At 62.3% G+C, this 56,917-nt stretch carries 55 protein-coding genes and 2 pseudogenes (1 of these 57 cut by a window edge); 40 read left to right on the top strand and 17 right to left on the bottom strand.

The window, feature by feature from the left end; translation table 11 throughout:
- From RIT73_RS04630 to RIT73_RS04595, 8 genes are all read left to right on the top strand, one after another.
- Positions 1-458: the 3' portion of a formate/nitrite transporter family protein gene (locus RIT73_RS04630; RefSeq protein ID WP_309130882.1), read on the top strand. The gene continues 385 nt to the left of window position 1, outside the view; 458 of the gene's 843 nt are visible here — the last part of the coding sequence; its start codon lies off the left edge, out of view; its stop codon occupies positions 456-458.
- A gap of 180 nt (positions 459-638) precedes the next feature.
- Complete coding sequence (locus RIT73_RS04625; protein ID WP_309130881.1) at positions 639-1,241, top strand: hypothetical protein; 603 nt, start codon at positions 639-641, stop codon at positions 1,239-1,241.
- On the top strand, positions 1,238-1,855 hold the full coding sequence (hisH, locus tag RIT73_RS04620; RefSeq protein ID WP_309130880.1) for an imidazole glycerol phosphate synthase subunit HisH: 618 nt from the start codon (positions 1,238-1,240) through the stop codon (positions 1,853-1,855). The genes RIT73_RS04625 and hisH overlap by 4 nt, the downstream gene beginning before the upstream one ends.
- A 106-nt stretch (positions 1,856-1,961) precedes the next feature.
- Entirely contained in the window at positions 1,962-2,705 is a 744-nt protein-coding gene (gene priA / locus RIT73_RS04615; RefSeq protein WP_309130879.1) for a bifunctional 1-(5-phosphoribosyl)-5-((5-phosphoribosylamino)methylideneamino)imidazole-4-carboxamide isomerase/phosphoribosylanthranilate isomerase PriA, read from the top strand.
- A gap of 2 nt (positions 2,706-2,707) precedes the next feature.
- Positions 2,708-3,457: an SseB family protein gene (locus RIT73_RS04610; RefSeq protein WP_309130878.1), complete on the top strand. Its 750-nt coding sequence runs from the start codon at positions 2,708-2,710 to the stop codon at positions 3,455-3,457.
- Between the two features lie 123 nt (positions 3,458-3,580).
- Positions 3,581-4,927, top strand: a complete 1,347-nt coding sequence (locus RIT73_RS04605) for a M20 family metallopeptidase (RefSeq protein ID WP_309130877.1) — start codon at positions 3,581-3,583, stop codon at positions 4,925-4,927.
- A gap of 84 nt (positions 4,928-5,011) precedes the next feature.
- Positions 5,012-6,652, top strand: a complete 1,641-nt coding sequence (locus RIT73_RS04600; protein WP_309130876.1) for an AbgT family transporter — start codon at positions 5,012-5,014, stop codon at positions 6,650-6,652.
- Positions 6,653-6,806: 154 nt separating this feature from the next.
- The gene (locus tag RIT73_RS04595; protein WP_309130875.1) at positions 6,807-7,637 is read left to right on the top strand and encodes a GIY-YIG nuclease family protein; all 831 of its coding nucleotides are present in this window, start codon (positions 6,807-6,809) and stop codon (positions 7,635-7,637) included.
- 44 nt (positions 7,638-7,681) lie between these two features.
- Here the strand turns inward: RIT73_RS04595 and RIT73_RS04590 are convergent, their stop codons facing one another.
- Complete coding sequence (locus RIT73_RS04590) at positions 7,682-8,086, bottom strand: DUF1844 domain-containing protein (protein ID WP_309130874.1); 405 nt, start codon at positions 8,084-8,086, stop codon at positions 7,682-7,684.
- Positions 8,087-8,174: 88 nt separating this feature from the next.
- On the opposite strand from RIT73_RS04590, the gene RIT73_RS04585 reads away from it, so the two are divergent.
- From RIT73_RS04585 to RIT73_RS04565, 5 genes are all read left to right on the top strand, one after another.
- Positions 8,175-8,594 carry a hypothetical protein gene (locus RIT73_RS04585; protein WP_309130873.1) on the top strand — a complete coding sequence of 140 codons (420 nt, stop codon included), beginning with the start codon at positions 8,175-8,177 and terminating at the stop codon, positions 8,592-8,594.
- 264 nt (positions 8,595-8,858) lie between these two features.
- Complete coding sequence (gene infC / locus RIT73_RS04580) at positions 8,859-9,488, top strand: translation initiation factor IF-3 (protein WP_309131035.1); 630 nt, start codon at positions 8,859-8,861, stop codon at positions 9,486-9,488.
- Positions 9,489-9,516: 28 nt separating this feature from the next.
- Entirely contained in the window at positions 9,517-9,723 is a 207-nt protein-coding gene (rpmI, locus tag RIT73_RS04575; RefSeq protein ID WP_309130872.1) for a 50S ribosomal protein L35, read from the top strand.
- A 106-nt stretch (positions 9,724-9,829) separates the two neighbouring features.
- A complete protein-coding gene (rplT, locus tag RIT73_RS04570; protein WP_309130871.1) occupies positions 9,830-10,219 on the top strand; it encodes a 50S ribosomal protein L20 in 390 nt (129 codons plus the stop codon).
- 175 nt (positions 10,220-10,394) lie between these two features.
- On the top strand, positions 10,395-11,270 hold the full coding sequence (locus RIT73_RS04565) for an RNA methyltransferase (protein ID WP_309130870.1): 876 nt from the start codon (positions 10,395-10,397) through the stop codon (positions 11,268-11,270).
- A 677-nt stretch (positions 11,271-11,947) separates the two neighbouring features.
- Here the strand turns inward: RIT73_RS04565 and RIT73_RS04560 are convergent.
- From RIT73_RS04560 to RIT73_RS04535, 7 genes are all read right to left on the bottom strand, one after another.
- Positions 11,948-12,400 carry an SRPBCC domain-containing protein gene (locus RIT73_RS04560; RefSeq protein ID WP_309130869.1) on the bottom strand — a complete coding sequence of 151 codons (453 nt, stop codon included), beginning with the start codon at positions 12,398-12,400 and terminating at the stop codon, positions 11,948-11,950.
- Complete coding sequence (locus RIT73_RS04555; protein WP_309130868.1) at positions 12,400-12,780, bottom strand: nuclear transport factor 2 family protein; 381 nt, start codon at positions 12,778-12,780, stop codon at positions 12,400-12,402. Before RIT73_RS04555 ends, RIT73_RS04560 begins: the two co-directional genes overlap by 1 nt.
- Before the next feature lie 36 nt (positions 12,781-12,816).
- A complete protein-coding gene (locus tag RIT73_RS04550) occupies positions 12,817-13,113 on the bottom strand; it encodes a hypothetical protein (protein ID WP_309130867.1) in 297 nt (98 codons plus the stop codon).
- Entirely contained in the window at positions 13,110-14,342 is a 1,233-nt protein-coding gene (locus tag RIT73_RS04545; RefSeq protein WP_309130866.1) for a sigma-70 family RNA polymerase sigma factor, read from the bottom strand. The genes RIT73_RS04550 and RIT73_RS04545 overlap by 4 nt, the downstream gene beginning before the upstream one ends.
- Positions 14,339-14,884, bottom strand: a complete 546-nt coding sequence (locus RIT73_RS04540) for a YciI family protein (protein WP_309130865.1) — start codon at positions 14,882-14,884, stop codon at positions 14,339-14,341. The genes RIT73_RS04545 and RIT73_RS04540 overlap by 4 nt, the downstream gene beginning before the upstream one ends.
- Positions 14,885-15,365: 481 nt before the next feature.
- The gene (locus tag RIT73_RS17200; protein WP_375294973.1) at positions 15,366-15,731 is read right to left on the bottom strand and encodes a hypothetical protein; all 366 of its coding nucleotides are present in this window, start codon (positions 15,729-15,731) and stop codon (positions 15,366-15,368) included.
- On the bottom strand, positions 15,728-16,282 hold the full coding sequence (locus tag RIT73_RS04535; protein WP_309130864.1) for a hypothetical protein: 555 nt from the start codon (positions 16,280-16,282) through the stop codon (positions 15,728-15,730). The genes RIT73_RS17200 and RIT73_RS04535 overlap by 4 nt, the downstream gene beginning before the upstream one ends.
- A 354-nt stretch (positions 16,283-16,636) precedes the next feature.
- Here RIT73_RS04535 and RIT73_RS04530 point away from each other — a divergent pair.
- Positions 16,637-16,840: pseudogene (locus RIT73_RS04530) on the top strand (sodium:solute symporter); the annotation flags it as partial.
- A 60-nt stretch (positions 16,841-16,900) separates the two neighbouring features.
- The gene (locus RIT73_RS04525; RefSeq protein ID WP_309130863.1) at positions 16,901-17,164 is read left to right on the top strand and encodes a hypothetical protein; all 264 of its coding nucleotides are present in this window, start codon (positions 16,901-16,903) and stop codon (positions 17,162-17,164) included.
- A gap of 88 nt (positions 17,165-17,252) precedes the next feature.
- Here RIT73_RS04525 and RIT73_RS04520 read toward each other — a convergent pair whose 3' ends face one another.
- Both RIT73_RS04520 and RIT73_RS04515 read right to left on the bottom strand, forming a co-directional pair.
- Positions 17,253-17,672, bottom strand: coding sequence for a VOC family protein (locus RIT73_RS04520; RefSeq protein WP_309130862.1), 420 nt, complete (start codon positions 17,670-17,672; stop codon positions 17,253-17,255).
- Between the two features lie 88 nt (positions 17,673-17,760).
- The gene (locus RIT73_RS04515; protein ID WP_309130861.1) at positions 17,761-18,090 is read right to left on the bottom strand and encodes a type II CAAX prenyl endopeptidase Rce1 family protein; all 330 of its coding nucleotides are present in this window, start codon (positions 18,088-18,090) and stop codon (positions 17,761-17,763) included.
- Positions 18,091-18,583: 493 nt separating this feature from the next.
- Between RIT73_RS04515 and RIT73_RS04510 the strand changes: the two genes are divergently transcribed.
- Genes RIT73_RS04510 through RIT73_RS04490 form a run of 5 tightly spaced genes read left to right on the top strand, consistent with a single transcriptional unit; the run spans position 18,584 to position 20,757 of the window.
- A complete protein-coding gene (locus RIT73_RS04510) occupies positions 18,584-19,249 on the top strand; it encodes a hypothetical protein (RefSeq protein WP_309130860.1) in 666 nt (221 codons plus the stop codon).
- Between the two features lie 53 nt (positions 19,250-19,302).
- Positions 19,303-19,659 (top strand): VOC family protein, encoded by a 357-nt coding sequence (locus RIT73_RS04505; RefSeq protein ID WP_309130859.1) that lies wholly within the window; start codon positions 19,303-19,305, stop codon positions 19,657-19,659.
- Positions 19,656-19,985, top strand: coding sequence for a metalloregulator ArsR/SmtB family transcription factor (locus RIT73_RS04500; protein ID WP_309131034.1), 330 nt, complete (start codon positions 19,656-19,658; stop codon positions 19,983-19,985). The genes RIT73_RS04505 and RIT73_RS04500 overlap by 4 nt, the downstream gene beginning before the upstream one ends.
- The gene (locus tag RIT73_RS04495) at positions 19,982-20,467 is read left to right on the top strand and encodes an SRPBCC domain-containing protein (RefSeq protein ID WP_309130858.1); all 486 of its coding nucleotides are present in this window, start codon (positions 19,982-19,984) and stop codon (positions 20,465-20,467) included. Before RIT73_RS04500 ends, RIT73_RS04495 begins: the two co-directional genes overlap by 4 nt.
- Entirely contained in the window at positions 20,464-20,757 is a 294-nt protein-coding gene (locus tag RIT73_RS04490; protein WP_309130857.1) for a YciI family protein, read from the top strand. The genes RIT73_RS04495 and RIT73_RS04490 overlap by 4 nt, the downstream gene beginning before the upstream one ends.
- A 52-nt stretch (positions 20,758-20,809) precedes the next feature.
- Here the strand turns inward: RIT73_RS04490 and RIT73_RS04485 are convergent, their stop codons facing one another.
- From RIT73_RS04485 to RIT73_RS04475, 3 genes are all read right to left on the bottom strand, one after another.
- Complete coding sequence (locus tag RIT73_RS04485; RefSeq protein WP_309130856.1) at positions 20,810-22,444, bottom strand: acetolactate synthase large subunit; 1,635 nt, start codon at positions 22,442-22,444, stop codon at positions 20,810-20,812.
- Between the two features lie 87 nt (positions 22,445-22,531).
- Positions 22,532-23,263 carry a hypothetical protein gene (locus RIT73_RS04480; RefSeq protein ID WP_309130855.1) on the bottom strand — a complete coding sequence of 244 codons (732 nt, stop codon included), beginning with the start codon at positions 23,261-23,263 and terminating at the stop codon, positions 22,532-22,534.
- Between the two features lie 235 nt (positions 23,264-23,498).
- The gene (locus RIT73_RS04475; protein WP_309130854.1) at positions 23,499-24,062 is read right to left on the bottom strand and encodes a dihydrofolate reductase family protein; all 564 of its coding nucleotides are present in this window, start codon (positions 24,060-24,062) and stop codon (positions 23,499-23,501) included.
- Between the two features lie 267 nt (positions 24,063-24,329).
- Between RIT73_RS04475 and pheS the strand changes: the two genes are divergently transcribed.
- The 11 genes from pheS (at position 24,330) to RIT73_RS04420 (ending at position 44,792) form a co-directional block, all read left to right on the top strand.
- Entirely contained in the window at positions 24,330-25,373 is a 1,044-nt protein-coding gene (gene pheS, locus RIT73_RS04470; RefSeq protein WP_309130853.1) for a phenylalanine--tRNA ligase subunit alpha, read from the top strand.
- Position 25,374: 1 nt separating this feature from the next.
- A complete protein-coding gene (pheT, locus tag RIT73_RS04465) occupies positions 25,375-27,948 on the top strand; it encodes a phenylalanine--tRNA ligase subunit beta (protein WP_309130852.1) in 2,574 nt (857 codons plus the stop codon).
- A 30-nt stretch (positions 27,949-27,978) separates the two neighbouring features.
- Positions 27,979-28,806 carry an SDR family oxidoreductase gene (locus tag RIT73_RS04460; protein ID WP_309130851.1) on the top strand — a complete coding sequence of 276 codons (828 nt, stop codon included), beginning with the start codon at positions 27,979-27,981 and terminating at the stop codon, positions 28,804-28,806.
- Positions 28,807-28,835: 29 nt separating this feature from the next.
- Entirely contained in the window at positions 28,836-31,067 is a 2,232-nt protein-coding gene (gene pabB, locus RIT73_RS04455) for an aminodeoxychorismate synthase component I (protein ID WP_309130850.1), read from the top strand.
- A complete protein-coding gene (locus RIT73_RS04450; protein ID WP_309130849.1) occupies positions 31,064-31,885 on the top strand; it encodes an aminotransferase class IV in 822 nt (273 codons plus the stop codon). The genes pabB and RIT73_RS04450 overlap by 4 nt, the downstream gene beginning before the upstream one ends.
- Before the next feature lie 389 nt (positions 31,886-32,274).
- Positions 32,275-34,383, top strand: a complete 2,109-nt coding sequence (locus RIT73_RS04445; RefSeq protein ID WP_309130848.1) for an ATP-dependent endonuclease — start codon at positions 32,275-32,277, stop codon at positions 34,381-34,383.
- Positions 34,383-36,245, top strand: a complete 1,863-nt coding sequence (locus RIT73_RS04440) for a UvrD-helicase domain-containing protein (protein ID WP_309130847.1) — start codon at positions 34,383-34,385, stop codon at positions 36,243-36,245. Before RIT73_RS04445 ends, RIT73_RS04440 begins: the two co-directional genes overlap by 1 nt.
- Before the next feature lie 232 nt (positions 36,246-36,477).
- Entirely contained in the window at positions 36,478-38,490 is a 2,013-nt protein-coding gene (locus RIT73_RS04435) for an AarF/UbiB family protein (RefSeq protein ID WP_309130846.1), read from the top strand.
- A gap of 287 nt (positions 38,491-38,777) precedes the next feature.
- A complete protein-coding gene (locus RIT73_RS04430; protein WP_309130845.1) occupies positions 38,778-40,700 on the top strand; it encodes a DNA methyltransferase in 1,923 nt (640 codons plus the stop codon).
- A 3-nt stretch (positions 40,701-40,703) separates the two neighbouring features.
- Complete coding sequence (locus tag RIT73_RS04425; RefSeq protein WP_309130844.1) at positions 40,704-43,679, top strand: type III restriction-modification system endonuclease; 2,976 nt, start codon at positions 40,704-40,706, stop codon at positions 43,677-43,679.
- 15 nt (positions 43,680-43,694) lie between these two features.
- A complete protein-coding gene (locus tag RIT73_RS04420) occupies positions 43,695-44,792 on the top strand; it encodes a DUF3644 domain-containing protein (RefSeq protein WP_309130843.1) in 1,098 nt (365 codons plus the stop codon).
- Between the two features lie 33 nt (positions 44,793-44,825).
- On the opposite strand, the gene RIT73_RS04415 is transcribed toward RIT73_RS04420, so the two are convergent.
- On the bottom strand, positions 44,826-45,548 hold the full coding sequence (locus RIT73_RS04415; protein WP_309130842.1) for a TIGR02391 family protein: 723 nt from the start codon (positions 45,546-45,548) through the stop codon (positions 44,826-44,828).
- 9 nt (positions 45,549-45,557) lie between these two features.
- A pseudogene (locus RIT73_RS17195) lies at positions 45,558-46,040 on the bottom strand (recombinase family protein); the annotation flags it as partial.
- A gap of 355 nt (positions 46,041-46,395) precedes the next feature.
- Here RIT73_RS17195 and RIT73_RS04405 point away from each other — a divergent pair.
- Positions 46,396-46,620 (top strand): hypothetical protein, encoded by a 225-nt coding sequence (locus RIT73_RS04405; RefSeq protein ID WP_309130841.1) that lies wholly within the window; start codon positions 46,396-46,398, stop codon positions 46,618-46,620.
- Entirely contained in the window at positions 46,604-47,170 is a 567-nt protein-coding gene (locus RIT73_RS04400) for a hypothetical protein (RefSeq protein ID WP_309130840.1), read from the top strand. The genes RIT73_RS04405 and RIT73_RS04400 overlap by 17 nt, the downstream gene beginning before the upstream one ends.
- 143 nt (positions 47,171-47,313) lie before the next feature.
- Here RIT73_RS04400 and RIT73_RS04395 read toward each other — a convergent pair whose 3' ends face one another.
- Positions 47,314-48,288, bottom strand: a complete 975-nt coding sequence (locus tag RIT73_RS04395; RefSeq protein ID WP_309130839.1) for a quinone oxidoreductase — start codon at positions 48,286-48,288, stop codon at positions 47,314-47,316.
- Between the two features lie 44 nt (positions 48,289-48,332).
- Between RIT73_RS04395 and argC the strand changes: the two genes are divergently transcribed.
- From argC to argH, 7 genes are all read left to right on the top strand, one after another.
- Positions 48,333-49,442 carry an N-acetyl-gamma-glutamyl-phosphate reductase gene (argC, locus tag RIT73_RS04390; protein WP_309130838.1) on the top strand — a complete coding sequence of 370 codons (1,110 nt, stop codon included), beginning with the start codon at positions 48,333-48,335 and terminating at the stop codon, positions 49,440-49,442.
- A complete protein-coding gene (argJ, locus tag RIT73_RS04385; RefSeq protein WP_309130837.1) occupies positions 49,439-50,665 on the top strand; it encodes a bifunctional glutamate N-acetyltransferase/amino-acid acetyltransferase ArgJ in 1,227 nt (408 codons plus the stop codon). Before argC ends, argJ begins: the two co-directional genes overlap by 4 nt.
- 14 nt (positions 50,666-50,679) lie before the next feature.
- Positions 50,680-51,648 (top strand): acetylglutamate kinase, encoded by a 969-nt coding sequence (gene argB / locus RIT73_RS04380; protein WP_309130836.1) that lies wholly within the window; start codon positions 50,680-50,682, stop codon positions 51,646-51,648.
- Positions 51,641-52,891 (top strand): acetylornithine transaminase, encoded by a 1,251-nt coding sequence (locus tag RIT73_RS04375; protein ID WP_309130835.1) that lies wholly within the window; start codon positions 51,641-51,643, stop codon positions 52,889-52,891. The genes argB and RIT73_RS04375 overlap by 8 nt, the downstream gene beginning before the upstream one ends.
- An 84-nt stretch (positions 52,892-52,975) precedes the next feature.
- Positions 52,976-53,899, top strand: a complete 924-nt coding sequence (gene argF / locus RIT73_RS04370; RefSeq protein ID WP_309130834.1) for an ornithine carbamoyltransferase — start codon at positions 52,976-52,978, stop codon at positions 53,897-53,899.
- A 61-nt stretch (positions 53,900-53,960) separates the two neighbouring features.
- Positions 53,961-54,473: an arginine repressor gene (locus RIT73_RS04365; RefSeq protein ID WP_309130833.1), complete on the top strand. Its 513-nt coding sequence runs from the start codon at positions 53,961-53,963 to the stop codon at positions 54,471-54,473.
- A 91-nt stretch (positions 54,474-54,564) separates the two neighbouring features.
- Positions 54,565-55,986, top strand: a complete 1,422-nt coding sequence (gene argH, locus RIT73_RS04360; RefSeq protein ID WP_309130832.1) for an argininosuccinate lyase — start codon at positions 54,565-54,567, stop codon at positions 55,984-55,986.
- A gap of 72 nt (positions 55,987-56,058) precedes the next feature.
- On the opposite strand, the gene RIT73_RS04355 is transcribed toward argH, so the two are convergent.
- Positions 56,059-56,568: a YciI family protein gene (locus RIT73_RS04355; RefSeq protein ID WP_309130831.1), complete on the bottom strand. Its 510-nt coding sequence runs from the start codon at positions 56,566-56,568 to the stop codon at positions 56,059-56,061.
- Positions 56,569-56,917: the final 349 nt, after the last annotated feature.

Genomic DNA, 56,917 nt, shown 5'->3' with positions numbered 1-56,917 from the left:
GTCTCGCTTTCGGGTGGCTGATCGCGGTGGGCTTGCCCGATTACCACCAGGTTCTCGTCGACATGGCTCTCAGTTACATCGACCAGCCCTCTCTCCTCGTGATGATCGCTTTGTCACTCTTGGCTGGGGCCACGATCACCCTGTCAACCCGTATGCAGCAGGGCACAGAAAACGACGTTGTCTCCGCCATCGTGTGCATGAGCACGGGTCTGCTGGTCATCGGCTTCGGAATGCTTCACGGGGCCATCAACGCGATCGTCATCTTCACCGCTATGCTGGCCGGCGCCGAGATCTCGATTCTGGACTTCCTGCAATGGTTCGCGATAGTCATCGTTTTCAACATGCTCGGCGGGCTGCTGATCATTTCACTGCCACGAATCATCCGTACTCGTCGAATTCTCTGGGCAGTGCGCACAGGTCAGGTCTCTCTGGAAGAACTGGAGAGCCAGTCCAGCTGAGCCCTGAGCCGGCGGTGGCCATAAGAACGATCGGACAAAGTGTGACAGTGCGTTCGGATGGCCTGATCGCTGTGGCGCAGATGCCTGTTGGTAGTCTTGAGGCATGAAAATTCAGTACGTGCAGACCAGTTGCAGAGTAGGGCCGCGATCCCAGTGCTGGCGCGGCTTGAGTGGTGGTCTGTGAGTACCACCGTCGTCGTCACTCCGTTCGGAGTCGCGAGCCAGTTGGCGGCCGCCTGTGTGCTGTCGAACATCAAGGGAACGATCGTGCCGATCGGAGACTTCTCCGGCATCGTCCTCTCCGACACCGACGTGCAGGCCGGGAACGAAGCGGCCGCTGCGATCTCGAAGCTCGCAGGCAAGCACGAAGTGCTGCTGCTCGTGCGCAGTGAGGAGCAGATCGACGCCGGTCACTACCGCAACGGAGTGCGCGAATCCGACGTGCCGGCCGGACTGGCGCTGAAGAACCTGCCCGATGTGCTCGAGAAGCTGCTGCTCGAACTTGTCCGCCCCGAAGACGTCGAAGGCAACATCCCGACCTCATCGATGACCAAACTCCAGGCCAGTGCGCAGACGATGTCACCCGACAGGGCCGCAGTGGCGAGAACCGCACTGCTGTGGATCGTCGTCGCCCTGCTGGCCGGAGTCGTCACCGCGTTCGGCATCACCGTCGGACTCGGCGGCAATACAGTGGCCTGGGTCGTCGCCGTATTCGGCATCATCGTCCTCGGCTTCTCGCTCTGGCGCATCCGCCACGTCCTGACGAAGGGAGCCGCGCAATGAAGAAGATCGCCGTTCTCGACTACGGCGCCGGCAACATCCGGTCCGCCGTCCGTGCTGCGGAGGCAGCAGGCGCCGAGGTGACCCTGACCGCCGACCACGACGTCATCGACTCCGCCGACGGACTCCTCGTCCCCGGCGTCGGCGCGTACTCAGCGGTGATGGCCGGACTCGAGAAAGTCGGAGCCGTCGACCTCATCCGCAGCTGGCACGAGCAGCAGCGCCCCCTGCTAGGCATCTGCGTCGGACTCCAGGTCTTCTTCGCCGCAGGCGAGGAGCACGGGGTGCACACGACAGGAATCGGGCTGTGGCCCGGAGCCGTGACCGCACTCAAGGCGCCGGTGGTGCCGCACATGGGCTGGTCTCACATCGCCGCCCCGGCACAGACGAAGATGTTCGCAGGCGTGGAGAACGAGATGTTCTACTTCGTCCACTCCTACGCCGCCACCGAGGCACCGCCGAACACCCTGGTCACCACCGCCACACACGGCAGCGACTTCATCGCCGCCGTCGAGGACGGCACCACCTGGGCGGCCCAGTTCCACCCGGAGAAGTCGGCCGACGCCGGCGCAGGACTGCTGCGCAATTGGCTGAGAGCCAACAGCGCCGACAGCTGAGCCCGTCGCGTGCGCACCTGAGCCCGCAGCTCGAGCACCTGAGCCCGCCGCCTGCACACCTGAATCCGCCGCCGTCCAACGAGACCCTCACCGCAGAAAGGTCACCATGACTGACACCCCGAACTCGAACCGACTCGTTCTGCTGCCCGCAGTCGATGTCGCCGACGGCAAGGCCGTCCGCCTCGTCCAGGGCGAGGCCGGCACCGAAACCGACTATGGCTCTCCCATCGACGCCGCCCACGACTTCGAATCCCGCGGCGCCGAGTGGATCCACCTCGTCGATCTCGATGCGGCATTCGGACGCGGTTCCAACTCGGAGCTGCTCAACCAGGTCGTCAAGGCAGTCGGGATCAAGGTCGAACTCTCCGGCGGCATCCGGGACACCGAAAGCCTCGAACGCGCGCTCGACACCGGCGCGGAGCGGGTCAACATCGGCACTGCGGCGCTCGAGAACCCGGAATGGACGGCGGAGATGATCTCGCGCTTCGGCGACCAGGTCGCCATCGGCCTCGACGTCCGCGGCACCACCTTGGCCGCGCGTGGCTGGACCGAGGACGGGGGAGACCTCTACGACGTCCTCGCCACCCTCGAAGCCGCCGGCTGCGCCCGCTACGTCGTCACCGACGTCCGCAAGGACGGCACCCTGCAGGGACCCAACCTCGAACTCCTGCGCGATCTCGCTGAGAAGACGGACAAGCCGATCGTCGCCTCGGGCGGAGTCTCGAGCCTCGAGGACCTGAAGAACCTGCGCGAACTCGTGCCGCTCGGCGTCGACTCCGCGATCGTCGGCAAAGCTCTCTACGCCGGCAAGTTCACCCTCGAAGAAGCCCTCGACGTCGCCGGACGCTGAGGATGTCCACCGATTCCGCCGGTCAGCCCTGGGCCGGGCGCGAGCTCAAGCCGAACCCGTTCTCCGGTGACACCGGGCTCGGGGACGAACAGCTGCTGGCAGCTCTGGCCCAGGTGCACGCGTCTCCGCTTGAGGCGGACCGTCACCGGCAGGTCATCGCGACGCTGCCCGGGGTGCGCCTCTACGCTCCCATCGTCCCGATCGCGCTCGATCACGAAGTCGGCGAGCACGGGCACATGGTCGACAACTCCTCAGAGCTGGGGATGGTCCGCCTGCAGGCCGAGGACGGTCGCGAATGCACCCCCGGCTTCAGCTCGATCCCTCCGCTGACGCAGTGGCACGAGGCGGCCCGCCCGGTGCCCGTCGAAGCCGAGCGGCTCATCCTCGGCGCGATCGAGGCCAACTCGCAGCTCGTCGTCCTCGACCCCGGGGCCCCGCACCCCTTCCTCCTGCGACGCCCGGCGATGTTCGCCTTCGTCCAGGGGAAGGAGTGGACCCCGTCCTGGGCCGACGCCGAGGTGGGCCGGAGACTCGCGGAGCTCGGGCAGTCGTTCCCGTGGCTGGCCTCGGTTTCGGTCAGCCCGGGCAGTGCCAACGTCCACCTTGGGGGACCGGAGCTCGGCATCACTCTCGTGGTCGAAGACAAGGTCCCCGCCGCCGAGGTGCAGCGTTTCCAACAAGCGGTCGTTGGAGATGAAGAGCTCGTGCAGAAGATCGACTCCCTCGCGATCCGGCTCCAGCTCAGGGAGTGATCTAGTCGCAGAGTGGTCCGGCACCCGCTTCGGTGCGGCGCCCTGATCGCCGGTCAGTTCCGATCAGCGGGACCTGACCGCGTCGCTCGTGACCTGGGCGGCGGGTGCCGTTAGCCTGAATGCATGAGCGAATTGCGAGATCTCAGCCAGCCAGTTGCTCCTGACGACAGCTATCTCGATCACATCGAACGCGAGACAGAAGCCCGAGCCGCCACAGCAGCAGGATGGGAATCCGAGTTCGCCGGTGCACCCGATTCCTCGACCCGACGGCTTGCTGAGGGCATCGACGAAGTCTCCGACGACCTCGTCGGCCTGCTCCGCACCATCCACGGGCTCGCCGAGACCGCATTCGACGAACACCGGTCGGCCGCAGCGATCGCCGACCTCGTCGCCTCCCATGGAACCGCCGTCGAGCAGGGCGTGTACGGCCTCGACACGGCAGTCTGGGCGACGACCGGTTCGGGCAAGGGACGCACGATCGCCATCCTCGCCGAGTACGATGCCCTGCCGGGAATCGGCCACGGCTGCGGACACAATCTCATCGCCACGTGCGCGGTCGGCGCGTTCCTGTCCCTCGCCGCGCTGCACGCCTCGGACCCCGACGCGGTGCCCGGAACCGTCGTCCTCCTGGGCACCCCGGCCGAAGAAGGACACTCCGGCAAGGAGCTCATGGCTCGCGAAGGAGCCTTCGACGGGATTGACGCTGCCATCATGGTCCACGGCTACGGCTACGACTGCGCAGACCAGGTGTGGCTCGGTCGCCGTCTGCTCGACGTCACGTTCAAAGGGGTGCCCGCTCACGCCTCGGCGCAGCCATTCATGGGTAAGAATGCACTCGATGCGGCCAATCTCTTCTACCAAGGGTTGGGGCTGCTGAGGCAGCAGATGCCGCCCATCTCCCGCCTGCATGCCGTCGTCTCCGAAGGCGGGACGCGGCCGTCGATCATCACCGAGCTCGCGCAGGTCAAGTGCTATGTGCGCTCAAAGTACCCGGAGACGCTCAAGGAGCTCTCCGCCCGGGTCGAGGACGTCGCGAAGGGGGCGGCGCTGATGACCGGGACGGGCGTCGACATCCGCTGGGACGAGCACGCGCCGTCCCTGCCGGTGCGCGGCAATGATGCGCTGACCAGGCGCTGGGCTCTCCACGAGGAAGAGCGCGGGAGGCATCCGGTGCCGGCGGGAGTGCTCGACGAGTCGATCGCCGCGTCCACCGACTTCGGGAACGTGTCTTACCGCATCCCCGGAATCCATCCGCTGCTGAAGACAGCGGATTCCGAGGTCGCGCTCCACACCCGCGAGTTCGCGGCCGCCGCCGTCTCCGATGACGCCGAGGTCGCGGCGCGGGACGGCGCCTATGGTCTTGCGTGCACGGCGCTGGACTTCCTCGTTGACGATGATCTCGCCGCCGAGGTGGTCGCCGATTTCCAGCGCGCCGGAGGTGCCATCGACGTGCCCAACTACTTCAACTGAGAATCCGCCTGCGCTGAAGGCGCACGAGCACTGCCGTAGCCACGCCACCACCATGTCGACACAACGAGGTATCGAGGAGAGACGATGTCAACGACGACGCAGGGACGGATCAGCCGGGGGCAGAGGATCCTCGACGCGATCGAACGGGTGGGGAACAAGCTTCCCGAACCGTTCACGCTCTTCCTCGGCCTGTTCATCATCACCGGTCTGATTTCGACCGCGATGGCCATGGCCGGCGTCTCCGTGAATATCCCCGGCGCCGACGAGTCGGTCACGATCAAAGGCCTCTTCACCGGTGAGGGACTGTCGTGGCTGACCACCACGATGGGTGAGAACTACATCGGCTTCCCGCCTCTGGCCACGGTGCTGCCGATCCTGCTCGCCGTCGGAGTGGCGGAGAAGTCGGGCATGCTGGCCGCCGCCGTCCGGGTCGCCTTCGGCTCGAGCCCGCGCTGGCTGCTGCCGTACGCAGTGGGATTCGTCGGGGTCGTCGGATCGATCATGGCCGACTCCGCGTTCATCATCATCCCGCCCCTGGCCGCCCTCGTGTTCAAGGCCGCCGGTCGTCACCCGATGGCCGGTCTCATCGGAGGTTTCGCCGCGACCGGCGCCGGCTATTCGACCTCAGTGGTGCCGACGAGCCTCGACGCGCTGTTCGCGGGCATCACGACCTCGGTGATGGGAACCTTGCCGGGAACCGACTATGCAGCGGTGAACCCGGTATCGAACTATTTCTTCAACATCGTCGCCTCGGTCGTTCTGGCGATCATCGCCGGGTTCATCATCGACAAGCTCATCGAGCCGAACATGGTGCGCAAAGGCATCTCGCGCGATCCCGTCGATGTGTCCGGCGGGGGACTGGCCCCGGAATACCGGGCAGCGGATGCGCCTCGTGAGCACAACGCCCCGGAGGGGACCGATGCCGGAAACGCCTCACCCGCCCCGATGAAGGCCGAGCTTGAGCCGGAGGAGAAGAAGGGGCTGATCTTAGCCCTGCTGTCGGCACTGGTGCTCACCGCGCTCCTCCTGTTCGCGGTGCTCATCCCGAATTCGCCCTGGCGCAACGAAGACGGGGGCTTCCTGCCGAAGTCGCCGCTGCTGTCCTCGATCGTCTTCATCGTGTTCGCCTACTTCATCACGATGGGCATTGTCTACGGCATCAAAGTGCGCTCGATCAAGTCGATGAACGACGTGGTGCGGATGATGGGGGATTCGATCGTCGACATGATGTCGTTCCTCATCCTCGCGTTCATCCTCGGCCAGTTCATCGCCCTGTTCAACTGGACGGGAATCGGCTCATGGATCGCCGTGACCGGAGCCACCGGTCTCGAGGCGATCAACCTCACCGGGTTCCCGGCGATCATCGGCTTCATGCTGTTGGCGAGCGTGCTCAACCTCTTCATCATCTCCGGTTCGTCGATGTGGACGCTCATGGGTGCCGTCTTCGTGCCGCTCTTCGCACTGCTCGGCTATGAGCCGGCCTTCACCCAAGCCGCCTTCCGTGTGGGCGACTCGGCCACGCAGGTCATCACGCCGCTCAACCCGTACATGATCGTGCTGCTCGGGCTGGTCCGCCGCTACGAGCCGGATGCGGGGCTGGGAACGGTGATCTCCCGTATGTTCCCGTTCGTCATCCCGTTCTGGCTGGCCTGGGCCGCTCTGCTCGGGGTCTGGTACCTGTTCGACCTGCCCCTCGGGCCGGGGAATGACATCTTCTTGGGGTGAGGTCGTCGTTGCTGACGGGGCGGTTCCGCGCAGGGAAATGACGGAGGATGATTTCGCGGGCTGTCTCGATCGCCAGCGTTGCTGTCCGCATTCGAAAGTCAGGGCGCGCACTGAGGACAGGGCAATACCCTCGACATGGATGACGTGCAAATAGATGCTGAAGAAAGGGACGAATGTGACGCTGACTCTCGAGCCAATATTGGGGAGCGCGGGTATCCGACCGGAAAACGCACTGGTGATCCGGCACGCTTTCGTCAAGGACGACGATAACGGGCTGCAAGGGATTCACGCCGACTCCACCGACGCAGAGATCATGAAATACACGCAACGGCAGTCCGCCCGACCGCGCACCTTCCCGATCGAACCTCCTCGCACATGGGTCGTATTCCTTCGTGAAGGAGGCGATCGGGCGCGGTTCTGGTCGGTCCTGGAGAACCGCGGCGAGATTGTGAACGACGGAGCGCTCCGAACATTCGACTTGGTCGTTTCCGAACTGATGGCGGATCTCAGAAACCGTCTTGTCATTGGCTGGAGGTCGCCGCGGACTTGGCGACTCAACGGAACGACTGCTGTCGGATACCCGGTGATGGAGATAGCCGACGCGCAGCCGGTGCCTTTCCCCGGATTCGATCGTCTGGTCCTAGAACACGTTGAACTACAGGCCGTAATGAGGGAGCACAGGTATGCCGCCTGGCGTACGGCACTGTCCTCGGTCCTAGGCGTCTACCTGATCACTGATATGCGTGACGGGCGTCAGTATGTCGGCAAGGCGGACGGTGAAGAGAGCATTCGGCAGCGCTGGAGCGCGTACGCCGTGAACGGCCATGGTGGAAACGTCGAACTGCGCAACCTGGACCCATCGACTTTTCGGTTCTCACTGCTGCGTGTCTTTGACCCGTCGACTCCGACAAGACTCATTGACGAGGCGGAAAGTCACTTCAAGAACGCCCTAGGTACGCGCACTCACGGCTTGAACCGAAACTGAGACGCAGTAGGTCCTGCGGCAAGGACTCTTCCGCTTCGCCCGAATCAGCGAACCGGACCCGTGAACTTCTCGCCCGGACCCTGACCCGGAGCATCCTGAATCGTCGAAGCTTCACGGAACGCCAGCTGCAGACTGCGCAGCCCGTCACGCAACGGGCGAGCGTGATGGTCGCCGATGACGGTAGCCGCTCCGGTGACCAGGCCGGCCAGCGCGGTGATGAGCTTGCGGGCCTCATCGAGGTCCAGGTAATCGGCGGCCGAGGCTTCGGGGGTGTCCTCGGCCAGGCCGCACTTGACGGCTGCGGCGGACATCAAGTGAACGGCAGTGGAGGTGATGACTTCGACGGCGGGAACCTCGGCGATGTCGCGGGTGACATCGGCGACAGCGGAGGGATCGGCTGCGCCGGAATCGGAAGATGCTCCGGCAGGTGCGGACTCATGTGAATTCATGCTCCAAGCTTGACATATCATCGAGGTCCGAAAGGCAGGTGCCCGCCGGGATATGCGTCACTTGAAGCGGTCGACGGAAGGGACCCGAATGCCGGAACGACAGGAACAGACGATCGAGGTGCTTCAGGCCGGAGTCGTGCACAAGGCCACCGTCTCCTGGTGGTACACCGACAGGAGATGGACAGTGCGTGTTGAGTCGACCGAGTTCGACGACATAGAGCAAGTAGCCGATGACGCCTTCGAAGCGCTGTGCCAGGTCCGTGAGCTGCTCGAACCGAAGGGGTGGCACCTCGGCGTGGCCGGGGGACAGGCCGAGGTCTGGCCCAGCGGGATGGCGCGCGATCAGGGCGGGGGCCTACGCGCTTACCGACTGACCGAGCAGGGCGTCGGTGGTCTCGTCGACACCTTCGCACCCGTCGACCCTGCGACGGTGACTACCGTCGCAGAGCAGAAGGCGGAGGCCGAACGTCTGTTCAGCGAAATGCGACACAGATCTCACCCGTCCTGACCTCGATGTGCGTGGGTCCGCGAACCGTAGTACACTGGATTGTGGTGCGAAGCGGAGTCTGTCTCCCACCTGGATCGTGAGAAGCGATCGGGTCCAATGATCTGCTGACTGGCAGCTCTGAGTGTGAACTCGAGAAGGAAGTCGCGGGTCGAGGTGTATTCACTTGAACCCTCAGTGGTTGTGTGTGCAGGCTCCCTTGGCATTCGTGTCAATGGGAGCCTTTTTCATTGTCGCGACACATTTGAGCGAAGAAGGAGTGAACACATCAGCGAGACGCGCATCAATGACCGGATTCGGGTTCCCGAGGTCCGGTTGGTCGGACCCAACGGTGAACAGGTCGGTATCGTTGCCATTCGCAAGGCACTCGATCTCGCCCGTGAAGCAGACCTTGACTTGGTTGAGGTCGCCCCGCAGGCAAAACCTCCCGTGGCCAAGCTCATGGACTACGGGAAATTCAAGTACGAATCCGCTCAGAAGGCTCGGGAAGCTCGGAAGAATCAGGCGAACACCGCACTGAAGGAGATCCGCTTCCGTCTCAAGATCGATGAGCACGACTACGAGACGAAGAAGGGTCACGTCACCCGCTTCCTGGCAGCCGGGGACAAGGTCAAAGTCATGATCATGTTCCGTGGCCGCGAGCAGTCTCGACCGGAGATGGGCATCAAGCTGTTGAACCGGTTGGCCGAAGATGTGTCCGATCTGGGCACCGTTGAGTCCTCACCCAGGGTCGATGGCCGCAACATGGTGATGGTCATCGCCCCCCATAAATCAAAATCTGACGCCAAGGCGGAGGCCCGCAGCAAGGCAGCGAATGAAGCCAAGGGCCGTACCACCGAAGTGAAGTCCCGACGCGATCGGCTTGCAGCGGAGAAGAACGCTCAAACCGACGCGTGACCAGCAAGTTATAAAGGAGAACGGCACGATGCCGAAGCAGAAGACGAACAGCAGCGCCAAGAAGCGCATGCGCGTGACTGGCAGTGGGAAAATCATGCGTGAAGGCGTGAATAACCAGCACAAGTTCGAGCACAAGACCTCGGCTCAGAAGCGCCGCGTCGGTGCGGATCAGGTCATCACCGGCGGAGACCGCAAGGTGGCCCGCAAGCTGCTGGGCAAGCTCAAGGGCAGGTGAGACCCTCTCGGGTCTCCATCCTGGAGCCAGTCATTGACGTGGCTCCCTCCCCAGCTTGATCCAGACACCGGCAGAGCCGGTGGAACTATTTTCGAAGGAGTAACACGTGGCACGTGTGAAAAGGGCGGTCAACGCTCACAAGAAGCGCCGGGTCATCCTTGACCGGGCAAGCGGCTACCGGGGACAGCGTTCGCGCCTGTACCGCAAGGCCAAAGAACAGGTCATCCACTCGCTCGTCTACAGCTACCGCGACCGTCGCGCCCGTAAGGGTGACTTCCGCCGCCTGTGGATCCAGCGCATCAACGCCGGAGCTCGCGCCAACGGCATGACGTACAACCGCTTCATCCAGGGCCTCAAGGTCGCTGGCATCGAGGTCGACCGTCGCATGCTCGCCGAGCTCGCAGTGAACGACGCTCCTACTTTCGCGCACCTCGTCAAGGTCGCCAAGGACGCTCTTCCTGCTGACGTGAACGCAGCCAAGACCGAAGCAGCCTGAAAGTCTTGAGCCCGCATCGGGCTCTGCGCCGCTGCACCGCTTAGCGAGTGCCGGCCACCACGAACGGTCCCGAGCCAGTTGAGGTTCGGGACCGTTCGCTGTGTCTGACGCCAGCCAGAGACAGTCGCCGAACTTTCGATTCCGAGCACGACACATCCTGAACAGAACGTGGGCCATGAAAACTCCAGACGTCATCACTTCGCCGCAGTCGAAGCGGATCAAAGCCGCAGTCAAACTGCTGCGCCGCAATCACCGCAAGCAGATGGGGCAGTTCCTCGTCGAAGGTCCGCAGGCGGTGCGTGAGGCCCTGGACCGGCAGGTCGAACTCGGCCTCGAATCTCGGACGGCCGTGCTCGACTGGGTTGGAGCGAACGGCGCCGTCGTCGAGCTCTTCATCACCGAGGAGGCCGCCGAGCGCCATTCCGAGTTCGTCGACACGGTCAAGGAGCTGCGGATCCGGTGGAACCTCGTCACCGAGGAGGTCCTGACCGAACTGTCGACGACAGTGAACTCCCAGGGCGTCGTCGCCGTCTGCGCCCAGCTCGACGTCGAGATCACCTCCGTGATCACCCCCGAGGCTCAACTGATCGTCGTCTTGTCCCAGGTCCGCGACCCGGGCAACGCCGGCACGATCATCCGCCTCGCCGACGCCGCCGGCGCCGACGCCGTGGTGCTCACCTCGTCGAGCGTCGACGTCTACAACGACAAGACCGTCCGCTCCACCGCCGGATCCCTGTTCCATATTCCCGTGGTCACCGGGGTCGGCCTCGCCGAGGTGACCGAACTCGCCCGTGCCCGCGGCCTTCAGGTCCTCGCCGCCGACGCGAACGACAATGCGCACGACCTCCACCACCCGTGGGACTCGGGCTTGGACCTCAGCGCCCGCACCGCCTGGGTGTTCGGCAACGAGGCGTGGGGGATGCGGAGCTCCGACCTCGAGCTGTGCGACGACTCGGCGGCAGTTCCCATCTACGGCAAGGCCGAGAGCCTCAACCTCGCGACCGCCGCCAGCGTCTGCATCTACGAGTCGGCCCGCAACCAGCGGATGTGAGCGAGCCAGGGACTGGAGCCGATCTCCTCACTGGATCCGAAAGCACAGGCGTCAGCCGATAGAAGGGGAGGAGACGCTCTGCACCCACACTCCCCGGTACATGACCCGACGGACTCTCCACTCTTCGTCAAGGACGACCTATCGCACTGATAGCGCGACGATGACATTAGGCGCATCCCTTCTGAGCCCGGGCGACGTCACCATCCCCGATCACCTGCAGTGAGTCCGGCTGTGACCGTCGTATTACCGAACTTGACGCCTCTGGTCGGGCTGCCGTAATACGTGACAGGACCGAACTCGGCGCCTACCAGCCTTTAGAGGTCAGGGCCTCCAGCGTTAGCATCCTTCATGAGACCAAGAATTGTGCTCGAAAAGGAAAGCCCGATCCGCCACTGCGAATCAACATATCCACAGTGATGTGTTTGCAGCTTTCTGTAATTGAAGCGAAGCCATTCACTTTGCCGATGCCAAATCCGATGGAACAGGCATTGACTTTGCCAGCTCCGGCAGCAGACCTACTCATCTTTGCGCCAACCCAGTGCGGTGTGTATGGGTCGGAGGTTCTGGTGTGGGTCGGTTTAAGTGTTGCGCTCGAACTAGTAGCGGAACCATTCGAGCTCGTGCGGTGGTTCAGGGTGGCCTTGGCTGGTGTCGGTCACTCCCGAGGTCACTGATACCTACCCATCGGCGACCCACGGCTGGCCCACGCCGATCTCCGCGAGCGGCTTGATACTGGTTGTCAGGAACTGCATCCACCCCAGGCTGCACATGTCGCCGCAATCGAGAGTGAGCAGCCCGACGTGACGCACGACGAGTTTGGTGCCTTTCAGCGATGGAGTGAGATCAAAGATCACCCTCGTGCCGACCCACTCGGCTGGGTCAGGAAGGTTAGTGTCGTGCTGCGCGACACAGGTCCATTCAACTCTGCTATCGGACTTGAGTACGTCGATCCGCATCGCCGTGTAGTCGCGCTCTGACCATCGGAAGGTGATCGTCTCGCCGACTCGCGTCCCGACCTCGGCGACGGTTGTCCACCAGCCGGTGAGGCCGGACTCGGTCGTGAGCGCAGCATAGACACGAGACGGAGAGGCCGAAATGTCGACGCTTCGAACCGCGTCTCCGGAGTCCATCACTTCTCACCTCCCAGCGGAAGGCCGAAGCCGGCGTGTCGGAGAACAGCGGTGTCATGGATCTGTCGTAGCGCACTGATTCTGCCGTTCTCGATCGTTAGGTGCTCGGCAACGCGTAGCGTTCCGAGGTCGTCAACATCCATGTCGTAGATCAAACAGGCATCGTGATCGACACCTTCGAGGGACGCGAGCAAACCGATACCGCGCGCTGCTCCGCCGAAGGATGTCAAAGCGGAGACGAAGTCCTCTTTCGTCTCGTACACGTTCAGCGGCACGTCCACCTCAAGGTCGTCGGAGAGGAGTTCGGCGGCCGTGGAGAAGTCCGCCGAGGTCCATGCGTTGTGGTATGCGAGAGCGGTGTCGAGTGGGGAGTCGTTCATGGTCTAGTCCTTTTGCGTTGCGGGCCGGAATTTGGGCTAGGGCTGGAGAGCTTCAGCGATCAGAGCACGGATCTGGTCCGGCTCGAGATCGGCGCGAAGTTCGAGCCAGGCGTTGCGTTGGTCTTTGTAGTGCTCGCCGACGGCGTCGATTACTAGGGCGGCAGTGCGCTCGGGATCGAGCTTCACAACGATTCGCCCGTGACTCGTCATCGCGCGAACGGCGCCTCGTACTCCGCCTGGGACGATTAGACTCCCTCGTCGGTTTTGCTCAATGCCGGGACGACCGCTGAGATCCCTGGCGATGCTGTCGAAGATTTCCTCCGCTTGGGTCATATCACGTCCCCTTTGTCGATGTGCGGGTTGTCCCCGCGGACGTCTGGTAACTGCTGTAGGCGCTTGGCTAGGAAGGTCCGGTCGAGTTCGGAATCGGCCAGTTCCCGGGCGAGATTGAACTCCGCTCTGGCCTCTGCGGTTCTGCCGAGGTGGTGGAGAAGCTCGCCACGGGTAGAGTGCAGGTAGTGGTAGTTCGGCAGGTTTAGATCTTCGATCATTTGCAGAGCGCTGTCGGGGGACTCGGTGTGTGCGACCGCTATCGCCTTGTTGAGCGTCACGATGTCTGAGTCCAGCAATTGTTGCAGGTCTGTGTAGAGCGCGACGATCCGGTGCCAATCGACTACTTCGCGACAGTGCTCGGCGGCAATCTGCGCCTGAATGGTATAAGTGGAGCTCTCTCGGCTGGAAAGTGCGCGCTCGAGCCGTTCCTTGGCCTCGTCGATCATTCGATAGTCCCAACGGGCACGATCCTGCTCGGGCAGAGGGACAAACGCTCCGTCGATGACTCGGGCGTCACGCCGGGACTCGTGGAACAGCATCAGTGCGAGGAGACCGTGAATCTTGGAAACGTGCGGGAGCAGGGCGGTCATCACTCGGGCGAACCAGATCGCCCGATCAGCCAGATCGCCCCTGCCGGCGTAGCCCGCGTTGAATAGCAGGTAGATGACGGAGAGCACCGCCTCCAGCCGGGTGTCGAGATCCTCCGAGCGGGGCTGCTCGAAAGGAATACCAGCAGTGCGCAACTTCGTCTTCGCCCGGGTAAGCCGACGCTTCATGGTCTCTTCGGAAACCAAGAACGCCCGCGCGATCTCGGCAGTACTCATGCCGACGAGAGACCTGAGCACCAGCGCAACCTGAGCCTCACGCGCCAGTGCTGGGTGGCAGCACGCGAAGATCAGCTCGAGGCGTCCGTCCGGCACAGTCGGCTGTTCCGAGTGGAGCGCAATCTGGACATCACCCTTGGTCAGCTCCGATTCGCTGTCCAAGCGGGCCTCGCTCACGCCGACCGTCAACCGCTTGACTCGTCGGAGCTCGTCAATGGCCTTTCGTCTAGCCGTCGTGAGGAGCCACGCCCTCGGGTTGTCGGGTACGCCGTCACGCGGCCAGTGCCTCGCGGCAGCTTCGAAGGCCCCCTGGGCCGCATCCTCGGCGAGGTCAAAATCGCCGAGGACGCGGCATAGGGACGCCACCAGGCGACCCCACTCTTCCCGGAAGATCGCCTCGATCACCTGACACGCTCCACCACGGGTCGAATCTCAATCGCACCCCCTTCTGCCGCAGCCGGGATGCGGCGAGCAACCGCCATCGCAGCATCGAGATCGGGGACGTCGATCAGGTAGAAGCCCCCGAGGTACTCCTTGGACTCAACGAACGGTCCGTCAGTTACGAGATCACGACCGTCAACGATCCGAAGCGTGGTCGCGCTCTGAGGTTGCTGAAGTTGCTCGCCACCAACGGTAGCCGAGTCAGCTCCCACTGCCGCATAGCGACTCATCACCTCCGCCACCTCGGCCTCGGTCCGGTCGCTCCACACCTCCTGGGTGTCGTAGATCAGCAATGCGTACTTCATGTTGCTCCCCTTCCTCTCAGTGATAGCTAACACTATTAAGACGGCGAGGACGTCCAAACCGGGACACAAGCTGGCTAAGCTCAACGCAACCACCGTCCTCCTGGCCGAGAAGTACGGCCACCAAGCTGTCGCCCATTGAATGCCGACGCTGGCAGCGAGGCAGCACAGGATTTCCCGCTCCCCGTTCGTGGTCACGCCCATGATGACCTAAAAACGGGCTGTTGCGTGCCGGACCGACACGGACCAAGGCGGGCAACCGCATCAACGATTATCACCGGGTAGATCGCATCCAGCGGGAGGGCGGATCACTGAGCCAGTTCCCCGGCGAACTTCTCCGTGATCCGCCTGATTGTGTCCTTGGAGGCCCTGGCTCCGTGAACCTCCTTGAAGTGGAACTGCGGATAAAGAGCAATTCCATGGGGCTCCGAATCCAGCGAGCATCTCTCGCATAACCGGTGCATCGCACGAAAATGTAACTGTTGGCCTGATAAGCGGACACTCTAAGGATCAGCGGGAGCGAGACTGGCCAAGACAGCCTCTGCGTGATACTCGTAAACGTTCCGCAGGGTCACTTCAGTGAGATCCATGATGCCTCCTGTGCGTAGAACGATCGACGAAGCCCGCATGCCGAGGAGTTCCTACCCGGGCGGGAAATAACGCGGGAGCGTTACCAGTCAATTCATTACTGTCGTGGCGTTTCGGTGCCGTTTCGGAAGTCATTGCCTGTGCATCTCAACGCGTCCAAGGCGGCGCGACCCGAATCGGTAAGTTCGAGGCATTGTGGTTGGCCGGCTCGCTTGATCAAGCCACGCGCTTCGAGGTCAAGCTTGACGGCCGTGGTGTACCATCCGAGCGAGTTCTTTGTCCAGAGTGTTATTGTCGTGCGCTGCTCAACCTGTTCGCGAAGCTCGGTAAAGAGTAAATTAGGATGGTCGCTGAGGGTTTGAAGGATGGCAGTTCGCGTCGGCTCATAGACTGAACGCTGAACGTTCGGCGCGTGTTTACCCGCAGGGTGGCGAAGCCGGACTGCGTCGTTTGGATCGGTCATTTTGGTTCTACCTTTTGGTGTCTGATGGCGCGTTGCCGGTGAAGTTGCCAGAGCGCCAAAGTGCCTCCAATGATGACGACGCCGCACATGATGCCAGCGGTCACCTGCTTTGCCGAAGTGACGATACTAATTGCGGATGAGCTCGAGGGCAGTGTGGGCCAGCTTGAAATCGCCGTCAGAAACCAGATGTTCTCCACGACCTCGAGGAGCCAGACGAGCGCGGGAGTGCCGACGCTCAGCATCCACGGCAGGCGAATATGCTGGCTTGCCCACAACAGCACGACTACCCCCCATCCGGCGAAAGCGGTCGCGAATGCAAAGTCACCCACTATGTAGCCCGAGTAGAGGGACAGCGAGTGATCATCGAGCGAGTTCAACTGGTCGGCCAGGTCGTCGGGTTTCCAAGCGAACGTCGAATCGACCGGACTGCCGCCGATCACAGCCCTGAGGTCCGCCGGCGGGCCCAACCGGAAGTAGGTAAAACTGCCTAACAAGAAGCAAATAGTGGCTGCCAGTGGCACTATACCGCGATAAGAATGAATATTAGTCATAGGCACATATAATGGAAGGTTGACCCGAGTGTCAAGTCAAATTCCGATTCGCCCCTACCGGAGACGGCCTACCTTGCCTTGGGCTTTTTGTCCTTCGGTCATGATCTGAGTGGGTACGACATCCGGAACTGGGCGGCGGTATCACGAGGTGATGTGCACCCGGTGTCGGATCAAAACCACATCTACAGTGAACTGCGACGCCTTTCTAAACTCGGTCACGTCATGGTCCAAACGGTTTCTCAGTCAACCCTTCTCAACAAGACGGTGTACTCACTCACCGCCGCCCGGCGAGAGGCGCTCTGTGCTTAGGCAAGTCCGGGATCGAGCGAAAGCTGCGGGCTCCCTGCGGGTCTCTCCAGACTTCTGTTGCTTGGCATCATCGCCGCTGTGATGTCGACCCTGTCCTCGTCTCTGTTCGCTCTGTCCTCCTCCACGGTCACCGATTTCTATGCCCGGATCAAGAAGACCCCGCTGACCGACCAGGAGGGCCTGCGGGCCGGTCGATGGGCGACGGTCGCCTTGGGATTGGCATTCATCTCCCCAGCCACGATATTCTAGTCAGATGAGGGCAATATAGGTATCCTTGCCCTGGGTGTCGCCGGCATCACCTTCGGCGGTTTGTTGGGCGTCTTCGTCTTCGGAAGCGTCCACAAGAATGCACGGGCACTGGACGCCTATGTCGGCTTCGGATTCGCCGTCGCCGTCAACGCGTTCTTCTTCGGGATGGAGAAGTACGTGACCGGAGAGGTGTGGGTTGCCTGGCGGTGGTACCCGCTGCTGGGCATCCTGGTGTCATTCGCGGTCGGCGGTCTGATGTCCGTCCGTCACTCTCAGCGTGCCGAAACGGTGGAAACACGAAGCGAGAGCGAAAGGACGCACTGACCGATGGACCCCCAGACGCGCGCGCCGCGCGCCACATGGTGGATGGTCCTGTACCGGCTCGTCGGTAGCCAGCAGATGTGATCTGACTTCAGACTTGAGCGGCTGCAGCCTGCGCCGTGGTGGCGTTCGCGACGAGTTCCCAGATGTGTCCGTCAGGGTCCGAGAAGTACCCCATGTACGAACCGTCTTCGTTCACCGGCGGATAGGCGCGTCCACCTGCGAACTCGGCTCGACGCAGAATGTCGTCGATCTCTTCCGGGCTGCCGAATGCGCACGAGATGATCGTCGCGCCGGGAGCTGGGATCGGGAGCTCTGCGTTGCCGGAGTACCCCAGATAGCTCAAGTACTCGTTCGTCTCGATGAAGAAGAGCGAGAGGTTGGGCAGCTCGAACGCGACGATTCCCTCATCGATGCCCTCCGTGTCCAAGCCCAAGCCGTCACGGTAGAAGGTCAGCGTCACTTCAGGGTTTGAGACCGGAAGCGACAACACAGTCGTCAGAGGTTTCATGGGGCCAGCTTAGGTCCTCCACGTCCACTCAGGATGTTCGCTGGTCTGACGACCGTCAAAGAGTTCGGTGGCATTGGTTCCGCTCCGGTCACCGCGTGGTCGAGTGAGTGAGGAAAGCGACGAGCATGCTGAGATTCACAAGGCAGTGCACGGTCGTGCAGAGAACCATACTGGCGCCTAAGCGTGCTCGCGCAAAGGCGATGGGCAGCGCGAAGAGGAAGACAGTCAGCGCCGCGTAAGGCTGCCATATGTGATATGCCGCGAACAAGCCGGCGTTGGCGGCTGCGGCCATCCACGGACCTGCGGGAATGCGCGGTAGAAGCTCTCCTCGGAAGTACAGCTCTTCGGCGATTGGACCGAGGAGAACTGGGCCGAGGAGCCAGAGCGCAAGCGTGATCGCCGACTCTGTGGCGTTCATGCCGACGAGTGAAGTCGAACCGGTTCTCCACCAATCCGGGAGCCAATCGAATAGGCAATGACGGATGATTGGTTCACTCCAGGACACGAACCCTGGCAGCAGGAAAGCGGCAACGAGCGTCGCAGCGAAAGTCGTGAACCGTCGGTCCCGCCGATTCAGCGGTGTGTTTCCCATTGACAGTCGACTTCGGGTGCGAAGGCGAGCCCAGAGTGCGAGGAGCAACGGAACCTGAACCACGATCACCCCACCGAGCAGGGCCCAGATTCTTGGCAGACCGAACGCATTGAGCACTTCGCCTCCTCCAACAGCGACACCGGCGAGGGTCAGGCTCGGAAGCAGGTGCCACGCGACGACACTGGGCCAGCTCATCCGATCTGTGGCTGGAGAAATGCGAGTGAGGACGCGGATAGAGGTGCTCATGGAGACTTCGTCCCCGGAGACCTACTTCATCCAACACCCTGATTGTGAAGTAGGTCTGCGCTGATAATGAAGCATGACAAACCCTGACTCCTCTCTTCATGGAGACGTCCAAGTCCTTGATGACGACTCTGCTGCTGGGTTACTCCTGAACCCGGAGTATCGTCGCCACCTCGTGCCCTTCCTCGGCCAGGAGCGAAGCATCGGCCAGACTGCGGCGCTGCTCGGCGAGCGCGTTGAACGCGTTGCCCACCGCGTGCACCGGCTCGTCGACTGTGGCGTACTGGCAGAGGTCCGGCAGGAGCGACGCAAAGGCCGTCCGGTGACGATCTACAGGGCAGCTGCCGAGATCCGCGCACCGCTGGCGTCCTTACCGTTGAGCGATATCACCCGGTTGTTCGATGCGCTCGACGCCAATGGCCGCGAGTCCTTCCTCAACGCACTGTCGCAGTTGGCAATTCGGTACGGGGTGCTCGACTGGGCGGTCAGACTGTACCGCGCCGAGGACGGCAGCCAGCGGTTCGATGTGACATCGTCCCTGACTGAAAGCCGAGATCTGCAGGACGACGGGGCGCCCGCGATCGTCTTCAACTGGATCCCGATTCGGCTCGACGGCGCAGCAGCCAAAAAACTGCAACGCGACATGTTGGCGCTCGTCGCTGAGCTCCCGATCTCGGAATCGGCATCCACGCATCTGGCCGGCTTCTTCCTCACGCCGCTCGCCCGAGAAACTCGGTCTTGACTCTGCGTTAGAGAGTGCTAACGTAAGTAGAAACTAACGAAAGGAAAGGTGCCATGGGACAGCCAGTCGCCATGTTCGAGATTGTCAGTGATGACCACGAGAGTCTCGGCAACTTCTACTCCGATCTCTTCGGATGGTCGGTCAACTCCGATCCCGCCTGGGGGCCGTACGCACTGATCGATACACAGTCGGGCGAGGGCGCCCTGGGCGGCGGCATCGGCCCCGCCGAGGGGGCGAGTGACAAGGGAGTGAAGATCTACGTCAAAGTGGATGACCTCGGCGCGGCGCTCGAGCGCGCCGAGAAGTTGGGCGGCACTCGGCTCGTGGAGCCGACGCCCTTGCCAGAAGGATTCGGATCGTTCGCAATGATGGCAGACCCCGACGGTAACCCAGTCGGACTGTGGGCATGAGCGCTGGTTCTGCCCTGTCCGAGCAGGACCTCGACCTTTGCTTCCACGCACTGTCTCAACCACGGCGTCGCGGCATTCTTCGCCTCGTCGGCGATCGGGAGGTAGCCGCCGGCGAGATCGCTGCAGAGTTCGACGTGACCCGAAGTGCGGTGAGCCAGCATCTGACCGTCCTGAAAGATGCTGGGTTGCTGGTCGAGCGGCGGGACGGCACTCGGCGCTTGTATCGGACGTGTCGCGAGACGCTCTCTCAGCTGCATGGAGCGCTGGATTCCGTGTGGGGCAGTGCCCTCGACCGAGGTCGACTTCTCGCTGAGGAGGGGCGATGAACGCGAAGGTTCTGGCATTCCAACGCCCTCCTATCCGGCAGACGACTACCGTCGCAGCCGATCAAATCCACACCTTCGAGACCTTCACCGGGCGCCTCGCGGAGTGGTGGCCGCTCGACCCCTTCTCCTTCGGAGGTTCCGCCCGGATCGCGAGCGTCAAATTGGAGCCTCGAGTCGGTGGGGAAGTCATCGAGCAGTGGCACGACGGGTCCACCCGGTCGTGGGGAACCTTATTGGTGTGGGATCCTCCTGCCGGCTTTTCGATGACATGGACCATCACCGGTACGCCGACAGAGGTCGAGATGCGGTTCCTGCCGCTCGAGGACCGGCTCACGCGCGTCGACCTTGAGCATCGGGGCTGGGAACGCCTAGAGACACAGGAGCTCGATGCCACATGCGCACTTCCGGGTGGTTACACCGGGGGCGCGTTCAATCGAGGCTGGTCTTCCATCCTCAATGCCTTTAAGGAGCACCTGAAATGACCTGGTATCTTTTCCGCCTGATTCCCAAGCGGACCGACTTCGCCTACACAATGACGGATGAAGAACAGGCAACGATGGAGCGCCACTTCGCCTACTGGGGTGAGCACCTCGAACAGGGGACGGCTCTGATCTTCAGTCCCGTCGCCGAACCGGCCGGCGTTTGGGGCCTTTGCATCGCGCAGGCCGAAGACCACGACGCGGCGCATGCCCTGACCGTGCCGGATCCTGCCGTGGTCGAGGGGGTCGGGCACTACGAGATTCTTGAACTGCTCTCCCCGGTGGTCCGCTGACGATCGCATCGCAGTCTCACTCGGGTTGAACTGAAGGGCAGTGCCCCTCTCATCACCGGTCCCCGAGTTCGTCGATGAGCACCCTGCGGTTCTCGGAGTAGTCGATTGGAACGACGATGAGGTGGACTCCACCCGCAGAGAACGCTTCCTCGAAGGCCCCGCGGAGTTCCGTGATGTCCTTGACCCGCCTGCCGGCGGCACCGTAGGCCTGTGCATAGGTGACGAAATCGGGGTTGCCATAGGTCAGCCCGTAGTCATCGAAGTTCTCCACGTCCTGCTTCCAGCGGATCATGCCATAGGCATAGTCCTCGACGATGACGACGACCAGATTGAGTCCGAGTCGCACGGCTGTCTCGAGTTCCTGGCTGTTCATGAGGAATCCGCCGTCACCGCAGACTGCCATCACCCGACGCTCCGGGTGCAGCAGAGCAGCGGCCATCGCCGAGGGCAGTCCTGCACCCATCGTGGCCAGGGCATTGTCGAGCAGCAGCGTGTTGGCTTTCGTCGTGCGGTAGTTGCGGGCGAACCAGATCTTGTACATTCCGTTGTCGAGAGCGACGATCCCGTCTTCGGGCATCACCGCCCGCACCTCGTGGACGATGCGCTGCGGAGTGAACCGATCCTCGGTGGCCCGGTCTCCCACCCTGGCCAGGATTTCCTCCCGGAGTGGAAGCAACACCTGAGCGTGCGGCACCTGTCCCTCTAGCCGGTCGGCCAAGAATGGGAGAGTCGGGCTGAGGTCACCGATCACTTCGTACTGTGGAAAGTAGACCTGCTCGACGACAGCAGCGCGATACCCGAGGTGCACGACAGTGGGCCCGTCCTCATCCATTGTGAACGGCGGCTTCTCCGTGGTGTCGTGGCCGATGGTGACGATGACATCGGCCTGGTCGATCGCGTCGTGGACATAGTCACCCTCGGACAGTGCGGCGGTCCCCATGTACAGCTCGGTCGATCCCGACACCGTGCCCTTGCCCATCTGAGTCGTGAAGTAGGGGATTCGCACGCGGGCCACGAAGTCTGCCAGTGAGCGGCTGGCGCCGACTCGGGAGGCGTCCGCGCCGAGCATGAGGAGGGGTCGTTCGGCACGGCGGATCACCTCGGCGGCGGTGTCCAAGGCATGCGCGCTTCCAACCGCACGGTCGGTGACGTGGGGCCGGACAAGCGTGATCTCCTCGACCAGGGTGGCGGCGATGTCCTCCGGGAACTCCAGGTGCACCGGTCCCGGGCGTTCCTCCAGGGCCACGCGGAAGGCATCACGGACCAAGGTGGGAATCATTGCCGCCGAGGCGATCTGCCGGGTCATCTTCGTCAGCGGGGTCATCGTGGCGACAGTGTCGACGATCTGGAAGCGGGCCTGCTCGGCGGAGAGGATGCCCTTCTGACCGGTGATCATCACCAGCGGCATGCCGCCGAGCTGAGCGTAGGCCGATCCAGTGGCCAGGTTGAGCGCACCGGGACCCAACGTTGTGAGCACGACACCGGGCTTGCCGGTCAAGCGTCCCTCGGTGGCGGCCATGAACGCTGCCGCCTGCTCGTGGCGGGTGAGGACGAGTTCGATGCTGGAGCGGCGGATGGAATCGAGGAAATGCAGGTTCTCCTCGCCGGGAAGGCCGAAGATGCGCTCGACGCCTTCATTGACCAGTGCCTGCACCATTGCGTCGGAAGCTGTCTGAATCGTCGTCATGCTTCGACACTAACGTGTTCGCGACTGGGTCGACACCCCTTCGCAGCGACGCGGGTTCGGCGACCGAGGTGGGGAAGGTCGCTTGCCTTAGAGCCGTTTCCTCCGGAGGCGTGCCGCAATCAGCAGACCAACCGCCACAGCGAAGAGCACCAGGCAGCCGAGGAACACATGGAACGGGAACCCGTACGCAGTCGCCGAGAACCTAGCGCCCGACGCCGTATCGCCGCTGCACGTGAGATAGGGCGGTAGGTAGCTGGCTTCGATCGAGTAACCGAGCACATCTGCGCTATGGAATGTGGAGGGACAGCCCACGGTGCCTCCGGAGTTCGACGCCGAATACCACAGGGCATGCTGGGCGACGATTGTCCACGGTAGGAGGAAGCACCCCACCATGAGGAGACTGATTCCCCAGGTGAACGTGCGGCTCTGGGCACAGCCGTCGGCTCGACTTTCGGTTCGCCCGACGAGCGCCGTCGCGGCCCACTTCGCGATTGCCGCTATTGCGACACCGAACAGGGTCAATAGGCTGAGGACGGCAAGACCCGCGGCGAGATAGAACAACGCCGAGGTGCCTGCGGAGTGTTCCTGCATGGCGATGGTTCCGTCGCTGAGTTGTGCTTCGCAATTGAAGCCCCATGGTGCTCGGCCGACGATCTTGATTTCATCAGTTTGGTGCTGCGAAACCAGATCGCTGCACACTTCGGCAGGCCCACGGTTCTTCGCATGGAGCGTGGCCAGAGAAGACCAAATCGACTGGGAGATGCCGACCAAGAACGCTGCCACCAGGCCGAGGGCGGGCAGCAGGAACGCAACCTGCATGAGGGTGAGCCGACGCAGGACGTGGAGGTGACGCCAGCCAGTAGACGACGGCGAGTCCGGTCGACGGTGCCGAACAGCTGGTCTTGCGGTGGTCCCGCGTTGTTTGCCCATGTCAGCAACCTTAGCCGGGGCTTCGAGTACGAAGCAGTGCGTGGGCGGGCCCAGAGTCATCCGCGCGGACACTTCACATGTGCAAACAGGTCACTGCCCCCGGAGACAGTTCACCTGCGAGCAGTCACCTTCCGCCAGGCCGGTACTTGAGGAGAACAACCCCGTTGGAGAACCTGTGCTCGTCAACAAGCGAGAACTCGAGGCGTGAATCGGTCGGCAGTGCCGGCTTGCCGCGTCCGAGGGAGACGGGCATGACGTACAGATGGCACTCGTCAACGAGACCCAACTTCAATGCTTGGGCGGCGAGGTTCGCACCCCCGATGGTCAGGTTCCCGCCGGCCGCGGCTTTCAGTTCACGTACTGCATCCGGGTCGAAGTCACTTTCGATCCGAGTATTAGCCGTCGCAGGCTCGGTCAGCGCCGTGGAGTACACGACCTTGTCCGCGTTCTGCCAGGCGTTCGCGAACTCGGCCAGTGAGTCGGACTGTGCCGCCAAAGACGGGTCGGTCTCCCAGACGGCCATCGCTTCGTAGAGCCCCCGCCCGTAGAGGAACGTGCCCGCCGAGCGCAGGAGGTCAGTGTGAGATCGGAACACCTCGGGATCCACGGGGAAGAAGTTGATGCCACCGTTCTCGTCCTCAATGAAGCCGTCGAGGCTCATGTTGTTCACGTAGATCAGTTTGGCCATGGCATGCCACCTCAGGAATGACCGACAAGACATCAGACACGACGACCGACAAGACGTCAGATAGGACAACCGACTAAACGTCGAACAAGACGTCAGACAACCAGTCCGACAAGACTCCAAACGTAATCCGATTCACACTGCACCGTCAATGTTTCGCCTCTCGACCTGGGCGGCACACACCAGTCGAGAAGCGATAGAATGCACGATTGGATACCCGACGACAGCGCCGGACACATGCGCCCCTCGACCCAAGCCGTAAGGACATTGATGACTGACCAACTCGACCCTCTGGACGAGTCTGCCGTGAACGCTGCCGTGGAAGCGGCGATCAAGGCGTTCGCGGACGCGAGTACCCTCGACGATCTCAAGCAGGCGAAGATCGAGCACACGGGGGACAAGTCGCCCTTGGCGCTCGCCAACCGTGCGATCGGCGGACTCGACAAGAGCGAGAAGGCCGCTGCCGGCAAGATCGTCGGCAAGTCCCGCGGTCAGGTCAAGAAAGCCCTCGACAAGAGGCAGGAAGAGCTCGAGGCCGAGCGCGACGCCGCCGTCCTCGTCGAGGAGTCCATCGACGTCACCCTTCCGAGCAACCGCCGGCAGCTCGGCGCTCGCCACCCCCTGTCTCTGATTCAAGAGCAGGCCGCGGACTACTTCGTCGGCCTCGGCTGGGAAGTGGCCGAAGGCCCCGAGATCGAATCCGAGTGGCTCAACTTCGATGCGCTCAACTTCGGACCCGACCACCCTGCCCGCCAGATGCAGGACACGTTCTTCGTCGACCCCGCCGAGGCGGGACTCGTACTGCGCACCCACACCTCCCCGGTCCAGTCACGCTCTCTCCTCGAACGCGGTGTCCCGCTCTATGTCGTGTGCCCTGGCAAGACGTTCCGCACCGACGAACTCGACGCCACCCACACCCCGGTGTTCCACCAGATCGAGGGCATCGCCATCGACAAGGGCCTGACCATGGCCCACCTGCAGGGCACCCTCGACGGCTTCGCCCGCGAGATGTTCGGCCCCGAGTCGAAGACCCGCCTGCGCCCCAGCTTCTTCCCCTTCACCGAACCCAGCGCCGAGATGGACTTCTGGTTCCCCAACAAGGTCGGCGGCGCTGGCTGGATCGAATGGGGCGGCTGCGGCATGGTCCACCCCAATGTGCTCAAGGCTGCCGGCATCGATCCCGACGTCTACCAGGGCTTCGCCTTCGGCATGGGCATCGAGCGCACCCTGATGCTGCGTGAAGGAATCAACGATATGCACGACATGGTCGAAGGCGATGTGCGCTTCTCGGCCCGTTTCGGAATGAAGGCTTGATATGCGCGTCCCACTGAACTGGCTGGCCGACTACGTCGACCTCCCCGCCGACACCGATCCCCACGCCCTGGCCGCGGAGTTCGCCGCCATCGGTCTCGAGGAAGAGGACTTCTACGGCCCCGAGGTGACCGGCCCCCTCGTCGTCGCCCGCGTGCTCGAGATCGAGAAGGAAGAGCACTCCAACGGCAAGACCATTAACTGGTGCCGCGTCGACGCCGGACCCGAGCACAACGAGGCCGCCGACAACCCGAAGGACCCGCAGCCCGGCGAGGAACGCCCGAGCCGCGGCATCATCTGTGGTGCCCACAACTTCGAAGTCGGCGACCTCGTCGTCGCGTGCCTGCCCGGTGCCGTGCTGCCCGGGAACTTCCAGATCGCCGCCCGCAAGACCTACGGCCACACCTCCGACGGCATGATCTGCTCGGCCCGTGAGCTCGGCCTCGGCGAGGATCACGACGGCATCATCGTGCTGAAGGACCTTGGCCTGACCGGTGAGCCCGGCGACGACGCGATCGCGCTGCTCGGCCTCGACCAGGTCACCCTCGACGTCAACGTCACCCCCGACCGCGGCTACCAGCTGTCGATGCGCGGCATCGCCCGCGAGTACGCGCAGATGAAGGGACAGAACTTCACCGACTTCGGAAGTGCTTCCGTCGCCGAGGTGAACGCCCCCACCTCTGACGGCTACCCTGTCGTGATCGAGGACTCCGGACCCATCGACGGCGTTCCCGGATGCAACCAGTTCACGACCCTGCAGGTCACCGGCCTCGACCCGAACGCCGCGACCCCGTTCTGGATGCAGCGCCGGCTGCAGCAGGCCGGCATGCGTCCGATCAGCCTCGTCGTCGACGTCACGAACTACGTCATGCTCGAACTCGGGCAGCCATTGCACGCCTACGACCGCGCGCTGCTCGCCGACGAGATCGTCGTCCGTCGAGCCGAAGCAGGGGAGAAGTTCACGACCCTCGACGACGTCGAGCGCAAGCTCAATCCCGAGGACCTCCTCATCACGGACCGAGGACCCACCGGGTCGAAGATCATCGGCCTAGCCGGAGTCATGGGTGGAGCCGCCGTCGAGGTCAACGGCCAGACCACCGAGGTGGTCATCGAGGCCGCGCACTTCGACCCGATCTCCATCGCCCGCACTTCACGTCGCCACAAGCTGTCCTCGGAGGCCTCCCGCCGGTTCGAGCGCGGAGTCGACCCGAAGCTCGGACCCGTGGCTGCCCGCCGCTGCGCCGACCTCCTTGTCGACCTCGGCGGCGGCACGCTCAGCCCCGCGACCACCCGGTACGGTCAGGACCCCGAGCCGACCGTCATCGACCTCGACGTCGCCCGCGTCGGATACGTCGTCGGCGTCGACTACTCGGCCGATGAGGTCACCTCGCTGCTGCGCGGGATCGGCGCCGAGGTCGAGTCGAAGAACGACGAGACCCTGACAGTCACCGTCCCGAGCTGGCGTTCGGACATCACCGCCGACATCGACCTCATCGAGGAAGTCGCCCGCACCGGCGGCTACGACCGCATCCCCTCGGTGCAGCCACCCGCCCGCGCCGGAAAGGGACTGACCGAGGCACAGCGGACGCGCCGGAGGATCTCCAACCTGCTTGCCTCTGATGGCTACACCGAGGTGCTCAGCTACCCATTCACCTCGGACAAGCGCGACGACCAGTTCCGTCTCGAGGCCGACGACGAGCGCCGGGCGCATGTGCGCCTGGCCAACCCGATGTCCGAAGACCTGCCGCTCATGCGCACCACCCTGCTCTCGACCCTGGTCGACACGGTGGTCCGCAACCTTGGGCGCGGGGCCAAGGACGTGGCGCTGTTCGAAGTGGGACTCGTGTCCACCTCGGCGGGGCTGCCCACCGGCCCGGGGCCGCGGCACCTGCCCGGCTACCACCCGACCGAAGCTGAACTCGCCGAGATCTACGCCTCCGTGCCGAGGCAACCACTCCACTACGCGGGCATCATCGCCGGCAACATCGAGGTGCCCGGAGTCTGGGGCAAGGGACGGCCCGCCGAGGCGACCGACGTCATCGACACGGTCCGCCGGATCGCCGCCGTCAACGGCGTCGAGGTCTCCGTGGAAGCCGACCAGATCGCGCCCTGGCACCCCGGTCGCCTGGCGAAGTTCGTCTTCGCCGACGGACAGGTCCTCGGTTACGCCGGTGAGCTCCACCCGAAGGTGTGCGAGAACCTCGGCCTGCCGGCACGGACCGTGGCCTTCGAGATCGACGGCGACGCGCTGCTCGCTCAGACCGACCAGCGCAGCTGGGCCGGCGCCCTGTCGACCTACCCGGTGTCCCGCCAGGACGTCGCGCTCATCGTCGACTCGGACCTGCCCGCCGCCACCCTGGCCGCGACCCTGGAAGAGGGCGCCGGGGAGGAGCTCGAACAGCTCGAGATCTTCGACCTCTACACCGGCGATCAGCTGCCGGAGGGGAAGAAGTCGCTGGCGTTCCGGATGACCTTCCGCGCCCCCGGCCGCACGCTCAAGGCCGACGAGGCCTCCGCGATGCGCCAAGCCGCGACCGCCCTGGCCACCGAACGGCACGGCGCTCAGGTCCGCAGCTGAGTGCCGTCAACTAACTGACGAGGAGTAACAGTGTCAGAGAATCAGCCGAATGAGACGATCGCCGTCATCACTGGAGGATCGCGGGGAATCGGCCGGTACCTCGCCGAGGGGTTCGCCACGGCCGGGTACCACGTGGCCTTGACCGCCACCTCGGCGGGATCCGCACGTGACTCAGCGGCGGAGATCGCCGCAGCGACCGGGGGAGCGGCATCGGGATTCGGCCTCGTCGTCGATGACGCCGGCTCCGTCCAGGCTTTCCGCGACGATGTGCGAGCCCTCGAGAAGGAGACCGGGCGCCGGCTTCACGTGCTGGTCAACAACGCCGGCCGCATCGAATCGACCGAGGGTCCGCTGTGGGAGGCCGAGCCGGAGAGCCTGGCCGGAGTCGTGGGCGCGAATGTGCTCGGGGTGGCGCTGATGATCAACGCCTTCGCCCCCGTGCTCATCGACAACGCGCAGGCGACGGGTCGCCTCGGGCGCATCGTCGACCTCAACTCCGGTTCCGGAGCGCAGGGCACGCCGGCCTACGCGGTGTACTCGGCGTCGAAGGCGGCACTGTTCCGCATCGCCGACTCCGTCGTGAAGTACGGTCAGGACAAGGGCCTGCGGATCTTCGAGATGGCGCCCGGCGTCGTCCAGACCGAGATGACGAAGTCGATGCCCGTTCACGATTCCCGCACTGAGGCCGACTGGACGAGCCCGGAGCAGGTCACCGACCTGGCGTTGGCGCTGGCCTCGGGGGAGTTGGACGAGTTCACCGGCCGCTTCGTGCGCGCCGGCGCCGACACCCGCGAATCGCTGCTCGTCGAGGCCGCCGCCGGACTCACCGACACCTCCCGCCGGCTCGTCCTCGGCTGATGGTCTGACTGGAACGGTGCCGACAGACCATGACGGGTGACTCGCCGCTGCGCACGCTGCTGGTCGACAACTACGATTCCTTCACGTTCAACCTCTTCCACTACCTCGCCGAGGTGAACGGCTGCGAACCCGTCGTCGTGTCCAACGACTGGGACCAGTGGGATGTGTCCGTGCTCGAGTCGTTCGACAATGTGGTGATCTCCCCGGGTCCCGGTGCTCCCGAGAAGAGTGAGGATTTCGGGATCTGCGCCGAGGTGCTCGCCCTGGCTCAGATCCCCGTCCTCGGGATCTGCCTCGGCCACCAGGGCATGGCCGCAGGCGGTGGAGGAACCGTCGACCATGCGCCCACGCCCATGCACGGGCGGGTCTCGGCGATCGAACACACCGGACAGGACCTCTTCGCCGGCCTGACGTCACCGCTGAACGTCGTCCGCTACCACTCGCTCACCGTCACCGAGGTGCCCGCCCAGCTCGAGGTCACTGCGGAGACTCGTGACGGCATCGTCATGGGACTGCGTCACCGGACCCGTCCCCAGTGGGGTGTGCAGTTCCACCCCGAATCGATCTCCACCGAACACGGGATGGACCTTGTCCGGAACTTCGCCGACCTGACCAGGAAGTGGCAGGCGGAGCATGGAGTTGTGCCGAGTGTCAGTTGTGCTGGAGTATCGGTTCCTGCCGAGACGACTGACGAGCGCCGTTCGACCCACGTTCGTCGGCTGGTCCTCCATGCGCGTCGGCTGCCTCTCACGACAACGAGCGAGACTCTGTTCGGTGCTCTCTTTGCCGGTGAGGAGACAGCGGTCTGGCTCGACGGCAACCTGCCCGGTCACGCTTCGTCCCGCTTCTCGATCATGGGAGCCCCAACCGGCCCGCTGAGCCGTGTCGCTCGCGCAGACGTCGCTGCCGGTACCGTCGCGATCACGACTGCAACTGGCACCGAAACCATTGATTCCGGCTTCTTCGACTGGCTCAATGTAGACATGGCCTCGACCCACCTCACCCTCGCCGAGGCGACGCCTGAGCTGCCTTTCGAGTTCCGCCTCGGATGGGTCGGGTATCTCGGATACGAGCTCAAAGCCGAGGTCGGTTCGCCGCTCAAACACGTGTCGGATCGGCCAGATGCGCTGATGATGTTCCTCGATCGTGCGCTCGTCGTGGACCACGAGACGGATACTGTTTACCTCCTGGCGCTCAGTGGAGATGGAGTGGGAGAGGACGACTGCCAGGCTTGGTTCGACTCGGTGGCCGGCGCAATCGATAAGTCGGGGAACGAACACACGCCCTCACCGAGCTACGACTCGGCACGAGCGCCTTTGCCGAGCCAGGACTCAGAGGGCGCCGAGCTGAAGCCGGACATCTCTACGCTCGACGTCCTGGAGGACGAGCCTTCCTCTCAACTTTTGACAGTGCGACACCCACGAGCCGAGTACCTGGACCGCATCGATCAGGCCCAGCAGCTCATCACCGATGGCGAGACGTACGAAGTCTGTCTGACGACCATGCTGGAGACGCCCTGGACGAAGGGCCCCCTCGCCACATACCGGCAATTGCGAACTGACAATCCGACCCCGTTCGGTGCATTCCTCACCAGCCCTGAGGTCAGCGTGCTCAGCACCTCGCCGGAGAGGTTCGTCCGAATCTCAGCTGAAGGTCGGGTCGAATCGAAGCCGATCAAGGGAACGCGTCCGCGCGGAGCCACGCCGGCCGAGGACGAAGCCCTCATCAGTGACATGGTTTCGTCCGAGAAGGACCGGTCGGAGAACCTGATGATCGTCGACCTTGTCCGGCACGACCTGGGCCGGACCGCGCGACTCGGTTCAGTGAAGGTGGACACTCTCTTCGGCATTGAAACGTACGCGACCGTGCATCAATTGGTCTCGACCGTGAGTTCGCAACTCGATGACAAGTCGAGCCCAGTCGACTGCATCAGAGCAGCCTTTCCACCGGGATCGATGACCGGTGCGCCGAAACTGAGGACGATGTCGATCATCGACGAGCTCGAGGACGGGCCCCGCGGTGTCTACAGCGGTGTCATTGGGTACTTCTCGCTGAACGGAGCCGTTGATCTCAGTGTGCTCATCCGCACGGCAACTATCGGAGACGGCAAGCTTCGCTATGGCGTTGGCGGAGCTATCGTCGCACTCTCCGATCCGGTCGCGGAATACGAGGAGACCATCGTCAAGGCCCGCCCCCTCCTCCGATTGCTGGGCGAGGCTGAGTTCCCAGGGCGATCAGCCGAACCAGTGACGCCATCATGACCGCTTGGATCTGGAACGCTCGCGAATCATGCTTCGAGCCAACTGAGATCGACGGTCCGCTGCTGGTGGCGGACTCCTGGCTCGTCGACAACGGCAAATCGCTGAGCCTCGACCCGCACCGGGATCGCTTCACCCGCAGCGCCCGTGAACTCGGTTTGCCAGTGCCGGAAACGGACGACTTCTGGCACCAGTTGGTCGCGCTCGTCCCAGAGGAGGGGGAGTGGTTCCCGAGAGTGGAGTTCGTGGCACCTGGCGCCTCTGGTGTAACTCCGGCTCTCGTTTTCCGTCTTCGCCCAGCACCCCTACGCACTCGCGAGATGAAACTCTGGATCCCACCGTTCCCTGATCCACGGAAGAACCCGCGAATCAAAGGCCCCGATATCCCGCTGCTCAACGAACTGCGACAAGAAGCCAAGGACAAGCACGACTGCGACGACGTCCTGCTCTACGACGCCGAAGGCCACGTCCTCGAGACCGGGACATCGAGTCTCCTGTGGTGGGAAGGTGACACCCTCTGCTTCCCCGACCCGACTTTGCCGATCCTCCCCGGGACGACAGCGCATCATATGCTCACCGCGGCAAGATCTCAGGGATTGCCGACGGCCCAGAAGCTCATCCGAGTCCCCGAACTATGTAGGGCCGAAATATGGACATCGAATGCACTTCACGGCCTCCGTGCGGTTGCGCAACTTAGCGGCGACAACTCTACGGCCACCGCAATCGCTCAGCGGTCGAGGATCCGCACCTGGCAACGTCGGCTGGAGACGGAAGCCATTCGCTCCAGGTTCTACCCCCTCAACAGTAGAGGGCCTTCATAGAGCCTGTTCCGCTTTGATTTCCTATGTGGGCTACACCCCCGACGACAGCGCGGCCGGGCATTCGGTCTCGACCTCTAACAGGATGGGGCCTTTGGTTCTCGAATACAACCATTCCTGATTGTAACCGGCGCCCAGGTCGACGTCACCTCGCCTCTACAAGGCCAACCTGTTCCTTATTGCCCTTGGGCTCGCCGCCGAGTTCAGCGAGCTCACCGCCACAGCCATGGCATTGGGCAAGCTCGTTCGCGACAGCTCACGTCAAGGTCTCGGACTCGGCCGGGGCTACCGGATCAATTCGAACTGCCAAGATAGTCCGAAATTCCGACAACATCGACTATACTATAGGCAACGTCATAAGCAGGCACAAGGTACTGAGTAGGAGAAAGTAATTGAAAATTGCCAGGGTTAGCGTGGATGGGTACCGTCTGCTGAGTAACTTCCAACTAGATCTACGAGACGACCTCTCGCTTATCATTGGCAAAAACAACACCGGCAAAACGTCTCTCCTGAACGTCCTGATTGCCTCACTTGCGGGGTCACAATCTTACGTATTCGAAGACTTCTCGATCGCTACCCAGAAAACGCTGGTGTCGGCACTTATGACCGAAGAAGCTTGTTATCCGGAAGTGGATCTCAGTATTGCGCTTACCGTAGAGATCCAATACGACGAAACTGACAATCTGCGAAACTTATCTAGCCTGATGGTTAATCTGTCGCCAGAAGCACGCACCGTGCACCTTCGGTTCAGGAGCGAAATCTCCCCAGAACAATTCGGGTTGCTTCATGCGGATTTTGCCAGCAGCTTGGCTTCGATAGACAGGGCGTTGAATAACAAAATCACTGCCGTCGATAGACGAGATGAGGCTCACCGCTTTTTGTCCAAGAACCTCCAGGGATATTTGATTCGAAATGTTGTGTCGTTTGATCCAGAAGACGCAAGCAACATTCTCGACCTCACAAACGACCAGCGTCTCATCCGTCGCGTGCTGAACCTCGAGTACGTAAGCGCAAGGAGATCCGTGGAAAATCGAGATGCAGGCAAAGGAGGAAAGAATTCAGGCCGGGCTCTTTCCCGACTTTCGAGTCAGTATTTTAACGATCACACTGGTGGAAACGAAGCCAGCGAAGGTTTCATACAATTGGCCGCGCAAGCCGCTTTCACGGACCGGAAGTTTTCGGAGACCTATGCGAGCGTTTTCAAAGACGTGATGCAGAAGGTCAAGCTGTTCGGGGCGAAGGCCGGACTCACTGGAGACATTCATATTCTCTCGAATATCCAGCCAGAAACCCTCTTGAATGACAGTACTACGGTCAAGTACGGGGACCCGGACTCTCTGCTTCCGGAGGACCACAACGGGCTCGGATACCTTAACCTCATCGCCATTGTTATGGAGATTGAAATTCGAGTACTGCGTATGCGAACGGCTACCGAGGCGGGCACTGCAGATATCAATCTATTGGTTATTGAAGAACCTGAGGCGCACACGCATCCGCAACTTCAGTACATTTTCATTAAACAGGTCAAGGCGCTCCTTAAGGAAAACAAAAAGAATCATGCGTTACAGCTACAGACAGTTCTAACAACGCATTCATCGCACATTACATCGGAGAGCGATTTCGCTGATATAAAGTATTTTCGCCGCATCGACGACCACGTCGAAGCAAGAAACATGACTGATCTTGAAGAAAAGTACTCAAATGATCCGAAGCAGTACCACTTCCTTAAGCAGTACCTGACCCTTACAAGGGCGGAACTATTCTTTGCTGACAAAGCGGTGCTCATCGAGGGCGATACAGAGCGAATCCTTATGCGCGCGATGATGCGAAAAATTGACGAAGGTGACCTCGACTGCGAATCGCCTTTGGGGTCTCAGAACATTTCGGTCGTCGAAGTCGGAGCTCACTCGCAAGTTTTCGATAACTTCCTCGAATTTACTGGCCTCAAAGCGCTCATAATCACGGACATAGACAGTGCCGTTGTATTAACGGGGGAAAAGGGAAAGAAGCGCACGGCGGGTGTGGCTGTGACGAGTGGGACTCATACTACTAACGGGGCACTCAAGTACTACTTTCGACTCAGTAAGTCCAGATTGGATGACGAAGGGGATCTGCAGGGACTTCGCAGTCGCGCCAGGGCGGAAAAGCAACTTTCAAAGAAGAATGGCGTCTGGGAAATTGCAGCAGAAGCCCCCTTCCTATTTGTCGCTTATCAGACTCCGGAGGCGGGATACGAGGCACGTAGCTACGAGGACGCATTCATTCACATAAATCGTCAGTTCATTGTGGATCACCTAGAATCGTTCAGAGGACTCAAGAACACCGCACTATTCTCCGATCCATCGAGAACTGCGTATGAGCTCGCGGAGAACTGTATAAGCAAGAAGACTCACTTCGCACTGGATGTTATTTACGCCGAAACTGGCTCGAATGAAACTAGTACCGGCTGGAAGATTCCGTCGTACATATCTGAGGGCCTTCTCTGGCTGAGGGATGCCTAATGGGTGCCGTTGAGTGTGAGGTACTTGAAGCTCTCGTTCATGCTCGGGCTGGTCGCGACTTCCTGATGACGGGCGGTGCAGGCAGTGGCAAGACCTACTCTATGCAGGGCTTCCTTGAAGAGATATACGCTGAAACTCCACAAGCCAGAGTTGTCTGTGTGACCTACACTAACGTTGCTGTGAATGAAATTCGAAACCGCTTTCCGACTCCAAGTCTGCAGGTCTCCACAATTCACGAGTTCCTCTGGTCGTTGATTTCTCGCTATCAGAAGAATATTCGCGAAGCGTTGGTAGCTCTTGTGGGTGAAGGTGCGATGAAATCTACCCTTGACGCCCCCATCGATACACATCTCTGGAAAAGGCCGATTAGTTACAAGGAATGGCTGAACCTCGCAGAGGGGGAGATCTCCCACGCAGAAGTACTCAAGGTGGCTCTGTTCCTCTTCGCGGAGCACCCAACGCTTTCGAAAATTCTTGCAGATAGATATGACTATCTTCTCGTCGATGAGTATCAAGACACGCCTGTAGACGTGTTGAAGATACTGCTGGAAGTTCTTCCGGAGCCAACGCAACGAAGCCTGAGGATTGGGTTCTTCGGCGATGGCGAACAAGCTATTCACGAAGGTGGGGCTAGCAAAGAATTAATCGCATGTGCCAAGGAGAACGGTCGACTGAATCTAATCACTAAAAAGCAAAACCGGCGGAATCCTGCTTCGGTCATTCGGGTCATTAATAATCTGCGTACTGATGGATTGAAGCAAGTCCAGGCAAAAGACCGGAACGCGCCCAATTTTGGTAAGGAAGGTTCCGCGCGATTTATTTACACTGAGAAAGATGAACTTGATACTGCCAGCCTAAAGCAGCTGCCGATTTGCAGGGGTTGGAGTTTCGCCTCGCAGGACTTGAAGATTCTCTATCTTGGTAAGTCCGCCATTGCTCGTGAGAATAGGTTTCCTCGGCTTATGGAGATATACGACAAAGATCGTGCGGTCGAGTATGCTAAGAAGGTTCGCGATAGGCTTGCTAGTAAAGGTATCCTAGTCGAAGACGGGGTGAGTTTCGGTAAGGTGCTCGAAGACAATCAGCAAAATGCCACAATGACTCCGATAGTTCAAAAAGCCTTTGAGGCGGATCCTCACCTCTTGCCGTTTGCTTCGAGTTACTCATTCCACGACTTGGTGGCTACATCTAGCAATTCGGATAAGCTACTCGGCACTAAGAAGGTCTCCGATCTCGATGACCGTGACCGTGGTCAAAAGCGGGATGCGCTGATCAATCATCTAGTTAGTATCGAGAAGCTGAGGTCTCTTTACCGGGATGGCAAGTTCAACGCGGTAATCAGGGCCCTAGATACATCCCTGACGAGCATCGCGGAGCGGAGACGTATTGCAACTAGTCTTGAACATCTCGAGGAAATGAATTGTGCTCTTATCGGTGAGGTGATCGAATACGCTGACTTCTCAGGACTGGTGACCCGTAAGGACGCTGTTGTGCGTTTTCAGGAGAAGCACCCTTATCGGTTTGCGCGAGTGTGTGAAGTGCCGTTCGAGGAGATCGCGCGTCTATACGAATACGTTGAGGATCATTCGCCTTACTCGACTCAACACGGTGTCAAGGGTTCGGAATGGGATAATATCTTTGTATCGCTCGATAACGGCGGATGGAACATGTACAATTTCGAGAAACTTATGGCCGCGCCTGATAGCGATGGTTCGATCGAATCTAGATCCCGGATGATGCTTTATGTCACATGCAGTCGCGCCAAGGAAAATCTCCTCGTGTACGTTCACAAACCGACCCTCGCGACATTGGCGACGGCGGAAGAGTGGTTTGGTGTTGGAAACGTCTTGGCAGTTGGCTGATGAAATAGGTCGCGACGCCTCATCCTGTCATGGGAACTATCGTTTGTTCTTATTCTTAAGGCGGCGCTCGTTTTAGGTCGCGCGTCTCCCTGACGTTGTAGGTTCGAGCTGTCGTTCGTGGGCAACCAGGTCGCGGAACTTGCGGTAGGTAAGTACCGCACCCTTCTGACTCTCAGTCCCACCCCAGTCCCCGATCAACTAGGCTGGACACGTTGAGGAGAAGGGAGCACGGATGACGATTCTGTACACCATCGGGCTGGGACTCATCAATGCGGTGATCATCGGGTTCCTTGTGCGCCGGATGATGTTCACCGGCACCGGAGCGGCTCGCAACATCCTCGTGTCCCTGGCGATCGGACTCTCGATCTGGCCGATTACCCTGCAGGCCTACCGGATGCTCGGCATCGCCGAGAGCGGCCGTTACCCCACCCTCGACATGAGCTTCCCGGCGATCATGGTGTTCCTGCTCCTATTCGCCTGGTTCATCGTCATCCAGATGTTCATCTTGCTCGCCATCGAGCTCGTCCTGCCCAGCGGATCTCTGACCGCGATGCTGCGCTCGGCGCCGAAAGTCCCCACCTGGTACCGCCGATTCAACCGCCTCGCTCAGATCCAAAAGATACTCATCCGTTTCGGCCTCGCTCGCTACCTCAAACCGCGAATTCCGACGCTGCGCGTATCCCTGCGCGAGATCGCCTCCACAACCCGTGACGCGATGGCCGCAGCCGGCGTCACCTTCGTCAAGCTCGGCCAGTTCATCGCCACCCGCGGTGACATGATCCCGCATGAGTTCGTTGAGGAGTTCTCCACCCTGCAGTCCGCAGTTCCACCGGTGCCCTTCGCCGAGGTGAAGGGACAGTTGGAAGCGCAATGGGGACATCCCGTCGCCAAGGTGTTCGCTGAGTTCGACGAAGTCCCCTTCGCCGCCGCGTCTGTCGCCCAGGTTCATCGCGCGGTGACGTGGGAAGGCAACCCTGTCGCCGTGAAGGTTCAGCGCCCGAAGATCCGCAAGCAGGTCAGAGCCGACTGCGACATCGTCCTCACCCTCGCAGAACGGCTCGAGCGATCGACGGACTGGGCCCGCAAGGTCGGGATCGCCAAGCTCGCTCGCAGCTTCGTCGCGTCTCTCAAAGGAGAACTCGACTACCGTGGCGAACTCGCTCATATTGAGGCCCTGCGACTGGCGGATGAGAACGGTCGCACTTTGAACGCGGAATCCCGCATCCGGATCCCACGAGTGCATTCGGAGCTTTCGGGGCAGTTCGTCCTCGTCATGGATCTCGTCGAGGGCGTTCCTCTCTCTCACGCCGGCGAGATACTCGAGGATCTGTCACAGCTTGCGAGGGAAGAACTCGCCGAGGACCTCTTCCTCATGGTGGTCCGGCAGGTGCTGGGGAAGGGCATTTTCCATGCCGACTTGCACCCGGGCAACATTGTTATCTCGTCGGCCGGTCGTGCGGGACTTGTCGATTTCGGTGCCGTAGGACGCATCGACAAGCGCGATCGCCGAGCGATCGCCCTGCTGCTAATGGCCTTCGATTCCCAGAACTCTCAAGCTGCGACAGCGGCAATCCTCGATCTGCTCGGCAGCCCCAGTGGAGTAGACCTGCGGGAACTGCAGCGAGAGGTCGGGCAGATTCTCCTCAAGTACGGAGATGGCCTGCCGGGCTCCACTTCGGCGGCGCTGTTCGGTGAGCTTATCGACTTCGTGGTCGACTTCGGGTTCCCCATGCCAAGCTCCGTGGCAACGGCGTTCCGGGCGATTAGCACGCTAGAGGGATCGATCATGAAGCTCGATCCGAAACTCAACCTGCTGCAGCTTGTGACACAGAATGGTCGCACCTTAATCAAAGAAGTCGGGGGACTGGGCGTCGATCGGCACGAGCTTGCTCTGTACGCGGCGACCACAGCTCCACAGGTGGCTCAGCTGCCTGGGCAGCTCTCACGGATCGCTGACCATCTTCAGGACGGAACCCTGGACGTTGGAACCAAGGGACTGGACATCACGATGATCAAGAACCTGCTCAAATCGACCGTCGAGCAATTCGTTCTCGTCATCATTGCGGCAGCGCTGATCCTCGGGGGAGTGATCATGATGGCGGCGAACTTCGGTCCGCCACTGGCCCCGGAACTCAAACTGTTCACGTACTTCGGCGCTTGGGTGCTGTTGGCCGGCAGTGTGCTGTCCGCGCTGGTGCTGGCACCGGCGTTGAGGGAGCGGATGCTCTGGGACCGATTGGGATGACTTCCCATATCTGCTGAAACGACGAACTGCCAGCATGGATGGATCAAAGCTAAGGCTGGAGGGGCTGTTGCGGGCGAGTATTGAGCCAACAGGCATGGCTCTTTGCCTTTCGGACGCGGAGACTAAAGTGTGTGGCCGGTCGCACTTGATCTGTTGACATCGCCGACGGCGCAGTGCTGTTAAGGTCATTATCGAGTGTGTACTCGGTGCAACTGGAGTCGGGGTCAGTGATGGTAGAAAGCAAATTGGTCGAGTTCCGTAGCGGAAAGACCCATGGGGGGTAAGAAGTGATTAGAGACGCTCACGAGGCCAACGCAGCCACCACGCCTGCCGACTTCAAGCTGGCGCGCCTCCGAGCCGCCTTGCCCGAGTACTTCGACAAGGACGGCGGTTTCAGGTTCGACCGCCTTCAGGATGTGTTGAGCTCAACCGACGTGTCGATGACTCGGGAAGGCTACGAGCTCAAGTTCCTGGGGAAGTCATACGCTAAGTATCTGACGTCAACGCGGACCGAGACGGTAGTGGTACCCGATCTCGAACACAACGCCGAGGCGACGAACTCCGAGTCGGAGAACCTCTACATTGTCGGGGACAACCTTGACGGGCTTAAGCATCTACTAGGCTCTTACGCGGGCAAGGTCAAGTGCATCTACATTGATCCGCCGTACAACACCGGCTCCGACGGCTTCGTCTACGTCGATGACTTCGGCTTCACCGCGAAGGATCTGACAGAGAAAGTTGGTCTTGACGAGGACGAAGCCGAGAGAGTCATGGCGCTCCAAGGCAAATCGTCGCATTCCGCGTGGCTGACGTTCATGTTTCCACGACTTGAACTTGCGAAAGAGCTGCTGGCCGACGACGGCGTTATCTTCATCAGCATTGATGACAACGAGCAGGCCAATCTTAAGATCCTATGTGACGAAATATTCGGCGAGGGAAACTTCATCGAGGACTATATCTGGGAGAGCAACTTTCGTCCCGATAACAGTTCTCGAATCGAACGGGAGAATTCGCAGCACGTGCTCGCTTATGCGCGCAACAAATCTGCCGTTATCTCCCTCGTGGGCGCGCAGAAGTCGACTGAGGGGCTCCCCTCTCTGACGAAGTCCTCGATGAATCCGACGTCTCTGACGTTTCACCCGGATTGGGTCGATATTCGACTCCCGGATGGATTGTATCTGGCAGGTGAGCGCAGGTCCGGTTACATTTTGGAGACTGATCTTGTCGTCCAAAACGGGCGAGCGCAGGCAACTTTTGGGTTGACCGGCCGGATGATTTGGGGACAACCTTATCTCGAAGAACAGGTGGCCAACGGGACTCGAATTGTAATCAAGGGTGAGGGGTTTGTGCCGTATTCGCGAAAGTTGGAGACTGCGGCACTCGCTCCGACGACTTTGATTCCGCGCGAGAGTGTCGGAGATGTGCTTGCGGCAAATGCTGAAATTAAGAGTCTCTTTAATGAGCAGGTATTCTCACATCCCAAGCCCACAACCTTGGTGTCCTACCTTCTGAACACAGTAACCTCAATGGACAAGAACGCCTTAGTCCTTGACTTCTTTTCAGGCTCCGGCACGACCGCGCATGCGGTGATGTCCATGAACTCTCGGGATCTCGGCTCGCGGAAGTTCATCGCGGTGCAGTGGGCAGAAGCAACCGCGCCGGGCTCTGTGGCAGATAAGTGCGGATATTCGACCATCGATGAAGTCGGTCGCGAGCGCATTCGACGAGCTGCTCAAAAGGTGAAATCAGAATCCAACGCTGATATCGATTACGGCTTCCGTCTCTTCCGTCTCGAACAGCCGAGCGAGAAGACGCTCGATGAGCTCCAGTCCTTTGACTCCAACGAAAACGCTGTATTGCTTTCAGGCAATTTCGTGTCCAAATTCGCGTTCAACGGAACGCCTGGTGACGAGGTCGCACTTTCGACCTGGCTGCTTCAGGACGGATTTGGCCTGACGCCCGAGGTCAACGTGGTGCTCCTAGACGAGTATGAGTTGCAGGTCTGCGAAGACTCCGCGTACGTCATTGAGCCCGGGCTTTCGAGCGCTAGCGTGCAAGTGCTCGTCTCCAAGATCGAGACAGGTGAACTTGATCTGAAGCGTCTCGTCGTCTTCGGGTACTCCGTGTCATTCTCGGTGATGCATGAGCTTAGGCAGAACCTCAAGTCGCTCAGGTCCGGGCAGACCGTTTCTGTGATTGAGCGGTACTGACTTATGCAAATCCGACTTCAGACTCTCGAGCACCAACAGCGTGCACTGAATGCTCTAACACGCGTCTTCAAGGACGTCGACTTCGACGCCAGCACGCCGCACGAAGCGAATGTCGCGTTTGACCCCACCGATCCTCAGATTCGCGAAAACATCGATGAGATTCAGTCCGGCCTCGTTGACGGCATCGACGCGATCCCTCGTCTCTGGCGAGGGCACGCGGACGACGGCGTGCTCGGCGTCGACGCCAAGATGGAGACCGGCACTGGCAAGACCCTGGTATATACGCAACTCATGTACGAGCTGAACCGGCTCTACGGTTTTACGAAGTTCATTCTTCTGGTGCCTTCGACCCCGATCAAGGAGGGGACAAAGGCGTTCATTCGGTCGGACTACGCGCGCAAGTACTTCGCCGACACGTACGAGCCGCGGATGGATCTGCGTCTCCACGTCCTGGACCCGCAGAAGCGGTCCAAAGGACGGAAGATGTTTCCGAACGTCATTGCCGACTTCGCGAACGGCACTCGACTTTCACGTGGACGCATCTACGCACTTCTGATGACCGATGGCATGCTGCAGTCGAAAAAGACGATGGCGTCCGATTACGACCAGACGGTACTCGGCACGGCGAGCGTCCCATACGAGGCACTCCGCAAGACTCGCCCCATCGTTATCATCGACGAGCCACATCGCTTCCGCCGTGACAACAAGGCGTACCAGACGCTCGTCGATGAGATTCAGCCGCTGGCCGTCTTCCGTTTCGGCGCGACGTTCCCCGAGCTCGGCAAGACCGGCAAGACCGACTACAACAACCTCGTCTTCAACCTCGGTGCCGTCGATTCGTTCAACGAGCAACTGGTCAAAGGTGTCCAGGTCCAGTATCCCCAGGACGGCAGCAGTGATTCGACACGTCTAAGGCTTACGGGCCTCTCCACGCGCAAGCCGAAACAGGCCACCTTCCAAAACGTCGGCACGGGAAAGTCGCTCACTTTCGATCTGGGGGAATCGCTCGGCATCGCGGACGGTGCGTTCTCGGGCATCACCGTCGAAGGGATCGGTAAGACCGACAACCCTGCGATCAAGTCCGGTGTCATTCTTTCCAACGGCCAATCGCTCGCGAAGGGCGACATTCTCTCGGCTCGAGTTTACTCGGAGACGTATCAGAGTTTGATGATGCGACAAGCGCTCGACAACCATTTCGAAACCGAGTGGGAGAACTTCCGTCGCTCGTCCAGGGTTAAAACCCTCACCCTGTTCTTCATTGACTCGATCGAATCCTATCGCGGTAGCGACGGTTCGAAGGGGCACCTCAGGCAACGCTTCGAGGAGCTCCTCACCGCACGGCTCGTAGCGGAGATCGAGAAGCGCCAGGTTGACTCGTCGCCCGTTACGAAGGAATACGTCGCGTACCTGCGGGCGTCTCTCGCTGACGTCGAGGCGACGAACGGCGGCTACTTCGCCGCGGACAACTCGACCTCCGACGAGGCCATCCAACGGGAGGTCGACGACATCCTCCGCAACAAGGAGGCGATGCTCGCCTTTCAGACGCCGAGTGGTGCGCCGAACACGCGCCGATTCCTGTTCTCGAAGTGGACGCTACGTGAGGGCTGGGATAACCCGAACGTGTTCCAGATCGTAAAGCTCCGGTCTTCGGGATCTGAGATCTCGAAGCTCCAGGAGGTAGGCCGTGGCCTCCGACTGCCAGTGGATGCGAAGGGGACTCGCCTAGCGGGCGAGCAGTTCTACCTTACCTATCTCATTGACTACACAGAGCAGGAGTTCGCGGGGTCGCTCGTCAACGAGATCAATTCCGACGCGGCGGTGGGCCCGTCCAAAGTCAAGGACCTGCTCCCCAAGGTCGCCGCCGCGCTCGGGAAGTCCGAGACGGACCTCCTCATCGAGCTTCTGCAGCAGGGCCTCGTCGATTCGGACAAGAACGTCGTGCCGGGGCGCGAGGAGGACTTATTCGCAGCATACCCCGCGTTCAACAAGACCGGCTTGAAGCCTGACAAGGTCGTGAAGGGCAATCAGAAGGTCAAGGTAGGTATCCGTTCCGAGCGATACTCCGAGCTCAAGGACCTTTGGGAGACGCTGAACGCGAAGTACTACCTCCACCTCGACGAGCTCTCGTTGGACGAGATCGATGAATGCGTCGATGAAGTGCTGAGCGCCGGGATCTACCGGCAGGAGTTCGGCCGATTCGCGCAGGACGTCGTCGTGAGGGCCGTGGAGGGCTCGTCTCTGGAGGTCCGAACGGAGACGAAGGACCGCTTCGACGCGACCGAGACGATGCCGTACGGCGAATGGCTGAAGCGTGTCCGTGCGCAGACGGCTCTGCCGATCGATCGTGTCCACGCGGGGCTCGTCCGTCTCCACGCGAAGGGGAGCCTCCCAGCGGACTTCTTCAACAAGGCGACTCTGCATGAGTTCGTCGCCGGGTTCACGGAGTGGATGGAGAGCAACTACCTCGAGCGATTCACGTACTCGAAAATTGAGGGGCTCGTGCTCGGCACTGAACTCACCGATGCCGACGGTGCTCCTCTCGAGAGCATCACGCAGGGCAACATCGGCGTCTTCCGCGATAAGAAAGCCATCGTGCCGGACAAGTTCTTATACGACGCGTTCGTGTACGACTCACCAAAGGAATACGACACGATCCGCGACTCCAAGCTCGACGAGGTCATCGTCTTCGGGAAGATCCCTCGCCGGTCGGTCAAGGTGCCCCTGTACTTCGGCGGCACCACGAGCCCGGACTTCATGTACGTGCTGAAGCGTGAGGACGGAGGGCTGTCGCTCAACTTCATCATTGAGACCAAGGACGTCAAGAAGCGCTCCGACCTGCGAGAGAGCGAGAAGCTCAGGATGACGGCGGCGCGACGGTTCTTCGAGTCGATCAGCTCGGAGGGCATCGAGGTGACGTTCCGTGATCAGGTGCAGCGCGATGACATCGCGGCGCTGATCAAGCAGGTTCTTGCTGACTGATTGGTTGGGCTAGGGATGGTCGCGCGAAAAACGAGACAGTACGTCGAGACCGCTGTCGAGTCGCTGACCCTCGCCATCGAGCTGTTCAATCGGCCGAGCTCGACAGGGCGTGAGCACGCGACAATCATGATGGCCGCCCATGCCTTCGAGATGCTGTTAAAGGCGGCGATCTACGAGCAACGCAAGAAGGTCAAGTTCTCCGGCAGCGATCGTTCCTTCGACCTCGGCAAGTGCGTCACCGTCGCGGAGACGTCGTTGGGCGTCATCGACGAGGGGGACCGAGTCGTGCTGATCGCTCTCAAGGATGATCGGGACACAGCGACCCACGACGTCATTGTGATGAGCGATGACGTGCTGTGGCTGCACCTGAGGTCGGCCGTGACGATCTTCCGCAAGGTGCTGCTTGGCCTCACCGGTCAGGACCTGACCGACGTGATGCCCGGGCGCGTGCTCCCTGTATCGGCCACCCCGCCGACCGACGTCGGCCTCGTCGTAGGCAAGGAGGTCGAGCAGATCGCGGAGCTCCTACGTCCAGGCAAGCGGCGCAACGCCGAGGCGAGGGCGCGCCTGTTGCCGCTCATGTCCCTCGACCGTGCCGCTCGCGGGGAGACGGAGCCGCCGACCGAGGCGGAGATCAATCGCACGTTGCGAGGGTTGAAAGAGAGCTCCGATTGGACCTCGGCGTTCCCTGGCGTGGTCGGCCTTCAGCTCGTCGGTTCGCCACGTCCTTCGGATCAGGTCCAGGAGATCAGCCTCAGGATCGACCCCAAGCGAGGTGAGGTGCCTGTTCGGCCGGCGCGCGAGGACGAAGAAGCTGCCGCATACCGTGAGGTCGACACTTTCGATCGATACTCGCTCAAGCTGAGCAAGCTTGGGGAGAAGCTGGGCCTTACTCGGCACCAAGGACTTGCGGTCGCGCATGTTCTTGATCTGAAGTCCGATAAGAAGTACTACCGCGCGAAGCTTACGGCCAAAGGGAACATCGCCTGGCAGGGGCTCAGTAACCACGCTCTAGAGCATGCGAAGAGGGCGCTGGCCAACGGGCTGGACGTGGACGAAGCCGTGGCCCAGTACAACGGGTGGAGCCGTTCCGCCAGAGGACCAAAGAAGTAGTACCGGCACATGTTGGAGTCCAGCTCGTACATGCTAGGTAAGCCGTGCCTCGGCGATGTCTAACCGCCTGTGCAACAGGCTAGCGAGCGCGAGTAACTCTAGTGCCTCATTTGGGTCATCGCCCCGGGCCAGTTCGTGAGCCTTTGGATTGCGGATGCCAACGATTGCGCCCCGGAACAGGTAGAAGAAGCCCTCACGCTCGTCCGAACCACTTCGCCCTTCCTCCACACCTACATCGAGCATGAAATTCTTGGGCTTGAAGGCCTCTTGCATGAGAGCTGCACCTGACACTTCCAATCCGGTGAGCCGCCGGACGCGGACCTCGACCGACTTCATGGCCTCAGTGACAGCCGAATCATACTGACTATCGGCAAACAGAGCGCTTGCGGACGAAACCACCTCCGCGTGTAAATGCTGGAGATCCAATCGCCTGACTGGTGCTTGTCGCACAGGCTGATCTTTCCCCCATTTTACCTTCGTGTATCCGTTTGACCCGCCGAAGGCGGACGCCATGCTAGCGGGCATGGGGTGCTGCTCGACTTCAGCTGCAACCTTGAGGATCAGTCCGCCGCGTGGGTCTCGCATCTCGACGTGGTCGCCCTCGTAAAGTCGATCCTCGATGGCGAAGTACGCCTCGGACGAGTTCATTAGTTGGGCCTCGGTCCGGACGCGCTCTTCGTCATCGGTGCTATGGTTTTTCACGATTACCACAGGAGTCATTCCTGCGCGGCGGATCAGGTCTGGAAGCGGCGTCATAAACCAAGTCTACGAGCAGGCCCTGACATCACTGTCGAGCACCGTCGTGGAGCCTTCGCCGAGAGGATCGCTGCTTTGGCGGATCAAGTGGAAGGTGACCAGCACAACGGCGGGCCGTGCGTAATGCGCGTGCTGGTGCGTTCCGCCCTCAAGCGGTGGAGCGCTGCATCGGGCGATCGACGGTCGCCGGGCCTTCGCGACCGCCATGCCTTCGCGTGTCCGCTGGCGGATGAGATCTGCTTCGAACTCTGCCATCATGCTGAGCACGTTGAACAGCAGCTTGCCCATCGGGTCGGTGGGGTCATGAACAGAACCTCAAATGGAAAGTCGTACCCCTCGCTCCTCGATTTCGGCAACGATGCTGGCGGCATCTCTCACAGATCGGGCGAGACGATCAGGCTTCGTGACCACGAGGGTGTCGCCGTCGCGCACCGCTGCGAGAGCCTTACCTAGCCCTGGCCGGTCCCGGTTCGTGCCCGACAGTCCGGCGTGGAGGTATGCAGTCGGGGGCTTGGGCGGCGAAGCTGATCCAGGAGGCTTATCGCGACATCCATCGACGCCGTGACGAGCAATTCATCGAAAATGCTTTAACCTTCTGGCTAGATTCGAAGAGCAACAGACGGGGCGTTTTCTCACAGATCTTCACGCTGACCTCATCGACGGCGATATCGTTCTCACTGCGCAGCTCAACGGAGAAGACACCGATGCTGCCAGGGTCGATCTGACGTTCTTTTGGAGCGAATTAGTCTTCCGAGTTGAACTCAAGCTGTAAGCTCCGTTGACGCGTGCCCAGACTTGCGACGACTACGCGGACGTGTTTATCGTCCCAAGGAGCCGTAGAAGAGAGTTGGCTGAAAGAGTCGACGGCAATATCGTTTCGTGGGAAGAGCTGTTCGAAGATCTGAACGGAAGCGCTTCAGCCCCAGATCATGATTTGGACCGGCTGCGCCATTTCTACAGTGCGATGACATATGGCACCAACTTACTCGTATGGCCAGAGGGAGTCGATGTTGAAGGCCTAAGGAGGATTCGAACAGCCCGTCGACAACAGCTCGATGAATTTGCCGGCTGAGTCGAATCGAACCGCACATCAACGATTTGCTGATGGTTGGTTCATCAGCACTGACAAGAGCACTGGATCGCTGCACTCACTCGATTTGCAGGAAGAGCAATGGTGGTGCCCCGGGACGGTTACGGATCGGATTGGCAACCTGAAAAGTCGCAAAGAGATCAACGTCAATCTCAGAGCTGTCGCTGCCGCGATGGGAGAAGTGTGGAAGTCGATCGTTCACAATGGGCTCGCGACCAATCGCCTCGGGTTCAATGTCGCGCGTCTCGACGAAGAGGACGGTTGCGTTTTCGGCAGGTACTTCTGGTCTGAGGGTTTGACTATCGAAGTTCTCCTGACGTTCGGAAACCATGATGACGCCCAGCTCATAGGCGTTTCGGTATGGAGCGGATCTCCAGGAAGCTGGACATTCGAAGGTGAGGCTTGGTGGCCGAAAGACCTTGAGGCGGAGGGCTGGCTTGAGGAAGCAATCGTTTCGACTATGCGGTGTGCACGCGGCGATATCTCGGAAGCGTTTGAAGGACTAAATCATGCGGCATGCGTCGAGTACTGAAAGTGCTTCATTGACGCTGGGGAAGGCGACCGGCCGCTTGGTGAATGCGAATGCGGGGAACCGTTCGAGGTTCCCCGCATTCATAGTCGGAATCAGCAGGCAGCGCGGCGTTCTCTCGGTCCTGCGCTGCCTGCTGCTGCACTTCACACCGTCAGCACAACCTTCCCCGTCGTCTTCCGACCCTCCAGCGCGCGGTGCGCTTCGGCGGCTTCGGGCAGGGGAAACTTCGCGCCGATGCGGAAGTCGAGCCAGCCGTGCTCGATGCCGTTGAATAGCATGGCCGAACGCTTCGCCAACTGCTCGGGCGTGCGGACGAACCAAGCCAGTGAAGGCCGGGAGAGGAATAGCCCTCCCGACGAGTTGAGGCGCTGGATGTCGAACGGCGGCACCTGACCGGACGCTCCGCCGAACAGGACCATCGAACCGAGCGGCCTAGTGGAGGCTAGCGAGGCGTCGAAGGTGTCCTTGCCGACGCCGTCGTAGGCGACGTGGACGCCCTCGCCATCGGTGAGCTCCCTGACCTTCTCCGCCACATCGACGCCTTCGCCATAGAGGAACACCTCGTCGGCTCCGGCCTTGCGCGAGAGCTCAGCCTTCTCCTCGGTGCTCACGGTGGAGATGACCTTGCCGCCCAGGTGCTTGATGATCTGGGTGAGCAGCAGCCCGACACCGCCGGCGCCGGCATGGACCAGGGCGATCTCGCCCGGCTTGATCGCGTGAGAACCCGTCGCGAGGTACTGAGCGGTCAGTCCCTGCAGAGGCATGGCCGCTGCGACCTCGGTGCGGACAAACTCCGGCACGGACAACAGCATGTCCGCTTTCGCGACGACCTGGGTCGCATAGGAGCCGTGCGCGTCGTGCCAGGCGACGCGGTCGCCGGGGGAGAAGCGCTCAATTCCCTCGCCCACGGCGGCAATTCGGCCGGTGCCTTCGACGCCGACGACGTGCGGGTAGTCCATCGGATACACGCCGGAGCGACGGTAGGTGTCGATGAAATTCACCCCGGCCGCCTCAACGTCGATGAGGACCTCACCCGGCCCGGGCTGGGGAGTGTCGATCTCCGAGAACTCGAGAACCTCGGGTCCTCCGGCCTGCATTGCCCGAACTGCCTGCGTCATTGCGCCTCCTGCATATTCATCTGAGGTTTGGTATAGTTATGCAAATGAACGATCTTACGGTTGCCGTCTCCGGCGCCACCGGCTATGCCGGCGGAGAGATGCTGCGCCTCCTGAGCACTCACCCTCACCTCAGCGTCCGCACCGTGTGCGGGCATTCCTCGGTGGGCGAGACGCTCGGTCGACACCAACCCCATCTTCCCCGATTCGCCGACCTTGTGGTGAAGGAATCCACCGCCGAGGTGCTCGCCGGTCACGACATCGTCGTCCTGGCCCTGCCCCACGGTCAGTCCGGGAAGATCGCCGCCGAACTCGCCGAGACCAGTCCGGACACTCTGATCGTAGACCTTGCCGCCGATCACCGCCTTGTCTCATCCGCAGCCTGGGAGAAGTTCTACGGATCCTCCCACCAGGGCACCTGGACCTACGGACTGCCCGAACTGCTGCTCGCCGACGGTTCGAAACAGCGTGAGAACCTCAGAGACACCAAGCGGATCGCCGTGCCCGGCTGCAACGTCACCGCCGTGACCCTGGGCCTGGCACCCCTGCTCAAAGCCGGCCTCATCGCCCCGACCGGACTCAACGCAGTCCTGGCTAACGGAGTCTCCGGCGCAGGCAAGGCGCTCAAGCCTCACCTGACCGCCGCCGAGATCCTCGGCGACGCCTCACCGTACGGCACGGGCGGAACGCACCGGCATGTCCCCGAGATCGAGCAGAACCTCAACGGCGTCCTCGGCGCAGACGCCGCCGAGGGTCCGACTCGGATCTCCTTCACGCCCACCCTCGTGCCGATGGTCCGGGGGATCCTCGCGACTCTCACCGCCGACCTCGGCGAGAAGGCCCCACGCACAGCTGGCGGTGACCTCGACGCCGAGGCCCTCCTCGGCTCGGTCCGCGATTCCTTCACCGCTGCCTACTCCGATGAACCGTTCATCCGGGTGCTGCCGGACGGGCAGTGGCCGCGCACCTCGGCGACCACCGGCTCGAATGTCGCCCAGATCCAGTTCGCGGTCGACGAGCGGGCCGGCAAGGTCCTCGTCGTCGTCGCACTCGACAATCTGGTCCGCGGCACCGCCGGCCAGGCCCTGCAGTCCATCCATCTGGCGCTCGGCCTTGACGAGACGACCGCCCTGCCGCTCGAAGGAGTCGCCCCATGAGCGTGACCGCACCCCGGGGCTTCACCGCCGCCGGACTGACCGCCGGCCTCAAGCCGAGCGGGAAGAAGGACCTCGCCCTCGTCGTCAACACCGGCCCCGATGATGCCGTCGCCGCCGTCTACACCTCCAACCGGTGCAAGGCCAATCCCGTCCTGTGGTCGGAGAAGGCCTCCGCCAACGGCCGCGCCCGCGCCGTCGTCCTCAACTCCGGCGGCGCCAACTGCTACACCGGCGACTTCGGCTACGAGACGACAACTCTGACCGCGGAGACCACGGCCAACCTCCTCAGCGACTCGGCGCAGGAGGGCGACCCGTCCGGTGACGCAGCGCAGGCCGACCGCTCGACCCACTCCATTGCCGCCGAGGACATCCTCGTCTGCTCGACCGGGCTCATCGGCGTCGGTGGCCAGGACTTCCGCGACCGGATCATCGACAACCTCTCAGGCCTCGTCGCAGCAGCCACCGCCGATGACACCGGTGGCGCCGATGCCGCCGAGGCGATCATGACCACCGACACCGTCGCGAAGACCTCTGTGCGCACCGGTGCCGGCGGCTACACCGTCGGCGGCATGGCCAAGGGTGCGGGCATGCTTGCGCCCGGGCTCGCAACGATGCTCGTCGTCATCACCACCGATGCGAAGGTCGACGCCCCCGGCCTCGACGCGGCACTGCGCGGCGCCACGAGTCAGAGCTTCGACCGCCTCGACACCGACGGGTGCATGTCGACGAACGACACCGTCATCCTCATGGGCTCCGGCGCCTCCGAGGTCACCCCGGACGCGGACGAGTTCGCTGCAGTGGTCAAGGAGGTCTGCCTCGACCTCATGCACCAGCTCCACGTCGACGCCGAAGGCGCCCACCACGACATCGCGATCACCACGCAGGGCGCGGTCTCGGAGGAGGATGCCGTCATGGTCTCCCGCTCGGTGGGCCGGTCGAATCTGTTCAAGGCCGCGATCTTCGGCGAGGACCCGAACTGGGGCCGCGTCGTCGCTCAGGTGGGAACCACCTCGGCGGCATTCGATCCCGCGAACATCGACGTCACGATCAACGGTGTGCGCGTGTGCAAGGCCTCCGGGCCCGACGCCGACCCGGAGCTCGTCACGTTCGAGCGCACGGTCGACGTCGTCATCGACCTGCACGCAGGCGATGCCTCCGCCACGGTCTGGACCTCGGACCTCACCCACGATTACGTCGAAGAGAACAGCGCCTACTCCACATGAGCAACCCACACGACATGTCCACGAAGTCCACGGCCGCCCGGCTCGCCGCCGCCCAGGTCAAGGCCGAGGCCCTGACGGAGGCGCTGCCCTGGATCAAGACGTTCGCCGGCGCAACGATCGTCATCAAGTACGGCGGCAACGCCATGGTCTCCCCGGAACTGCAGCAGTCCTTCGCCGACGACATCGCCTTCCTCCGCTTCGCCGGGATCCGCCCCGTCGTCGTCCACGGGGGAGGACCGCAGATCTCGTCGATGCTGAAACGCCTCGGCATCGAGTCCCAGTTCAAGGCCGGCCAGCGGGTGACGAGCGAAGAGGCCGCCGAGGTGATCCGCATGGTCCTCTCCGGCCAGGTCAACCGCGAGATCGTGTCCCGCATCAACATGAACGGCAACGCCGCCATCGGCCTCTCCGGTGAGGACGCCGACCTCCTGCTCGCGCACAAGACCCACGCCGAGGTGGACGGAGAGATCATCGACCTCGGTCGGGTGGGCGAAATCGCTCAGGTCAACACCACCGTCCTCCACGAACTCCTCGACGCCGGGCGGGTGCCCGTCATCTGCTCGATCGCCGCGGAGATCGCCGGCGAGGCGGGAAAGCCGCTCAACGTCAACGCCGACCTCGCCGCCTCGGCGGTCGCAACTGCGCTCAAGGCGGAGAAGCTCATCATGCTCACCGACGTGCCCGGCCTCTACGCGAACTGGCCCGACACCTCGAGCCTGATCTCCCGCATCAGCCCGTCGACCCTGCGCGAACTGTTGCCGTCGCTGGACTCGGGCATGATCCCGAAGATGACCGCCGCGCTCGAGGCGATCGAGCAGGGAGTCCAGCAGGCTCATATCATCGACGGTCGGATGGCGCACTCGCTGCTGCTCGAGATCTTCACCTCCGAAGGCATCGGCACAATGGTCGAGGAGTCCGCGATCGAACCCGCCCACCTGCGGGAAGGGCACAAGGGACTACAGGAAGGCGATCACCATGACTGAGACCACCACCTCGTCGAGCGATTCTTCGGCAGGCAGTGACTCCTCGGCGGGCACCGAGCAGGCCGGCACGTGGCGCGATGACTTCAGCCGAGTTCTCTCACCCGTGTTCGGCTCGCCGCAGCTCGACCTCGTCCGCGGGCAGGGGTCAAAGGTCTGGGATGCGAGCGGCAAGGAGTACCTCGACCTGCTCGCCGGCATCGCCGTCAATGCCCTCGGCCACTGCCACCCGGCCTGGGTGAAGGCGATCTCCGAGCAGGCCGGCACGCTCGGCCACATCTCGAACTTCTTCACCTCCCCGCCGCAGATCGCGCTCGCCTCCAAACTCCACGAGATCCTCGACCTGCCGGCCGGCTCCGCCGTGTTCCTGTCGAACTCCGGCACCGAGGCGAACGAAGCCGCCTTCAAGATGGCCCGCCGCGCCGGGGGAGGGGGACGCCCGTTCGTCATCGCCGTCGAAGGCGCCTTCCACGGCCGGACCATGGGGTCGCTGGCCCTGACAGCGAAGGCCGCCTACCGTGAACCCTTCGCTCCCGGTGTGCCCGGGGTCGTCCACGTGCCCTACGGCGACGTCGACGCGCTCGCTGCCGCCATCAACGACACCTGCGCGGCCGTGTTCATCGAACCCGTCCAAGGTGAAGTGGGCGTGCGCACCCACCCTGCCGGTTACCTGCAGAAGGCCCGCGAACTCACCCGTTCCGCCGGGGCCCTCCTCGTCCTCGACGAGGTCCAGTCCGGGATGGGCCGGACCGGGCACTGGTACGCCCACCAGGACCCGGAGATCGGCGAGGGCGTCGTGCCCGACATCATCAGCTCGGCGAAGGGACTGGGCGGTGGCATGCCGATCGGCGCGACGATCACCGTCGGCGCTGAGAACACGAAGCTGCTCGAAGCCGGCCAGCACGGCACCACGTTCGGCGGGAACCCGCTCGCCAGTGCCGCGGCGCTCGCCGTCATCGACACGATCGAGACCGAGGACCTGCTCACCCATGTCCGGGACACCGGGCAGTGGCTGCGCGGGGAGCTCGAACAGGTCGCGGTAGTGAAGTCGGTGAGTGGAGCCGGCCTCCTCCTCGGCGTCGAAATCGACGGCGACGCGAAGGCAGCCGCAGCGCGCGCCCTCGAGGCCGGGTTCATCATCAACCCGGTCACGCCTGAGCGCCTGCGCCTGGCTCCGCCACTGACCATCACGCGCGAGGAGCTTCAGCCGTTCCTCACCGCACTGCCCGGCCTCATCGCCGGCTGAGGCAGCACCCACGCTCAGCCAGCATCACGCACCGGGCCCCACGCGGGCCTACCCAGCACCTCCCACGACGTTCGAAGGACGACCATGACTCGCCATTTCCTCAAGGACACGGACCTCAGCCCAGCCGAGCTCACCGAGGTCCTCGACCTGGCCGTGACGCTCAAGGCGCAGCCGTACCTGCGCACCCCGCTCGCCGGCCCGCAGACGGCAGCCATCATCTTCGACAAGACCTCGACCCGGACCCGCGTGTCCTTCGCCGCAGGGATCGCGGCCCTCGGCGGGCAGCCGCTCATCATCAACCCGGGTGAGGCGCAGCTGGGCCACAAGGAGTCGATCGCCGACACCGCCCAGGTGATGTCGCGGATGGTCTCGGCGATCATCTGGCGCACCTACGCCCAGTCCGGCCTCGAAGAGATGGCCGAGCACTCCGTAGTGCCTGTCGTCAACGCGCTCTCCGACGACTTCCACCCCTGCCAGATCCTGGCCGACCTGCTCACGATCCGCGAACACCGCGGCGACCCGGCCGGCCAGATCATGAGCTACTACGGCGACGGGGCCAACAACATGGCCAACTCCTACGTCCTCGGCGGCGTCAACGCCGGCATGCGGGTGCGCATCGCCGCCCCCGCCGGCTACCAGCCGGATGAGCGGATCATCGCCGAGGCGACCGAACTCGGCAAACTCACCGGCGGATCCGTCGAGGTCACCGACGACCCGGTCGCCGCCGCTCAGGACGCCGACGTCCTCGTCACCGACACCTGGGTGTCGATGGGCCAGGACGCGGGCGGCCGCGACGGCGAGGACTCCCCGTTCGTCAAGTACCAGATCACCGAGGAGCTGATGGGCCTCGGCAACGACCCGATCTTCCTCCACTGCCTGCCCGCCTACCGCGGCAAGGAGGTCGCCGCCGCGGTCATCGACGGCCCCGCCTCGGTGGTCTTCGACGAAGCCGAGAACCGCCTCCACGCGCAGAAGGCACTGCTCACGTTCCTCCTGGACCAGCGATGAGCAGACTTCGTGGGTCAGCGATGATGGTTCGCACGGGTTCCCCTGAACGGCGGGCGCGACGATGACCGAGGGTTCGGCCCCACTGACGAAGACCGCGCGGCAGCAGCGGATCATCGACCTCATCACCCGTGAGTCAGTGCACTCGCAGATCGAGCTCGCCGAGGCGCTGGCGAAACTCGGCATCACCGTCACCCAGGCCACGCTGTCCCGCGACCTCGCCGAGGTGGGGGCCGTGAAGATCCGCTCCACCTCCGGATCCGTCTACGCCGTCCCCGGTGAGGGCGGTGATCGGAGCCTGCAGCAGTCGACGGGGGACACCCTCGACGCGAAGCTGCCGAGGCTGCTCGAGGAACTCCTCGTCTCCGCCTCGGCGCAGGACAACATGGTCGTGCTGCGGACGCCACCGGGAGCGGCACAATACCTCGCCTCGGCGATCGACCGGTCCTCGATGGCCGGGATCTTCGGCACGATCGCCGGTGACGACACCGTGCTCGTCATTGCCGATGCCGCCGTCGGGGGAGCGGCCCTGGCCCAGAGTTTCCTCGAGCGCGCCGCGGGAGGCGCGGGCGAGTGATTGACTGGGCATTGACGATTGATCGCGCACTGTACGCACGAACTGAACGAACGACACCAACTGCCTCTCTGAAGGCGCGGAAGGACACCCTGTGAGCGAACGACTGAGTCTGTGGGGCGGACGATTCTCCGACGGCCCGGCCGATGCACTGGCCGCACTGAGCAAATCGACGGACTTCGACTGGCGACTGGCCCACTACGACATCGCCGGGTCCAAGGCCCACGCGAAGGTCCTCCACCGGGCAGGCCTCCTCGACGACGCCGAACTGTCCGGGATGACCGATGCCCTCGACGAACTCGCCCGCCGGGTCGAGACCGGTGAGTACGTGGCGGCGGAGTCGGATGAGGACATCCACTCCTCCCTCGAGCGCGGCCTCATTGAGATCGCCGGACCGGAACTCGGTGGAAAGCTGCGCGCCGGACGCTCCCGCAACGACCAGATCGCGACCCTGGGGCGGATGTACCTGCGCGATCACTCCCGGGAGATCGCCGGACTCGTCCTCGACACCGTCGAGGTCCTCATCGAACAGGCCGATGCCCACCGGGAGGCGCCGATGCCCGGCCGCACCCACCTCCAGCACGCCCAGCCGGTGCTCCTGGCCCACCATCTCCTCGCCCACGCCTGGCCGCTGCTGCGCGATGTCCAGCGCTTCGTCGATTTCGACCAGCGGGCCGGCGTCTCCGCCTACGGTTCCGGTGCGCTCGCCGGTTCGTCACTGGGGCTCGACCCGCAGGCGGTTGCCGCGGACCTCGGGTTCAATGACTCGGTGGAGAACTCCATTGACGGCACCGCCAGCCGCGACGTGTTCGCCGAGTACCTGTTCGTCACCACGATGGTCGGCATCAACCTGTCCCGGCTGAGCGAAGAGGTCATCGCCTGGGCGACGAAGGAGTTCTCGTTCGTCACCCTCCACGACGCATACTCGACCGGGTCGTCGATTATGCCGCAGAAGAAGAACCCCGACATCGCCGAACTCGCCCGCGGCAAGTCCGGTCGGCTCATCGGCGACCTCACCGGTCTGCTCGCCACTCTCAAGGCCCTGCCCCTGGCCTACAACCGGGACCTGCAGGAGGACAAAGAACCGGTCTTCGACGCCACAGACACGCTCGAGCTCCTGCTGCCGGCGTTCACTGGAATGGTTGCCACCCTGAAGTTCGACACCGAACGGATGGCGTACTTGGCCCCGCGCGGATTCGCCCTGGCCACTGACATCGCCGAATGGCTGGTGCGGGAAGGCGTTCCATTCCGCATCGCCCACGAACTCTCCGGCGCTGCGGTGCAACTGGCCGAGTCGAAGGGCGTCGAGCTGTGGGATCTCAGCGATGAGGACTACGCCGGGATCTCGGAGCACCTGACTCCGCAGGTGCGCGAGGTGCTCACCACCCTCGGGTCGATCGACTCACGCAACGGCAAGGGCGGAACCGCCCGCAGCGCTGTCGCGACTCAGCTCGACAACGCACGCGCCGAGGTGGCCCGGCTCCGGGAGTTCGCGGAGTCCCCGCGCAGCGTCTGAATCCAAGGCGTTCGACGGGTCGCAGTGACGGCGGAAGCGCAGTGACGACGAGCCACCTCGGCGATGGCCAGGTCAGGTTACGTGCACAGACTGCTGGCCATCCGGTAGGCCACCAGCGCTGCAGCACGATCGCCGAGAGCCTCCAGCACCTCTCGCGTCGCCACACCTCCCCGCCGATCGCCTCCACCATAGGCTGCCGGCGGCTCGGAACCACATGATGGGTCGCAGCTCCACTGTTTCGCCCGGTCCCGCGAATCCGTCGGCGATCTCTTCGGCGCGTTCCGGTGAGTCGACGTCGATGATGAAGAAGCCGGCGAGATGCTCCTTGGTCTCCGCATACGGGCCATCACTCGATGTCGGCTCTCCAGCTTTCCAGCGATAGAGCTTGGAGGACGCCGGATCACCCAACGCCTCGCCGCCCAGCAGTTCGCCGCGGTCCTGGAGTTCGCCCAACAGTTTTTCGAAGTTGGAGTTCATGGCCTCGCGTTCCTCCTGCGGCAGCGCTTGGTGCTCCGCAAGATAGTCACCAGTGGGGTGACCCCAGGGCTGAGGATTCGAGTGGATGAGGATCACATACTTCATCGGAGTGCCTTTCGTCGAGAGCCGCTTCTCGGCCGTTCCACTGGAACATCGGAACCGATTCGCCTTCTTCGACAGTGGTCCGTCAGCGAGAACATTGCAAGTGCTGCGTGTCCTGCCATCTGCGGGCAGCCGCGGTGTGCCGACGGTCTACGGCGGATTGTGGAGCGTGAAGGGCGGCCCGCCTCGGCGATGGCCGTGGACTGCCTCGACGCGCGGCGATGTCGGCCCGCCTCGGCGATGCTCGGTCGCCCCTGCCGACACAGTAGAATCGAAGCCGCCAATGTGTGAACTGTGGCAACACAGCGTGAAAGGAATGCAGTGACTGACATCTTCAGTGAATTCAAGGCCC

The organism is Brevibacterium sp., assembly GCF_031179145.1.
Classification (GTDB): Bacteria; Actinomycetota; Actinomycetes; order Actinomycetales; family Brevibacteriaceae; genus Brevibacterium.
The sequence above is the reverse complement of the archived record's forward strand: the minus strand, read 5'-3'. Positions and strand labels throughout refer to the sequence as shown.

Bases quoted from the DNA above. Each gene is read 5' to 3' on its own strand.
- hisH (WP_309130880.1), top strand. From the start codon at position 1,238: ATGAAGAAGATCGCCGTTCTCGACTACGGCGCCGGCAACATCCGGTCC.
- priA (WP_309130879.1), top strand. From the start codon at position 1,962: ATGACTGACACCCCGAACTCGAACCGACTCGTTCTGCTGCCCGCAGTC.
- RIT73_RS04610 (WP_309130878.1), top strand. From the start codon at position 2,708: ATGTCCACCGATTCCGCCGGTCAGCCCTGGGCCGGGCGCGAGCTCAAG.
- RIT73_RS04605 (WP_309130877.1), top strand. From the start codon at position 3,581: ATGAGCGAATTGCGAGATCTCAGCCAGCCAGTTGCTCCTGACGACAGC.
- RIT73_RS04600 (WP_309130876.1), top strand. From the start codon at position 5,012: ATGTCAACGACGACGCAGGGACGGATCAGCCGGGGGCAGAGGATCCTC.
- RIT73_RS04595 (WP_309130875.1), top strand. From the start codon at position 6,807: ATGCTGAAGAAAGGGACGAATGTGACGCTGACTCTCGAGCCAATATTG.
- RIT73_RS04590 (WP_309130874.1), bottom strand. From the start codon at position 8,086: ATGAATTCACATGAGTCCGCACCTGCCGGAGCATCTTCCGATTCCGGC.
- RIT73_RS04585 (WP_309130873.1), top strand. From the start codon at position 8,175: ATGCCGGAACGACAGGAACAGACGATCGAGGTGCTTCAGGCCGGAGTC.
- rpmI (WP_309130872.1), top strand. From the start codon at position 9,517: ATGCCGAAGCAGAAGACGAACAGCAGCGCCAAGAAGCGCATGCGCGTG.
- RIT73_RS04565 (WP_309130870.1), top strand. From the start codon at position 10,395: ATGAAAACTCCAGACGTCATCACTTCGCCGCAGTCGAAGCGGATCAAA.
- RIT73_RS04560 (WP_309130869.1), bottom strand. From the start codon at position 12,400: ATGGACTCCGGAGACGCGGTTCGAAGCGTCGACATTTCGGCCTCTCCG.
- RIT73_RS04555 (WP_309130868.1), bottom strand. From the start codon at position 12,780: ATGAACGACTCCCCACTCGACACCGCTCTCGCATACCACAACGCATGG.
- RIT73_RS04550 (WP_309130867.1), bottom strand. From the start codon at position 13,113: ATGACCCAAGCGGAGGAAATCTTCGACAGCATCGCCAGGGATCTCAGC.
- RIT73_RS04540 (WP_309130865.1), bottom strand. From the start codon at position 14,884: ATGGGCGTGACCACGAACGGGGAGCGGGAAATCCTGTGCTGCCTCGCT.
- RIT73_RS17200 (WP_375294973.1), bottom strand. From the start codon at position 15,731: ATGACCGATCCAAACGACGCAGTCCGGCTTCGCCACCCTGCGGGTAAA.
- RIT73_RS04535 (WP_309130864.1), bottom strand. From the start codon at position 16,282: ATGACTAATATTCATTCTTATCGCGGTATAGTGCCACTGGCAGCCACT.
- RIT73_RS04520 (WP_309130862.1), bottom strand. From the start codon at position 17,672: ATGAAACCTCTGACGACTGTGTTGTCGCTTCCGGTCTCAAACCCTGAA.
- RIT73_RS04515 (WP_309130861.1), bottom strand. From the start codon at position 18,090: ATGAACGCCACAGAGTCGGCGATCACGCTTGCGCTCTGGCTCCTCGGC.
- RIT73_RS04510 (WP_309130860.1), top strand. From the start codon at position 18,584: ATGACAAACCCTGACTCCTCTCTTCATGGAGACGTCCAAGTCCTTGAT.
- RIT73_RS04505 (WP_309130859.1), top strand. From the start codon at position 19,303: ATGGGACAGCCAGTCGCCATGTTCGAGATTGTCAGTGATGACCACGAG.
- RIT73_RS04500 (WP_309131034.1), top strand. From the start codon at position 19,656: ATGAGCGCTGGTTCTGCCCTGTCCGAGCAGGACCTCGACCTTTGCTTC.
- RIT73_RS04495 (WP_309130858.1), top strand. From the start codon at position 19,982: ATGAACGCGAAGGTTCTGGCATTCCAACGCCCTCCTATCCGGCAGACG.
- RIT73_RS04490 (WP_309130857.1), top strand. From the start codon at position 20,464: ATGACCTGGTATCTTTTCCGCCTGATTCCCAAGCGGACCGACTTCGCC.
- RIT73_RS04485 (WP_309130856.1), bottom strand. From the start codon at position 22,444: ATGACGACGATTCAGACAGCTTCCGACGCAATGGTGCAGGCACTGGTC.
- RIT73_RS04480 (WP_309130855.1), bottom strand. From the start codon at position 23,263: ATGCAGGTTGCGTTCCTGCTGCCCGCCCTCGGCCTGGTGGCAGCGTTC.
- RIT73_RS04475 (WP_309130854.1), bottom strand. From the start codon at position 24,062: ATGGCCAAACTGATCTACGTGAACAACATGAGCCTCGACGGCTTCATT.
- pheS (WP_309130853.1), top strand. From the start codon at position 24,330: ATGACTGACCAACTCGACCCTCTGGACGAGTCTGCCGTGAACGCTGCC.
- pheT (WP_309130852.1), top strand. From the start codon at position 25,375: ATGCGCGTCCCACTGAACTGGCTGGCCGACTACGTCGACCTCCCCGCC.
- pabB (WP_309130850.1), top strand. From the start codon at position 28,836: ATGACGGGTGACTCGCCGCTGCGCACGCTGCTGGTCGACAACTACGAT.
- RIT73_RS04450 (WP_309130849.1), top strand. From the start codon at position 31,064: ATGACCGCTTGGATCTGGAACGCTCGCGAATCATGCTTCGAGCCAACT.
- RIT73_RS04440 (WP_309130847.1), top strand. From the start codon at position 34,383: ATGGGTGCCGTTGAGTGTGAGGTACTTGAAGCTCTCGTTCATGCTCGG.
- RIT73_RS04435 (WP_309130846.1), top strand. From the start codon at position 36,478: ATGACGATTCTGTACACCATCGGGCTGGGACTCATCAATGCGGTGATC.
- RIT73_RS04425 (WP_309130844.1), top strand. From the start codon at position 40,704: ATGCAAATCCGACTTCAGACTCTCGAGCACCAACAGCGTGCACTGAAT.
- RIT73_RS04420 (WP_309130843.1), top strand. From the start codon at position 43,695: ATGGTCGCGCGAAAAACGAGACAGTACGTCGAGACCGCTGTCGAGTCG.
- RIT73_RS04415 (WP_309130842.1), bottom strand. From the start codon at position 45,548: ATGACGCCGCTTCCAGACCTGATCCGCCGCGCAGGAATGACTCCTGTG.
- RIT73_RS04400 (WP_309130840.1), top strand. From the start codon at position 46,604: ATGAATTTGCCGGCTGAGTCGAATCGAACCGCACATCAACGATTTGCT.
- RIT73_RS04395 (WP_309130839.1), bottom strand. From the start codon at position 48,288: ATGACGCAGGCAGTTCGGGCAATGCAGGCCGGAGGACCCGAGGTTCTC.
- argC (WP_309130838.1), top strand. From the start codon at position 48,333: ATGAACGATCTTACGGTTGCCGTCTCCGGCGCCACCGGCTATGCCGGC.
- argJ (WP_309130837.1), top strand. From the start codon at position 49,439: ATGAGCGTGACCGCACCCCGGGGCTTCACCGCCGCCGGACTGACCGCC.
- argB (WP_309130836.1), top strand. From the start codon at position 50,680: ATGTCCACGAAGTCCACGGCCGCCCGGCTCGCCGCCGCCCAGGTCAAG.
- RIT73_RS04375 (WP_309130835.1), top strand. From the start codon at position 51,641: ATGACTGAGACCACCACCTCGTCGAGCGATTCTTCGGCAGGCAGTGAC.
- argF (WP_309130834.1), top strand. From the start codon at position 52,976: ATGACTCGCCATTTCCTCAAGGACACGGACCTCAGCCCAGCCGAGCTC.
- RIT73_RS04365 (WP_309130833.1), top strand. From the start codon at position 53,961: ATGACCGAGGGTTCGGCCCCACTGACGAAGACCGCGCGGCAGCAGCGG.
- RIT73_RS04355 (WP_309130831.1), bottom strand. From the start codon at position 56,568: ATGAAGTATGTGATCCTCATCCACTCGAATCCTCAGCCCTGGGGTCAC.